Below are 57671 nucleotides of genomic sequence, written 5' to 3' on the forward strand. Positions count from 1 at the left end.
TAGGCGTAGATGGTGTTCCAGTGCGGGTAGTCGTGCGGAAGGTAGCGCCACGGGATGCCCGTCCGGTTCACGTAGAGGACTGCGTCCAGCAGGCTCCGCAGATCGTGGTCCGGAGGCCGGCCGATGTCCAGGCCTCGGCCGCGGCGCTCGGACCGCCAGGCGGTCAGGACCGGCTCGACCAGCTCCCACCGGGCATCGGACAGATCGCTTGGGTATCGGCGGCGTTCAGGCATGATTCCGGGCTACCCAGGTGGCCCAGGCGCGCGGACCGGCGCCCGAAGCACACGGCGTGAAACCCGGCGGCTTGGGATGAAACAGGAGGAGGCAGCCCAAGAAGCCCGTCTGGCAGCCACTTTCGCACCATGAACCACACCAACCCCAGCAGCCCCGACCGGCCGCAAGCCCATACCGGCTCAAAAAACCAAAATTATGAGCTAAACGCCCTCTGACTGCCTGTTTCGTATCACCTGTGCGGGCTAGGAGTTGTCGTCAAAGTGTCACGCCCACATCAGGAGCGACGCGAGGGTGACAGCTGCTTGGTAGGACTGGGCGGTCTTGTCGTACCTGGTCGCGATGCCGCGCCATTGCTTGAGGCGGTTGAAGCACCGTTCCACGACGTTGCGGTGCTTGTAGACCTGCTTGTTGAAAGCCAGCGGTCGGCCGCCCCGGCTGCCTCGCTGGGTTCGGTTGCGGACCTGGTCGGATCGTTCCGGGATCGTGTGCGTGATGCCGCGGCGTCGCAGCCAAGAACGGATGGCCTTCGAGCTGTAGCCCTTGTCGCCTATGACGTGGTCGGGCCTGATGCGCGGTCTGCCCGGCCCGATCCGGGGCACCCGTATCGCGTCCATCACGGCGGTGAACTGGGTACAGTCGTTGATGTTCCCGCTGGTCAGGACGAACGCGAGGGGTCGGCCCGTCCCGTCGCGGGCCAGGTGAATCTTGCTGGTCAGCCCGCTGCGGGACCGGCCGAGGGCCGGGCTGCGGAGCCCCGTTACCGTCTTCGTGGCCTCGTAATGAGGCTCCCGGCCTTCGGCCCCGGTATGACTTGAGCCCCCAGTCGATGATGATCGAAAAGGTGGTGTCGCCGGTGTCGGAGGCATTGGCAGACCGCTGATTAGAGGCACGAGCGCCGGACCCGTGGATGGGCGAGGCATCTCTTCGTAACGTGGATGCCGGCACGCTGATGCCGCAGGTGAGGCCGGGGAACGGGCGAGCACGGGAGCGAAGGGCATGTCGCACGAGAGTGGCATCGACGTCTATCTGGGCCTGGACGTCGGCAAGGGCGATCACCATGCCACTGCCCTGAACCGGGCGGGGAAGAGGGTGTTCGACAAGCCTCTGCCCAACAGCGAACCGAAACTGCGGGAGCTGTTCGACAAGCTCCAGGCCAAGCACGGAACGGTGCTGGTGGTCGTCGACCAGCCTGCTTCCATCGGAGCCCTGCCGCTGGCGGTCGCCCGGGACACAGGCTGCCAGGTCGCCTATCTGCCGGGACTGACGATGCGGCGGATCGCCGATCTCTATCCTGGCGAGGCGAAAACCGACGCCCGCGACGCGTTCATCATCGCGGACGCCGCCAGAGCGATGCCCCACACCCGGCGGACGATCGATCTCGCGAACGAAACGGTTGCCGAGCTCGCGATGATCGCCGGGTTTGACGACGATCTCGCGGGCGAGTCCACCCGGATCGCCAACCGGCTCCGCGGCCTGATCACCCAGATCCACCCCTCTCTGGAACGTGTCCTGGGCCCGCGGATCCAGCACCCGGCCGTGCTGAAACTGCTGGACCAGTTCGGCTCCCCGGCCCGGATCCGCAAGGCCGGACGCCGCCGCCTGGCGACCCTGATACGTCCCAAGGCACCGCGGATGGCCGAGCAGCTGGTCGAGGACATCTTCACCGCACTCGACGAACAGACCGTCGTCGTCCCGGGCACTGACGCCGCCGCGCTGATCGTCCCCAGCCTCGCCAGCTCCCTCCAATCCGTCCTTGACCAGCGAAAACTCCTCGCCACCCGGATCGAGGAACTCCTGGAGGCCCACCCTCTTTCCCAGGTCCTGATCTCGATGCCCGGCATCGGGATCAGGACCGCGGCCCGCATCCTGATCGACGTCGGTGACGGCAGCGGTTTCGCCACCGCCGGCCACCTCGCCGCCTACGCCGGCCTGGCACCCGTGACCCGCAGTTCCGGCTCCTCCATCCGCGGCGAACATCCTTCCCGGCGAGGCAACAAACAGCTCAAACGAGCCTTCTACCTCGCCGCGTTCGCCTCCTTGTCCCAACCGGAGTCACGCGCCTACTACGACCGCAAACGCCGCGAGGGAAAACACCACATCGCAGCCCTCATCGCGCTCGCCCGACGCCGCATCGACGTCCTCTTCGCCATGCTCCGAGACGGCACCTTCTACCCAGCCGCCCATACCGGCTACGGCTTGACGAAGGCCATAGAGGCACCTTTTCGGGCCCCGGACGCGTGCTGGTGGGCACGGACAACGGTGGAGTCCACCGACACCAGCCACTCGATGTCGCCTGCCGCGTCCGCTTGCGCCTGCGCGGCCTGGAGCATCCGCTCGAATGTTCCGTCCGCCGCCCACCGGCGGAAACGGGTGTGGAGGCTGGCCCACGACCCGTACCGGTCGGGCACGTCCCGCCAGGCGACCCCGGTCCGGAACTTCCACACGATCCCGTTCAGGACCGTCCGGTCGTCCAGCCGCGGCCGCCCCAGCGCAGGCTGCGGCAGCAACGGCTGCACGAGTTCCCACTCAGCGTCCGACAGTTCATGGCGACGTATCACCCGACCATGATCCACAACGCAAGATCACTTTGACGGCAGACCCTAGGCGGCCAAGAGGCCGGTAGTCGGCGACCTGCTCGGGTTCCTGCTCTTGCAAAGGTTGCACGGTGGGTAGCTCCCCCCTGGAACATCACTGCGGCGCACCAAGGTTAGTGCCGCATGACAGTACGAGAGCCGTCTATCGCCGTCGCTGTGCTTTCGCCGCCAGCCGGTGCTGCCAAGTTCTGAGCCCGGTGGCTCAAGCCGGGTGAGGGTTGTGTTCGCCAGAGGGCCGTTGCGTGAGTGGACGGTACGAGCGGCCTCATGATGTGGGCCGTGACCACGGCCGCCGCGGCTCTGACTCTGTCGCTTCCCGCCACTGCTGTCTACGCGGCCGAGCAGCCTGCGATGGTGCTGCCGGCGGGGGCCGCTGACTGTGTGCTGTCGCATGTGATGGCGGCTTCCCGATGCGAAGATGCCGAGGTTCGGCTGGGACGGCCGGAACGGCCCGTCGATGGAAACCGACGGACCGTTCAGGAATTTCCTTTGGTTACGTTCCTGGTGGAAGGAACGTGGGCCTCAGTTCGGGTGGTAGGTCAGATGTCCGCCCGAAAATTAGGACATGACTCGGATTCATATTGTCATTATTGGGGGTGGCGATGATCCCCGCCGACAGTAGAATCTTGATGAGTGGTATCTGCATATGTAGACCAACCGTGCCAGGGTAGCGGGTGGCAGGAGTGTCAGTTAGTCCCGAGGTGAGATCCTCCAAAGCGGACTGCAGTTGACCGGCGCTGCATCGCCATCCCACGGATACCGATGCTGACATTGTCTCGGCGTCTGGTTCGACATGGACCACCGCGCCAGCCTGGTCCTGGAATCCGGATTCTCCTTCACGAAAAGCAGGCAAGCCGGCGCGCTGGAGAGCCTGGATGACCTGGTCCGCTAGTTTATTTCGGATGGATAGAACCTCATCGGAAGCGCGGATGAACCCATACTCTGTCAAGAGTTTTTCCTCCTTCTTGTGGCCAGGTGTGGTGGGCGGCAGGGCGGGGAGGCCCACCGCACCTTGATCTTATTGTTCAGCGGACTGTTTGAAGGACGGCCTCTCTAGCGCCTGGATCATGGCGTAGAGCCAGTCGCTTGAACCTGCGCCGTCGGGAACGGACCACGAGATCGGGGTCCCGGGCTCTAGTACTGCCGCCAACTTGGGCTTGCACTCGGGGCAGGGGCTCCGCTCGCTGTAAAGCTCGGTGATCTGAGACGGCTTGAAGTTCTTCGCCTTCAGCTGGTCGAGGATGTGATCCTCTGAGTGATATCCATCCCCCTTACTGAAGCCGACCACGAGATCGCCAGTCTTCGGATTATTCCAGCCGGGAACCCTCGCTACCGCAACATTGCGACCAGAGGTGAATCCTGCTGCTTTTCTGGCCGTGTATGCCATTCGGCTGAGTTCCGTGCTGTAATAGGGAATCATCCCCATGCAAGGGTCGTCGCTCTGCGCGGCTGCCACACGAAGAGCCTTGGCCCTTGGTTTGGTGGCGCACATTTCGGCGAATCCGCTCAGTGCTCTGGCGCCGATACCCTCGATAGCGGTCTCGGTCAGGCCAAGCGTGCGCAGGGCCTTGTAGGCGTCCGCGACGCCGATACCGGTCCTGGCGGCGGCATCAGCCGCCCTGACGGCGTCAGCGATCGGCCTGAGGATTTTCCCTGAGAACAGGAGGGCGACGTCCACCCCGGCCCAGGCGCATCCGCCCCAGCTTCCGTTCTCGCCGCCGGGTACGATTTTCTGAACGCACTTGATCCAGCTGCCGAAGAGGATGTCGACTGGGTCTACGGTCGCCTGGTATTCGGCCATCGTGATGGTGTGCGTGAGCTCTTGGGACAGTTCCGCAGTCGGGTACTCGCCCAGATAGGTCGTCGCATCAGCGGGACACGTGGACTTCGATGGGTCCAGGACCGGCGCGTTACACAGGTACAGGTCGAGGAGTGCCTTGTACCGGATCTTCACCGTGACGGTGCAGCCGCCCCTGTAGGCGAGCTTGTCGATCCAGCTGTCGCAGGCTTCGGTCTTCTTTACCGTCTGGGGATCCCCGATTTTGTCGATGCGCTTGACGGCGTAGAACATGTTGCCGATGGAGCCACCGGTCTGGTCGACGACGGTTCCGGCGTTGATCTGTTTCGCCTTGGCGGCCTTCTCGGCGCGGTCGGCTGATTCCTGGGCTTCCTTGGCGTACTTGTCGGCGTCCTTCGCCGCTTGTTCGGCTTCGGTGGCGGCGCGGTCGGCCGCTGTGCGGGCTGCCTTGGCGTCCTGTTCGGCCTGGGCTGCCGCGTTGCGGGCGGCGGTGGCGTCGAGGGCTGCCTGGTCGGCGGAGTTGCGTGCGTCCTTGGCGTGGCCTTCGGAGCGGTCTGCGGCCTGGTCTGCTGCGACGGCGTCTTCTGCCGCCTGGCGGCCGAATTCGGTGGTGCGGGCCAGGGAGGCCGCGGCCAGGGACGCGGACGTGGCGGCCTCGGCTGAGTAGCCAAGGGCTTCCTTGGCGTAGCCGCGGGCGTCAGCGGCGTAACCGGCCGCGTTGGCGGAGTGCTGGTAGGCGGCCTTGGTGTCTTCCTGCGCCTGGTTGGCAAGGGCCTTGGCGTTGGCGGCTTCTTCTTGGGCGTTCTTGGCGTGTGCTTCGGCTATGGCCTTCTGCTGTTCGGCGATTGTCTTCGATGCCTGCCCGGTGAGCACGATCAGCGTCGCGGTCGAGTCCGTGGTGACGTACGGGGAGCCGAGCTGGATGGCGTCGTTCGCCGGATCGGATACACGAAACGCAGACCTGCCGGCATCGGCCGCGGCCTGCGCGGTGACATACTGAGGATTTTTACGTTGTGTCGGGGGCTGACGGCTGCTGATCGTCGCGGTATGCCGGTTGTATGAGGTATCCGCAGGGTGGGGGTCTGACGTCGGAGCGTCAGGCTTTCCGGGAGGCTCTTCGCCTGGAGGCGGCAGGCTGGTTCGCTGAAGGGCTGACGAATCAGGTGATCGCGAAGCGATTACGGGTCAGTGAGCGGTCGGTGCAGCGCTGGCGCCGGACCTGGCGTGAGGGCGGCCGCCGGGCACTGCGTTCGAGCGGGCCGATGTGCCGGCCGAAGATCGGCCCCGAACAGTTCGCAGTGCTGGAAGCAGAGCTCGACAAAGGCCCCATCGCTCATGGCTGGCCGGACCAGACCTGGACGCTGGCCAGGATCCAGGCGGTCATCCGCCGCCGGTTGCGTGTGAGCCTGAGCATCGCGGCGGTCTACCAGACCATGCGGCGTGGAGGCTGGAGCCGGCAGGCTCCGGCCAGGCGCGCCCTGGAACGGGACGATGCCGCGGTGGCCAGCTGGATGAAGGACACGTGGCCGCACGTGGAATGACTGCGGCGGCGCTCGGGGCCTGGATCGTCTTCGAGGACGAGGCAGGTTTCTCGATGACGCCGCCGTCCCGCGGAACATGGGCCCGTCGCGCCCTCACCCCCACGATCCGGATGCGTGGCTGGACCCGCTGCCGCGTCACCCTCGCCGGACTGTGCTGCTACAAACCCGGCGAACGCTCACGGCTGTTCTACAAACTGCATGTCCACAACCGGCGACCTGCCAAGGGCGAGCGTCGCAGCTACGACTGGAGGGACTTCCGCTGGCTGCTGGTCTACGCCCACGGCCGTCTCGGCGCCCCGATCATCCTCATCTGGGACAACCTCAACACCCACCGCACCAAGGGCATGCGCGAGTTCATCGAGGTCACCGACTGGCTGACCGTCTACCACCTGCCCGCCTACACTCCTGACCTCAACCCGGTCGAAGGCATCTGGTCGGTCCTCAGGCGCACCGCCCATGCCAACACGGTCTTCGCCACTCCCGAGGACCTTGTCCGAGCCCTCAGGACCGGCCTCAAGAAGATCCAGTACCGCAGCCACATCGTCGACGGCTGCCTCGCTGCCACCGGACTCAGACCCTGACGACACCACGCCAAAAACCTCAGTAGGCGAAGCCGGCTGCCTTGGCCGAGGCCGTCACCGCCTTGAGGGCTTCCTGGTTCGCCAGGTCAGCCTGGGTCTTGGCCGTCTTGGCCTGGCCGTCTGCCTCGTCGGCCATGGCGACGGCGCTGCGTGCTTCGGATGCGGCGTGCTGTGAAGCGGCGATGGCGTCAGCGGCGGCACTGGTCGCCGTCTTCACCGCAGCCTCCGCCTTCAGCTTCGCGGCCTGAGCGCCGTCCGCGTCGGCGCGGGAGCGCTTGGCGGCAGCTTCGGCGCGTGTGGCCGCTGCGTCCGCCTCCTCGGCCGCCGTTGTCGCGGCGTTCGCCTCACCCCGTGCCCTGCCTGCGGCCGTCTCGGCATCCTTGGCGTTCTGATCAGCCTGATCGGCTGATGTGCGTGCCGCGTCCGCTTCCGTGCCAGCGTCGAGTGAAGCCGCGTAAGCGGCTTTAGCACTGGCCTTGGCACGCTCGGCCTCGGCCTTCTGCTCAGCGTCCCAGGCGTCGTCCCGCTTGGCCTTGGCGTTGTCGCGTGCCTTGACCGCGTCGTTCTTCCGGTCGACCGCAGCGGTCTCGGCCGCTTCGGCTTTGGTCCTGGCGTCCTGCGCCTTCGTGGCTTCGGCCTGTGCGTTGTTGCGGTGCTGGGCCGCCTCGGCCTGCTTGGCGGCCGCGGTTCCCTTCTCCTTCTTCGCGTTGGCCTCTTCCGCCTCGGCGGCCAGCCGCTTCGCGTGAGCGGTGGCTGCCGCTACCTTGGCGTCGCTCTCTACCTTCACCGCGTCGCCGAGCTTGGCTTTTGCCGTTTCCGCGTCCTTCTTCGCGTTGTCCCGATGAGACTTGGCCGCGTCCGCGGAGGCCTTTGCCTGAAGCTCGGCCGTGTGGGCCGCCTCCCTGCGGAACTCGGCCTTGGCCTGGGCGGCCTGCGCCAGAGCACGCTGAGCGATGGTCTCGCTGTCCGCGCCCGAGGCACGCGTGGCTGCCTCGGCGGTCTCGCCGGCCTTCACCATCGCGTCCAGCGCGGCCACCGCACCCTTGGTGACCTGGGCCTTCTGCTGGCCGACCAGCAGGCCACGGCCCCGCGGGGCACCGTTGGCGTCCGCGATCGTGTACGCGGCCTGCGCGGCGGTGTCGGTCGTCGTCGACGCCTTCTTGGCCGCTGCGGCCTGGACCTTGAGGACGTCGAGCTGCTTCTTCGCGCCCGCCTGCGCTCCGGTGACGGCCGCCTTGGCTTTGGTGAACTCACTCTGCGCCGGAACGGCGCCGTTGCCGGACGGCTTGATGTCGAACTGCTGAGGGCCGGTGCCGTTGCAGTCCCACAGCCAGGAGTCGTACCCGGGCTCGTAGGTGTGCAGGTCCAGGCACTTGCCCGTGCCGACGTTCTTGATGGCGGTAGTGGCCCGAAGGTTGTACTCCCAGGTCTGCGCCGGGGAACTGTTGCACGTCCAGATTTGAATCCGCGTGCCGTTGGCCGGGTCGTTGTTCGACACATCCAGGCACTTTTGCGACACCACGTTCCTCAGATGCAGGCCGTGGTCATCACCGAACATCTGCCACTGCTGCGCGGAGGTGCCGTTGCACCAGTAGACCTGGACCGGCGCGCCGTCGTTGGTGCCGCTGTTCTCCACATCAAGGCACTTGCCTCCCACGGCATGAAGCTCGATCACCGCGGGCTTGTCACCGACCGCGCCGATTCCGCCAGGCGACCAGTAGTCCTGCCAGCGGGTCGCGTGGTCGGCCACCCACGAGTGCCCCAGCATCTCGCCCAAGGCCTTCGCCCCCGCCGCGAGCGCCGTGGTCGCCTCGGCATTCGCAGCGAGAATCTGGTTGCGCTGCGCCTGCTGGGAGACGATCTCCTGCTGCCACTCGCCGGCCGCGGTGGTGGTGATGCCGTCGAGCACCCTGTTCGGGTCGATCGGGTCACGCCACGCGCAGCCGGCGAACCGGGCTTTCAGGTCCTCGACCGCGATGCGGTACTCCGCCGTCCCCGGCTGCGGAGCGCTGCGGGGGAACCCTCCCGAGGCCATGAACAGACGGGCGTTGTCCGCGCCCATAGGCTCCGGGGACCAGTCCGTCAGGTGCTGGAACGCCTCGTGCTCCGCGAGGTCACGGTTCCAGTCGCCCCCGGGAGCGTGAGCGTCGGGGTCCTTGCCGTAGAGGGGAGTCCCCAGGTACTTGACCATCCCCTTGGCCTGGTCATAGGCCTTGGGGGTGGGGTCCTGATAGAAGCTTCCTTCCTCAGTCCAGAACCTTTCGGCTACCCACTTGCTCAGCCCGGTCTGCGTGTAGAAGTCCTGCTTCCCATCGCCGGGCGAACCCGGAGGCCAGTGGAAGTCGGCGGTGTTCATGCCTCCGGGGGGATTCGTCAGCCCTTCCAGAGGCTTCTTCCAGCCGTCCCTCAGAGAGTTGATGGCCTGCAGCGAGCTCCACGCCGCGTCCCGGTCCTTCTGGTACGCGGTCGCGAGCGGAGTCTGCTGCCAACGGGCACGGTCAGCCAGCGCATGGAGCTTGTCCTGAGGCTGGTTGAGCGCGTCCTGCGCCGTCTGCGCCATGGACGGACCGCCCAGACGCAGCACATCGGTCATCAGGCACTGATCCTGGCGCCACTGCTCCGCGGAGGTGTCGTAAAGCCAGTCGTACGCGTCCGCCGCCGGATCAGCACGCAACGCTGCACTACGGTCGAGCACTGCCGGCTGGATGGCCAGACCGCCCAGGACCGCGATCGCGACGACGGATGTCACGGCAGGGGTCAGGAGCCGGGATCTACGTGATCTTCTGGATAAAACGCCATGTTTTAAGTGCACGATTTCCTTCCTTCATGGACGAATGAAGGCGGAAGCGGGAAGCACGAGGCGCGAGGAGGTGCCCGAGTCAGCACGCTGGACCTGAGGCCCAGATGGCAGCAAACCGAACCGGCGCGCGCCCGATGATCGGCACAGCCGTACAACGAATCAGTCCCCCATAGCGGCACTGGCCCCCCGGCCGCCACTGACACACGCGAGGGTGCATCCCGGTTGGGGCTGCCACCCATGTGGTGATCACCCTACCCACGGTTAACGTGGCTGGGCCACGCTTATTCGGACAGATGTGCGGGATCTTGGTAGGAGGTCATGGCCTGCTTCGGCTGCTGGATTTCCTGTTGCTGAACTTCTCACCGGGCAAAGCGCGGTGGGTGCACACCCAGCCCATGCCAGTGATGGTGTGCAGTGGCGTTTCGCCAGTGAATGTCGCTTCCCGTCCGGGTGAACCTCGTGCCTGAGGCCTGTCGCTTGGTGGGTGGGGGTCGGTAAAACCGGCCTCGCGATGATCATGATGCGGGCTGTGACCTTGGCCGCCGCGGCTCTCGCCTTCTCGTTTCCCGCCTCCGCTGTGTACGCGGTCGAACAGCCGGCCGCGGTGCCGCAGTTGCTGCCGATAGGGGTCGCGGTCGGCGCGCTCCCGCTCGCTGTTGAGGACCGGACGGGCTATCAGCGTACGAGCTTCAAGCACTGGAACGTGGGCGCGAACCCCACGGACGGCTGCAACACCCGTGCCGAGGTGCTGATCGCTGAGGCGGTGGTGACGCCGGGGGTCGGTCCGGGGTGCACGCTGGCGGGCGGGGTGTGGTGGTCGTACTACGGCGAGCGGGAGATGACCCCGGCCGGGGCACTGGACATCGACCACGTGGTCCCGCTCGCGGAAGCGTGGGACAGCAAGTAGTAGTGCTTTGTTACTGACTTTGAAGTCGGGTTGTCGTGGGGGGCTGACGATCGGTGATCGTCGCGGTATGCCAGGTGTATGAGGTATCCGCAGGGTGGGGGTCTGACCGCGGAGAGGCAAGCGTTCCGCGAGCGGGTCCGGATGGAAGCGGTCGCGATGTTCGCCGCGGGGCGGGGCAGCGGCGAGGTTGCAAAGGAGTTAGGGGTCAGCGTCCGGTCGGTCCAGCGGTGGCGGCAGGCCTGGAGGGCGGCCGGCCGGGACGGGGTTCGTTCCCGAGGCCCGGCGTCCCGGCCGAAGCTGAGCGAGACCCTGTTCGCCGTGCTTGAGGAGGAGCTTGCCAAGGGCCCGGTCGCGCACGGCTGGCCGGACCAGCGGTGGACGCTGGCCAGGATCAAAACCCTGATCGGCCGCAGGTTCCACGAGTCCATGACGCTGTCGGGCATCTCCCGAGCGCCGCCGCGGTGTTTCCACAGGGGCTTTTTGGCAGCTCCGCTGTTCGGTCAGGAACAGGTGGGTGGCGGTGACGAGGGTGACGTGGCGGTGCCATCCGATGAATGAGGAGGCCGGAGGAGATACGCGAGAAACCCGCCACTTGGTAGCCGGCAGTCACAGCTTGCGGGGCAGCCTGTCGAGACGGTATGCGATGATCGTGGACTCCGAGGCGGGTGGTGCGGCCCGGCGAGGGCAGGTCTGTGCGGCCGTTTGGGCGTCTCCCGGTGGTCGGCGCGGTGCGCGCTGCCAGATCGTAGGGATGGCGCCGTGCCCGCGACGCTTTCGCAAGACGGGAGACCGAGATGCCGAAGTACCTGGTCCAGGCCAGCTACACCGCTCAGGGCGCTGGGGGATTGCTCTCCGACGGGGGCACAGGCCGGGTGGAGGCGGTCCGTAGGGTGGTCGCCTCCTGTGGTGGCACTCTGGAGTGGCTGGCTTTCGCCTTCGGTGAGACGGACCTGTACTGCGTGATCGAGCTGCCGGACGATGAGTCGATGGCGGGCGTCTCGATGACAGTCCGGGCCAGCGGCGCCCTGCAGTCCAGCGTGGTGCGGCTGCTCACCCCAGAGCAGATCGACACGGCGGCCCGGCTGACGGTCGACTTCCGGGCGCCCGGTACCTGACCCGCTTCCAGGCCGGGGCTACGCCGCCCCGGGCCGCACAACGAATCGGTATTCTCCCTGGTCTTCGGGCCACTGCGCGATCAGCCAGACCAGCGGGATCGTGCCGTCGCAGGCGGGTTGGGGACGCCGCCCCGCGAGGCGGACCCGCAGCAGCACGAAGTGCGAGCTCATCGCCGCTCTGGAGCCCTTGCGCCAGGTCACGGCCCGGCCCCGGCGTCCCGCGGCCAGCATGTGCTCGCGCAAGGAGAGCGGACGGGTGCGGGAGCCCTGTGGTCGCATGATCCAGCTGGTGATCCTGCGTGGGCTGGGGATGTCGGCTCGGACGGGTTCGGCGGTGCCGACGCGGAGGGCGGCGAGGTGTTTGCGGACGACTTGGCGGCTTCCTTGGTACCCCGTTGACGGATCTTCAGGAAGAGGCGACTGCCGCTGACCTGGCCGAGGCTCTCGGTGAATCATGTGTTCAGGTACGGCTTGAACGGCTCCAGCACTCCTGCCGGGCGGCGTTCGTGGGCGGAAGCCAGGAGCTGGTCGAGGTCGGTGTCGCGGAACCGTCGGACGGTCTTGCGGTCGAGGTTCAGCCGACGGGCGATCGCACTGATCGTCCAGCCGGCCGCGACGAGTTTGTGCACGTCGGCGTGGCGTTGGCAGGTCCGTTCGAGGATCTGTGTCCGCGGCAGCTGATGCAGCGGGAGCTGCATCAGCGTGGGCGCCTCGGATATCCCTGCGGTCTCTTCGTCAGCGCGTTCACGCAGGCAGGCGGCGAAGGTCTCCGAGGTCCGGTCGGGCAGGACGTCCACGGCCCGGTCGGCCTTGACCAGGAGAGTTCCATAGGTGCGGCCCTTGCGGAAGGCGAACTCGTCGACACCGAGGGCCCGCGGCGACCGCTCCGGCGCCGTCGCAGGACCCAGGAGTTCCAACATCCGGGTCCGGGCCGCGACGAGGTGCATCCGGCGGCACAGCCGTTCGCCAGCCCGGCCGCCGAGCTCAACCCCGACCTGCCGCAGCCAGCCCTTCAGCCCAAGGCTCGAACGGCGATACCGCTTGCTCAGCCCGCTGACCTGCTCGACGAACGTCCGCCGCCGACACGTGGGCCGGTCACACAAGAGCCGCCGGACCCGCGGCCTGACCAGCAGCTTCTTCCCCGTCAAGGGTCGCTCGGCGGCGTCGCTCTAGCAGGAGTGGACCCTCCCGGCCCAGGCACGGCACTCCGGGCATCTGGGCGGCGGACCGTACGCGGCTGCCACCACGACCAAGGCCTCCGCCGTGAACTCCACGGCCTCCGAGCGCACATCGACGTCCGGGAACAGCACATCATCCAGCGAGCGGACCCTCACCAGCCAGACATGCCCTGCCGAAACGTTCCCGCACGCGAACCCTGACCTGGGAATCACGAAACTTCGGGCAGAGCCAAAATTCGGGATCGGCATCAGGCTTAAGGGACGGAGATCCTGGCGTCGATACCGAGGCAGCGGTCCTCGCTCTGGCAGAGCGCCTCACAGGCGTAGGGGTGACCGAGAAGCTACTGGCGGAGGACGAGTACCAGGGGGAGTCCCGGAGAGGAACCCGCCAAGGAGTGAGAGAGCGTCACCACTGACGTCACGGAACGCCCACGGTGACCGGACATCCGTACAGGCGTGATGAGATCAGCCCGCCCGATGTTTCTGTCCGCAGACAGTCGGCGCCCGCGATGTCGGACGGCGTCCAGAACGCCGCGCTCATGTTCGGATGCGCGATCCGTATCGCAGCCCGGGAGGGCGCGTCTTTTGTCCGCGGACTAGGGTCCGTCTTCAAATTGATCTTGCCCAGAGCAGAAGTGATGCGAGTGTGACCGCTGCTTCGTAGGAGGTGGCGGTTTTCTCGTAGCGGGTGGCGATGCCGCGGAAGCCTTTGAGTTGGCTGAAGCAGCGTTCGACGGTGTTGCGGCGGCGGTGGATCCTGCTGTCGAATGCTGTCGGTCGGCCACCTCGGCGGCCTCGGTTGCGGCGGTGCATCTTCTGGTCGTTCTTCTCCGGGATGGTGTGTCCGATGCCGCGTCGTCGCAGTTAGGCGCGGAAGCCGCGTGAGCTGTAGGCCTTGTCGGCGATGACGTGGTCCGGTCGGCAGCGGGGCCGGCCGGGGCCGGTGCGGGGTACTCGGATGCGTCCGGGCAGAGGCCTCACGCAGACGCCGTCATGCCGTTGCCCCGGGGTCAGCAGGACGGCCAGGGGCCGACCGCGGCCGTCGCAGGCGAGAGGGATTTCGGCAGTCAGGCCTCCTCGGGATCGGCCGAGGGCGTGATCGTCCGGTTCGTCCGTCCGGTGCTTCCCCCTTTTTCGGCCGGTGGCGGCGGCGTGCTGGTGGGCGCGGACAATGGTGGAGTCGATCTGGACCAGCCAATCGATGTCACCGGCTGCGTCGGCCTGGGCCTGGATCTGCTGCAGTGCCCGGGTGAACACACCGTCGATGGCATAGCGGCGGAAGCGCGTGTAGACCGACTTCCACGGGCCGTAACGTTCCGGCAGGTCACGCCAGGAAACCCCGGTCCGGATCTTGTAGACCATCCCGTTGATCACCCGACGGTCCTCCGCCCGAGGCCGGCCCCTGCCCGCACTCGGTATCAGCGGAGCCAGCAACTCCCACTCGACATCAGTCAGTTCATGGCGACGAATCACGAAAACATGATCCACCATCGAACGATCTTTTGAAGACGGACCCTAGAGCGCGCCGAGGATTCGAACGGTGATGCTCAGCGTCGTGGCTGTGCTTCGGCCCCACAGCGAATTGAAAACACGTTGGCCGGTCTGCCACGGAGCTGCGACGATGCCCCTGTTTCCCGAGGGGAGGACGTTTGTTCGTTTTCGTGTGTGTGCGGTGTGGCTCCAAGCTGACCGCCCCGTTGTCCCAGGTCGCCCTGCCGGCCCACGCTCGCCAGAAGTACGGGAACGGGCTTCAGCTCCCGGTGCTCATGGAATCGGGGACGTTCGCCGTGGAACTGGAGCCCTGGGGGCCGCCGTGGCGAAGGTGGGAGGAGATCGATCCGGACGAGGCGGCTGCCCGCGGCATCTACGCGCCGGTCCACGCCCTGTCCGACGGCGTGTCCGGCGCGGTTGTCATCGCACCGGGAGACACCCGCGGCGCCGTGCTGATCCCGGAGAAGCGCGGCGGCGCCTGCTGCGGCTTCGACGGGGGTGACGGCCCCAACATGGCCTGCGCGGCCTGCAGTCTTCCCGTGGCGAGCAGGATCGACGACTGCTCGCTCTGGCAGGCCGTGTGGCTCGCCCCGAACGCCGTGCGCCGCCTTCCCGTCGAAGGCGCCGACCCCGGACCGCTGTCCTGGGCGGACCTGCTCGCGGAGGGGGATGGCGTGCCCCCGTCCGAGCCAATCCCCCCGTGGGGAGAGCCGTTCCGGGCGAGCGACCGATGGCACTGGAGCCCCCAGTGGGTGGCGGCGGCCGGGCAGGCGCTCGCCCACCTCCTGGTGGCCTCCGACGGCCGGGCGGTAGCCGTGCCGGACGGCCTGACCGCCAAGATGTTCCAACGCGCCCTCGACACCCTGCTGCCGGCCGGCGGGCCGAGGCGGCGCGCCGTCCTGGCCGGACCGGGACAGCCGGCCCACGACGGCGCCGACATCCTCCTCGTGCCGTCCCACCCGCAGACCGGGAAGGCATGGACCCCTGCCACTCCGGCGCGCTTGGTCCCGTTGCCGTTCGGGGTGTGGCTCCGGCTGGTCTTCCCCGAGCCGCAACTGCCCGTCCCCTCATCGGGTCCAATACCCGACGGCGTCCTTCGCGACGACCCGCCCACGCCAAACGTCCATGACATGTTCCGGATCGACTGGGGAGTCTTCCAACGAACCCTGGCCCGGCTGCCGGCCGTCCGCGCCCCGTGGCTACGCCAGATCCACGACAACCTCACGCAGCACATGCGCACCGGCCTCCTTTAGCGGAGTGACAGGTGCCAGTACCGATCGAACAGCGCCGGACAGCGGTGCCTCCCGAAGTGGCGGTTCTGGCTCAACTTTTGGGCTCTGTCGCTAATTTGGGGGTAGCGGCCTCTTGATCATGGTGAGAGCAGGATGCGGCGCCGTAGGAGATCGAAGTTGGCGCGGCCGTACATCTGTCTCTTCAGTAGCTTGATCCGGGTGACGTTGCCCTCGACTGCTCCGGACGTGTAGGTCGTGGTGAGGACGGCCTGGATGGCCGCGCGGTCGCGTCGCATGCCGTTGGCCAGAGTTCGGAGCTCTTGTTGCCCGTCGAGGCGGACATCGGCGATCCAGACATCGAGGGCGAGGTGTTCGCTGTGGCGGTCGCGGACCATGAGTGCCAGGCGGCGTGCGTACTCGACGGTCGTCGCCAGCACGTGGTTCCGCTCGCACAGCTCGTCGAGACCCTTTCGCTCAGCATCGGTGAGGTGCTCGGGGCGTCGCATGATCCAGTCGGTGACCCTGCGGACGGTCAGGTGGGGCAAGGGGGCGGTGGTCGGGATCGCGCCGTTGCGGTAGGGCTTCAGGTGCCGGCGGACGGTGTTGACGTCGCCGCGGTAGCCCAGCCGCTGGATTTCCCGGGCGAGCGCGGAAGCGCTGGTGCAGCCTTCCATCCAGCGATGGTGCAGGTAGAGGCGGTAGTCGTCGATCAGGGTGGGTCGGTGGATGGCTGCGAGGAGAAGTTCATCTACTTCTGCGGTGCGTGCGAAGCGGTTGACCGTGCCGCGGCTGAGCTGGAGGTCGCGTGCGATGGCGCGAAGGCTGTCGCCGCGTTCGATGCGTTCGTGGATCTGTTGGTGGCGTTCGCGGGTGCGGGCGACCAGAGGCCGTGGCCGTCCGTGGATGTCCAGCTCTGCGCGGTCGCGGCCTTCAGAGGCCGGGCCCTCGTCGCTCCGGTCGTCGTGGGAGGTGAGGGGTTGTCGCAGGTCGGAGCGATGCCGCCCGATGACGCGTTCGACTGCTTGTGCCAGGTTGTTCAGGAGGTGCCAGGCATCGGCTACCTGCCTGGCCTGCGGGGCGCCGGTCTGGGCCCCGTCGCGGTAGGAGCCGGCACGGTCGCGGCAGATGATCCGGACCTCAGGATGGTTGCGCAGCCAGGACGCGAAGGTGGCTGCGGCCCGGTCGGCCAGGACGTCGATCGGGCGGTGGGTTGCCATGTCGATGAGGATCGTCGCGTAGGTCCGTCCCCTTCGAACGGCGAACTCGTCGACGCCGAGATGCGGCACTGGTCCCGATGAGGGGAGCGGAAGAGCTCGGATCAGCCGGAGCACAGTGTCCTTGCAGGTGTCGATGGTCATGCGCTGGACCAGGCGAGTTCCTGGCCGGCCGCCCAGGAACAGGGCCACGTCGGTGAGCTGGGCGGTGAGAGCGTCCGTGCGGCGTGCATGGCGATGCGTCAGGGCCGGTATCTGTTCGGCAAACGTCCGACGGGGACAGTGCTCGTTCCCGCACACGAGTCGACGCACTCGTAGCTCGATCCGCACACGCCGACCAGCGACCGGACGATCTGCCAGAGTCCGCTGGTAGTAGCAGTGCACTCTCGAAGATCTTCGCCCGCATCCGGAACAGGCCGCGGCCACGGCCCCTGACCGCACGGCGACCCGGACCTCCGCATCCGTCATCACCAGCTGGTCGACCTCCACCGCGATACCCGGCAGAAGAAGATCCGAGACCTGAACCCCACCCGTCACATCGGATAGTTGCCCAACTTCCCCCAAATTAGCGACAGAGCCCAGAAGTTGAGCCAGAACCCGTTCTCATGAACAAAGCCACGGTGGACTCCGACACCCTGATTGACCGCTGGTATGTGCACCGCATCCGCTTGGACAGCGAAGGCACCGCCCGCCGGGTCCGGATCGGCACTGAGGCGTTCGCCCGGCCCACCGAGTGGTTCGCCCTGGACGAATGCGAGATCACCGACCGGGGCCTGTCCACCCCGGCGGTCGAGCGGATCGTCCAGGCCAGGAGCGCGCCCCCTTCCACCCGGTGGACTCCGGGCAAGAAGCAGGAGGAGTCGGCGCAGGACGTGCAGGCGCACGAGCCGAGGCGCCGGCTGCTGTACGCCCGCCGGACCGTGTCCACCGACCTGACGGAAGAGGTGTGCCGCGAGATCACCGAGTTGGCCGGGGTGAGCCCGCAGCTTCAGCGCCGGCTGGACGCCGCCCGGCGCAGCGCCCTGGCCTCGGTGGAGAAGGAGACGGAGGCCCGTCGGGAGCTGTTCGCCCGTCTGAATCAGGCCGTGGCCGCTCAGAAGACCGGGAGCATCAAGGCGCTCCTGGCGGAGATCAAGGCGGGCACCCGGGGCCGCCGAACCGAGGAGGAAGAACGCACGGTCCGCGAGGCCGCCGCCTACCTGGCCGCGCTCGAGGCGGCCAAGCTCGCGCGCCTGGACACGCTCCTGGAGGACATCAGCCGTCTTCCGGCGAATGAGGATCCGCGGCGTCTGCGGTCCAAGGTCGAGCAGTTACTCCAGGTAGCCGCCGAGGCCGGCAAGCTCGGGGAGCACCGGCAGACTCAGCTCATCCTGTGGAGTACGCGCCTTCGGTGTCTGCCCTTTCCGCCCCGGCTGGCCAAGCCGTTCAAGCCGCAAGAACGTGTGCCGCTGCACCAGCAGGTCGGCCGCGCGTACTGGACCACGAGGCCGTGCTCCCAGTGCGGGGCTGACCGCGGCCAGCAGTGCGTGGTCGACGGGGGACCGCATGCCGGCCGCGTACGGCAACTACCGCACGTCGACCGGCTGCGGCCCGTCATCGCCGAACTCCAGGAACAGCAGAAGAAGCACGAGGCGGTCCGGACCGTGTGGCTGGCGTACGACGTGCCCTGCCCCACTGCGGTCAGGAGGCCGGCGCCTGGTGCCTCACACCCGGCGAACCCCACTCCGCGCGCTCCAAGCAGGCCAGGAAGCTCACCGCGCAGCAAGAGCCCTACCTCTGAGCTTGACGTTTTTGGTCCGCCCCCGAACGGGGCTCGAACTTGTTCGGGGTTTGCCCTGTTCATGGCGTGTCCGCAGGGCTGGAGGCTGATCCTGCGAGGAGAGGTCGGCGCGGCATGGAGGCCGCATCGTGGAACAGGTCGAGCACGAGGTTCAACGAGACGCGTTCAGGACGGTGACAGCGTTCCGTACCGAGCTGTACACGTCTCTTCTCGCCCGGGGGGACGCCCTCTTCGAGCTGTGCGATCCCCTGTTGTGCACCGACGGCCCGGTCCGCACGCTCGTGGACCTGGCCCTCGCACCCGAGCACCGTCGGGGACACGGCGCCCTCTACGCCGGGCTGAACCAAGGCCGGATCGACGTCGCCCGACTCCGCCGTGCCTTGGTCGGGGTCCCGTTGCCCCGGGCCGCCGACGGGCGCCTGGTGCTCGCGGTGGACGTGTCGCCGTGGCTGCGGCCGGCCGCCGGGTCTGTCTTCCCACATGCCGAGATTGCCGAAGTAGGCGTGCCATTAACGAACGTGTCACCAGGCTTCAAGGATTCGGCCTGGGCAGCTGGCCCGGCAGGAGCAGTCCTGCGGGTAGGGCGGTTAGGAGGCCGTCGTCGAGGGATGGAGGCCGCGACCAGGTTGCCGCGTCTCTCAGGTCGACGACACCGCCATCGAACTGTGCCGTACGGAATGTCACCGTGGCACCGGAGAACTTGGCGCGGTCGAAGTTCACGGCGCCGCTGGAGAACTTGGCGCGGTCGAAGTTCACGGTACCGCTGGAGAACTTGGCTCCGTAGAAGCTCACCTTCCCGCTGGAGAACGTGGCGCCGTAGAAGCCCACCTCGCTGCCGGAGAACTTGGCGCGGTCGAAGTTCACCACGTCGCTGGAGAAGGTGGCTTCACGGAAGTTCACCGAGCCGCCGGAGAAGGTGGCTCCACGGAAGTTCACCGAGCCGCCGGAGAAGGTGGCTCCACGGAAGAGCACCTCGCTGCCGGAGAACGTGGAACCGTAGAAGCCCAGCGAACCGCCGGAGAAGGTGGCACCGTAGAAGCTCACCAGGCCGCTGGAGAAAGTGGCTCCGGTGAAGCGCACCTTGTCACCGGAGAACGTGGCGTTGGAGAAGTCGCCGCCATCGAACACGGCGCCGGTGAAGTCGAGGTCGTATCCGCTCCAGGACGTCTCTTGTGGGGTGGCGGTTAGGAGGTGGTCACGGATTGTCCGGATGACAGTGAGGCGGACTTCGCGGTTGGCTTGGCCGTTGGAATCTCCGTCGGCTGGTGTGCCCTCTGCGAGGATTCCTGGGTAGGGCATGCGCAGGTAGGCGCAGAGAACGTCGATACAGGTTTGTCGGCGTTCGGTCCAATCGTCGGCGAGCCCGGCCATGGCGTGGACCCCGGCTAGGCAGTGTCTGATGGCTCTTGCCTGGGATGGTGGATCTATCCCTGTTCTGGGCAGGGGTCTGGCATGGTGCGTCGGCATGAACTGACGAATGCTCAGTGGGAGCGCATAGCTCCGCTGCTGCCGGAGACCGGGAACCCGGGTGGGCGGTGGGCTGATCACCGTACCGTGGTCAACGGTGTGTTCTACCGGACGCGGACAGGGATTCCGTGGCGTGACCTGCCTGAACGCTACGGAACCTGGCAGACGGTCTACGAACGCCACCGCCGGTGGTCGGCCGACGGCACCTGGTCGAAGATCCTGCGCGCTCTGCAGGCCAGCGCCGACTCCACCGCCCAGGACGCGGACGGCTCGTGGGCAGTCAACGCCGACTCCACCACCTGCCGGGCCCACCAGCACGCAGCCGGAGCCCGGCACGCTCCTCCGGCCGACCATCCTGAAAAGGGGGTGGCGCGCGTGTGGACGGAGATGGCCGTGAGGCCCTGGGACGCTCCCGGGGCGGGCTGACCAGCAAGGTCCACCTGCTGACGGATGACCGCTGCCGGCCCCTGGCCTGGCTGACCTCGCCCGGTCAGCGTGGGGACAGCCCGATGTTCATCCCGCTCATGCAGGCCCTGAACGTGGCCCGCACCGGGCCAGGACGTCCGCGGACCCGGCCGGACCGGGCCCGCGGCGACAAGGCCTACTCAAGCCGCGCCAACCGCGTCTACCTGCGCAAACGCGGGATCAAAGCAACCATCGCCCAGCCGGACGACCAGCGTGCGAACCGCCGCCGCCTTGGTCGGGCCGGCGGCCGCCCACCGGCCTTCGACCGTGAGCAGTACCGCCGGCGCAACACCGTCGAACGCTGCATCAGCAAGCTGAAACAGCACCGGGACGTCGCGACTCGGTACGACAAACGCGACTACATCTTCCACGGCACCCTGGCCACCGCAGCCATCGTGATCTGGCTCCGCGACCTCACCAAAGAGCCATCAGACACTGCCTAGTGCTGGAAGAGTACTTCCGGATTGTTCGGCGAGGGGCCGTCCAGCAGCGGACTGTGGATCCCCTTCAGCGTCTGGTCGAAGAACGCTGTCACGTACTCGCGGGTGATCACCAGCCCGCGTTCCGGGGAGAGGCCCTGCGTCGGGAACCCGGCCTGCTTCTTAAGCAGGTCCAGGTCGCTGAAGTTGAAGTGGTCGGCGTCGGTGACCGTCAGCCACTCCTTGTAGCCGCCGAGGGCGGCCCATGCCTGCTCCCACGTGGTGTTGTGGCCGCCGGCCGAGTGGTTTTCGGCCGTGCCCAGCATGAGGAACGGCCGGTTGATCTGGCCTGGCATCGGGGTCGGGTGGAAGGTGCCGTCCATGTTCACTCCGGCCCGTACTCGCGGGTCGGCGATCATCGTGGCGGCGGCCGACGCTCCGCCGAGGGAGTGTCCGGCCATGCCGATCTGGTGCTTGTCGATGAGGTGTGCCAGGCGCCACGCGGTATTGCCGTGCGTCAACTGGTCGATCACGAAGGACACGTCCGTCGCGCGGCTGGCGACGACGGAGTCGAGGTTGAGCGCCGGGTTGTCGCAGATCGCGCACGGCGGCGTCTGGCCGTTCGCCAGCGTCTCGCCGCTGTCCTCGTTGGTGTGGCCGACGAGCGCGACGACGTAGCCGTGGCTGGCCAGGTCGGTCGCGAGCGCGGTGAGCGTCATGCGCGGGTTCTCGTGCGCGGCTGAGAGGACCACCAGCGGATACTTGCCCCTCTGCGGCCGCGCGCCGTCGAAGGCGTGGGTGGTGACGCTGGAAAGGGTCTGCGGGGTGACGCCGGAGCTCGCCGGCGTCTTCTGGCGCTGGAGGATTCCGGCTGCCTCGCCGAGGGTCATGTAAGGGGCCGGAGTCCCGGTCCCGGGGACGGCCGGGTAGATCATCGTGACGGTCAGTTGGCGGGGGCCGGATGATGGCACCCACGGGTCGGGACGGTTCGCGTCGGTGAGGTGGATGACCTCCTTGCCGGCGGCGTAGGGGCCGGTCGGCGCGGGGAGGGTGCCTTGGAAGGACCGTGTGGGCGCGGTGGCCGTGGCCGGTGCGGTGTCGAACGCGTGCGTGGCCACCGGTGTGGCCGACGGTGTGGTCGTGGCGGCGAACCCGGTGCCGGTTCCGGTGACGAGGGCGGCGAGCGCCAGCGCCGCGACAGCGCTGATACGGCGATTGCGTTTCATGGGATCGACGCTAGGTTCCGCAGCTCCTCCGTCGCGTCGGCCGGTGGATGTCACCGTTCCCCAGGCCGTCGGCCCGGGGGTGTACCCCGCGTACATCCCCGGGGCGACGCGCGGAGCCGACGCCGCTGAATACGATCTCCGTATGGAAGAGCTTCTCCAGCGTCTCTCGACATCGAAGCGCGTGACCTGGCTGACGGACCGGGCCGTGGTACTGGCCACCGCCTGCTTCTACGCGCTGATGCTCTGCTGGTCGATCCGTCGTGGTCCCGGCCTGTTCCGGTTTCCCGGCCTCGGGCCCTTCCAGATGATGGGTCTGTGCGTCGTGCTCGCCCTTCCGGTTCTGCTGATGCGCCGTCTGCCGGCGGCGGTCTTCGCGGCGATCCTGGGCGAATCGGTCCTCGGCGACCTCTTCGGCGTGCGGCCCTTGATCGTGTTCGTCCTGCTCGTCTTCTTGGGCGGGCACCTCGCCGTCCGGCGGCCGAAGGCTGCCGCCGTCGGCTCCGTCGCGGCCGTCGCGGCCGCGTTCGTCGAGAACATCCACGTCTACCCCGGGGAGACCGTCAGCGACGCGGCCCAGTGGGCCGGGCAGTTCGCGTTGTGGTTCGCGGTCGCGTGGGTCTTCGGGGGGGTGTATCGCAAACGCCGTGAGTACCTCGGAGCCTTGCATGAGCAGAGGGCGGCCCGCGCCGTCATGGCCGAGCGGCTGCGGATCGCCCGCGAACTGCACGACAGCGTCGCGCACAGCATCGGGATCATCACGGTGCTGTCGGGAGCGGCGGCTCGGGTCGTGGAGACCAAGCCCGAGCAGACGCGGCAGGCTCTGACCGGCATCGAGTCCACCAGCCGCCAGACGCTGCTCGAGCTGCAGCGCATGCTCGGAGCGCTACGCCGCGCCGAGCCGGACGACGCCATGCCGGGGGCCGCTCCGCTGGCGCCGGCCGGCAGCCTGGCGGATATCCCGCGGCTCGCCGAACGCACGGCCGACGCCGGGGTGCGGGTCCACGTGGCCTGGCGGGGCGAGCGGCGTCCGCTGCCGCCGGAGATCGAGCTGTCGGCGTTTCGGATCGTCCAGGAGTCGGTGACGAACGTGGTGCGGCATTCCGGTGCGCGGACGTGCCGGGTCGCGGTGGGATACGAGCCGACAGGATTGAGGATCGAGGTGGTGGACGACGGGGACGACAGTCCCGGGCCCGGCCGTCCGAGGCCCTCGGCAACGGCCGGCGGGAGCGGCTTCGGCCTGCTCGGCATGCGCGAGCGGGTGACGTTGCTGTCCGGCCAGTTCAGCGCGGGCCGACGTCCGGAGGGCGGATTCCGGGTGGCTGCGAGGCTCCCGGCATGAGCGTGCGAGTACTGCTGGTCGATGACCAGCCGCTGATGCTGGTCGGGCTCGGGATCCTGATCGGCGACACCGCCGACCTGGAGGTGGTCGGGGAGGCCGGCGACGGCGTCGAGGCTGTGCGCCTGGTGCGCGAGCTGCGGCCGGACGTCGTGGTGATGGACATCCGGATGCCGGGCATGGACGGGATCGAGGCGACCCGGCAGGCGACCGCCGAGCCGGACCCGCCCAAGGTGCTGGTGCTGACGACCTTCGACGACGACGAGTACGTCTACGGCGCACTGCGCGCCGGCGCCAGCGGATTCCTGCTCAAGAGCATGGCCCTGGACGCGATCCTGGACGCGATCCGCGTGGTGGCGGCCGGTGACGCGTTGCTCGCGCCGAGCGTCACCCGACGGCTGATCGCCGACTTCGCCGGAACCTCCGCCACCCCCGCACCGGCCACCGAGCCCGCCGCGGACTCAAGTCTCGTCGCTGGGATCACCGACCGGGAGCGCGAGGTGCTGGCACTGGTCGGACAGGGACTGTCGAACGGTGAGATAGCCGAGCGGTTGGTGATCAGCGCGGCGACGGCGAAGACCCATGTCGCGCGTCTGTTCGCCAAGCTCGAGGCCCGGGACCGCGTCCACCTGGCGATCATCGCCTACGAGAACGGACTCACGCCGGGCAGACGGTAGGGCAGGGTGGAGAAAGAGCAATAGTCAAGACCTGTGAACGAGATGACGTGCGAGCAGGCTGCGGCACCCACCGAGTTCGATCCTATGCTGACGGTCGTGCAGGTACTGGGTGTGAGCAATGAGGACGAGATGGTCGCCTGCTTCTTGAGCGGCGAGCTGTCTAGCCAGAGGTTCGGCCAGAACCTCCGGTCCCATCTGGCGGTAGCCGGGCAGGCAGAGCAGTTGCTGACGCATCCGGACCTCTCCGACGCTGGAGCGAACTTCGCACGTCGCGCTCTGCTGGCCGCGACGCGCGGATACGGCGAGAACCGTGACCTGTTCGAGAACTTCCCCGCTCACGTCACGTGGACCAGGGCACTCCTGTCCACCGACGAGGCGGCCGACGTGCGGTACCTCGACAATCCCTACTGGGTCGAACTGTCGGGTGGCAGCCGCCGGCCGGCCGACGCGGCCGCACGCATCAAGGCAGGGCTACGGGCGTTCGACGTGCCCAACGAACCGTTCGTCGACGCGGCCCACGCGTTCATCAGAGGTGAACGATTTCCTCCGCTCATCCTCGTCGGAGAGAGGCAGGACAACCTGGTCTGCCTTGAGGGCCACCTGCGCCTGACCGCCTACGCCCTCGCCGGCTTCCCGGCCGACATCGAGTGCCTGATCGGCACCGCGCCGGCCATGGGACGCTGGGCGCGGTAGTCCAGTCGCGCCAAGCTCTCGCCGCCCCAAATCAGCCTGACTGAGGATAGGCCAGCTCAGCCATGGGTCGGCTGGTGGCTCCTTCAGCCAATCAGGCTGCCTGCTCCTCGCGTTCGACGAGGACGCCGTTCTCGAACCGTGCCCCGGCGCGGACCAGGGGCACCAGATGGGCACCGGTGATCGCACGCCATCGAGCCTGAGCTGACTCGACCAGCTTGAACACCATCGCGAGCGCGGCCGCCGGGCTGCCCGCACCTCGCGTGACCTTGGTCCGGAGCTTGACCGTCGAGAACGTCGACTCGATCGGGTTCGTAGTCCGCAGGTGGATCCAATGCTCGGCCGGGAAGTCGTAGAACACCAGGAGTTCCTCCCGGTCGCCGGTATTTTCGCGACGGCCTTGGGGAACTTGGCGCCGTAGGTCTTCGCGAACGCCTCGATCGCCTTCTCCGCGTGGCCGCGGTCCTCCGCGTTGTAGATCTCCTGCATCGCCTTCGTCGCCCCGGGCTGCGCGGACTTGGGCAGGCAGTTCGTGACGTTGCGGGATTTGTGGACCCAGCACCTCTGCGGCCGTGCGGCCGGGAACACTTCGGCGAGCGCCCGCCACAGGCCCATCGCGCCGTCGCCGACCACCAGCTCGGGGTCACGCATGCCGCGTCGGCGGCAGTCTCGCAGCAGGTCGGCCCACGACTCGGTGGACTCCCGCAGGCCCTCGGCCAGGGCGATGAGTTCCTTGGTGCCGTCCAAACGGACCCCGAGCAGGACCAGGACGCACGAGTGCGCCTGGCCGAGGCGGACCTTGGGGTGCACGCCGTCGGCCCACACGTAGACGAAGTCGCGGTCGGACAGGTCCCGGGCCTGGAAGGCGGCGTGATCGTCGCTCCACTGCCTGGTCAGCCGTGTCACGGTGGCGGGCGACAGGCCGGCGGTGCCGCCGAGAAACTGCTCCAGAGCGGGCACGAAGTCCCCGGACGACAATCCGTGCAGGTAGAGCAGCGGCAGGACCTCGGAGATCTTCGGCGACTTGCGGCACCACGGAGCCAGGATCTTCGAGGAGAACCGCTTGCGCTCGCCCGTCACTTCATCGACGCGGCGGTCGTTCACCCGCGGTGCCCTGACCGCGACCGGGCCGGCCGCGGTGACCACGGTCCGGATCTGATGGTGGCCGTTGCGGACCACGAGACGTCGGCCGGCAGAATCGGTCTCGGCAGCCAACTCGGCTATGTACTGGTTGACTTCCTCCTCCAGCGCGGCGGCGAGCATCCGGCGGGCGCCCTCACGGACGATTTCGTCGATCAGGGAGCCGGACTGGGTCGAGCCGTCGTCGGTGACTACGCTGAGCACGCGCGTGCCTTCCCAACCCGCGCTGCAACGCGGGCCTATTCGGAGACCATCAAAGGATCATTCGGGAAGGTACGCCCTTCGCGTTCCCTCGCCGATCCACAGGTTCCGAGCATTGCTCTCCTGGGGTTCATCGCAGTCGATCGGTATCAGGATTGGCAGAACGCTCGGGGCCCGGCGGTGCGCTTGGACGATGCATACGTCCAACCAGGGGATGAGTCGAAGAGCGTCGCTTTCAGAGGCGCGATGACGCCGTCTGCCGAAACCATCAGCCAGCTGTCGGAGCGACAGAACTTCAAGTCGTGGGTACAGGAGACCGGTGCGGTCGGCTTGGCAGACATCCAGTCGCTCGTGATCACGTTGGGCGGCTACGACGAGAAGAACGAGGCGAGCGTGACCGGCGCGGAGCTAGTCGACAAGCACTGCGAGCCGGCGCTACGGGGCACTCTCTTCGAGAGCCCCGGGGGAGGAGGGGGAAGCCCCATTCCCAATGTCCGTTTCGACCTCGACAAACCCGTCGTCTCCCCGAAGGCCTTCGCAAAAAAGGAGTACAAACTGAAGAAGGGCGAACAGCAAACCTTCGTGATCGAGACCACCACGAAGAACCAGGCTTGCGAGTTCAGAGTCCTCTTCCACGTCCGCGTAGGCACGAAGACGACCACCGTTACTGCGGACGACGCTGGCCGACCGTTCAAGGTGACATCCCGGCTTCCGTACGAGCAGTACCAGGTGCTCTACGTGGGAGGTATCTATTGCAGCGGCCCCCTTCCCTACTACCGTCAGGACCCGAAGCTGTTCGCGGTCGGCCGCCAGTGCAGCAAGGCCGGCGTGACGGAGGGGCAGACGACTCCTTGATGCGATCAGGCTCGTCTCTCCCCCCTACGGGGAAGATCAGAACGACCAGTAGCGGGAGCGGTCAGCCGGTGGTGGGCTGACTCGGGATGCGGCCGGAGGCGCGGATCTCCTGTAGGTCAGGGATGCTCCCCTGGGCACCTGGCCCCACTTCTGGCGGCCCCCAGTTTGCCTCCATCTCAGCGCTGGCGTCGGGCGTGCCCTCGCCTGAGGGTGCTGCGAGACTGCGCCGATGAGCATCATGCGCCGCCCTCTCGGGCACGGGCCGGTCCCTCGCAACGACGTCCAGGAGGAGCGTGCGGTCCGCGGGCGCACCGCCGCTGAGCGGGCCGCTGAGGAGACTCTCCAGCAGCGGTCCGCTCCGCCTGCGGATCCCGGGGCCGTGTCTGCCCGATGCATCCTCGGAGTCGGTCCCGGGTCCTGATCACAGGCCCGGAGAACGCCGCTCAGCAGCGGTTGACCCTGTTGGGGCTAACAGGTCTACCCCTTCCCGGACACGCGGTTCAGCAGCCGCGGGAGGTCCCACCGGCGGCCGGACAGCCGTCTCCCGGGGAGAACGATCATCACATCGGGTACCCGGGGTACCCGCTTCGCCCGCTGCCCTCCGCCCGCCCGTCATCCGTCCCGCACACCGCTGTTCGGCTTCTGCGAGCGCCGATCCTGCGGGTGGATATGCGTATCCACTGCCGTATCCACCCTGGCAACGCCCGATATCCAGCGGCCGCCGCCGGAGTTGTCAGCGGCGCTTCGCGTATCGCGCGGCCTGGCGGTCGACGGCGGGGTCGCCGGCGGTGAACGGCTGGACGCGCAGGAGTCCGCCGGTGCCCGGGTCGGGTCCTCCAGGCGGGAGCAGTCCGACGTCCTGGGCGACGCCGTCGGCCCATCGCCCGTCCGGGCCGGGGCGGCCCTGCAGCTGGCGGACGACCGGCTCGGTGCCCAGGTACAGCACACGGCGCCGCGCCTGTCCGTACGCCCGCAGGATCCGCCGGATCGCGCTCGGGGTCTTCGCGGTGAGCTCCACCTCGACGGCGCCCAGGGTGCCGCCGGGCAGTACCAGGACCAGGTCCGGCCAGTGCAGCGCCCGGGGGCCGACCGGCACCGCGAACGTCTCCCCGCGCCGGGTCCAGGGGCCACGGGCAGGCCCAGGTCCTCCAGGAGCTCCTGGGCGCCGCCGTCAACGGCCTCCGCGCTGCGGATCTCCCGCTCGGTGAGCACGGTGTGCCCCTTCGCCTCCAGGGCGAGCCCGACGTCCGCGACGGCCAGGCGGTGCAGCAGCCGCTCCCCGGGCCAGCGCGGCGCCCTCAGCGTGGTGGCGGCATGCCGGACTCCGTGCTCGCTGGTCCACACGGTGGTGCCCGCCCACGGGGCCTCCGCGGAGCGGTGCAGCAGTCCGGCCTCGGTCATCAGCCGGGCCCGGGTCCGGGTGGTCTCCACCTGGCCGCGCCAGCATGCCGTGGCCGCCTGCCGAAGGTCAGCGTGCTGTACCGCGTGGCCGGGGTGAGCAGCTGCTCGTCTTCCTCGGTGCGCACCCAGCCGTCCCCGCGCAGCTCCCCAGTGCCCCGGTTCCGCCGTCGGTGCTCGGCTCGCCTCCGGTAGGGGCATGACCCAGATACGCCAGAAACCCGCCACGGGATGATCTTGCAGACCGGAGGTGCCTGGCCTCGGTGATACGGAACCGCAACGGCCCGCCGGATGCCGACGGGCCCGTCACGAAAGATCGAGATTAGTACCCGACGTACAGGTCCCAGTCCCAGAGCGACGGCTGGCAGCTGTATATCTTCCACATCCTGGCCGACTGCCCCTGCTTCCCCACCGCCACGCACTCGGACTGCGTCCAGAAGTCGTCATAGAACACCATCTCGCCCATGACGCTGGCGGATGCCGCCTTGGGCGTACTTGTCGTGACCGCCTGGGCGGGTGCCACGGTCCCAACCGCAAGCATCGCCCCAAGGACAGTGCCAGCCAGGATACGTCCGATACGCATAGCTGCTCCTTTCATGTGCCCTCGGCGAGGGCGGCGTGTGTCCAGATTGCTCTGGAGCTCGGGCGGTGGCCTTGTACAAAGGCGCACTCCTTCAAGAGAGTCGACTGACGCGCGCACCGGCACTGGTCGCAGACGGAGGTTGAAACGTCCATGGAGTCGACGAACAGGGGCGAGTATGTGGAGCGTCGCGCCTCGGAGCGATTACGGGCTCAGGTCGTGATGTACAGAGGTCATCGCACTGCAGGGCGGGGACCGGTCAGGCTCACTCTTCCCTCGGCCACCGTGACGTTGATCCTGGGCTGGGGAGATCCCCTGCAGTTGTTCCACGAGGCCCGGAGCGCTCCGGAGTCGCGTGCGACGTGGCATGCGATGCTCGCCGGTCTGCGGACCTCGTCCGTGAAGGGTGGCTACCCGGGGGTAGCGGAGGCGGTTGAGGTGGAATTCACTCCGCTCGGCGCGTACATGTGCCTGGGGTTGCCGCTGCACCACCTGGCCAACGACCACGTACACCCGGATGAAGTGTTGGGTACCGGCTGGTCAGCCAGGCTCACTGAGCAGCTCATTGCGACGCCGGACTGGGAAGGGCGCTGGGCTGTCATCGAGAACGCCCTTGCGCGGCGGATGGTGGACGCTCCGCCGCCCTCGCCAGTCGTTGCCGAGGCATGGAGCCAGCTGCGCGCCTGTCACGGGCAGCTCTCGGCCAAAGATCTGGCTGCCACCACGGGCCGCGGCAGCCGGCGGCTGCAGGTGCTCTTCCGCGAGCAGATCGGACTGCCACCGCAATCCGTCAGCCGGATCCTGCGATTTCAACGGGCGCTCACCTTGCCGCCCGAAGCCTGCCGATCACTGGCTGACCGGGCGACTCTGTGTGGCTACTACGACCAGGCGCACATGAACCGTGACTTCCGCGACCTGGTGGGACTCACCCCCGCACAGCTTTGCGTTCTCGCAGAGAGTGCCGTTTCCCGAGGCAATGCTCCTATCGACGGACGGCTGGCCAATGTCTTCTGTCACTGAAGCTGCCACCCAGCGGCCCAGGAGGTCGGCCCGTGCGGAGTTCAAGGTGCACAGCCGAACAGCGATCGACCGCGCGTGAGCGTATGACGCGTCCAGGGCTACATGCTGCGCGGTAGCGCCGTGCCCGCGGTCTACCGTGCACGCTGCCAGCCCTTCGACGGCACCCCCAACTCGCAATGCTCCGCCGGGTCCTCAATGACGACTCCTTGCCCCTGCGGGCCAGGGTCGCCGCCGCCCTCGTTCGGTGACGCGGTTCTCGTACTCGCGGCGCGCCTTGCGCTAAGAGGTCGTTTTCACCCGATATTTCATCCCGGAATCGGGTGTTCTGTGGTCTTCTTCGGGTCGCGCCAGGAGATGGTGTTCTCGCCGGTGAGCCGGCGGGCCATGAGGTCGGTCATGGCAATGTGGATGACGGCTTCGGAGCGGGTGGGCAGGGTTTCGTAGTCGCGGGCCAGGCGGCGGTGGAGCATGAGCCAGCCGTAGGTCCGCTCGACCGCCCACCGTTTGGGTATGGGGCTGAATCCCCTGGTCCCGGGCTTGCGGGCGGTGATCTCCATGTCGATGCCGAGTCTGGCGGCATGCTCAACGAGGTGCTGGCGGTAACCGCCGTCGACCCACACCTTGCGGATCCGGGGGTGTTCGGCGGCGACCTGGTCGAGCAGTGAGGTGCCGGCAACGGAGTCCTGCACACTCGCCGCGGTGACCAACACTGCGAGGAGAAGGCCGAGTGTGTCGGTGACGATGCCAGAGGCCCAAACCCGCGATGTCAACGCCTACCGTTCCGGAATCTCATCCTCAGCCTCCTCTTCCGCCACAGGCATGCACGGCGCACACTTCGAAACAGAGGTCGATTTCCGGGTATCCCGCAATAGATACCGCAAGCGACCTTAAGCCATTCGAAAGGACCCGTACATGACTAAAACGACCAGCCAGAAGCAGCGTCACCGCACGGCCCCCGCGGTCGGTGTCGCATCCGTGGCGCCTAAGGGTGAAAGCAGCCGCTTTGTGATCACGAGCCAGGCATGCTCCATCCTCGACGCCTTCCTCCAAGACCCCGAGCGGCCGCGGTACGGCCTGGAACTGATGAAGATCACGGGCCTGAGCTCCGGGACTACGTACCCGGTGATCTACAGGTTCGAGCGTGCGGGGTGGTTGACCGCGGCGCCGGAACCGATCGACCCGCAGAAGGCAGGAAGGAGCCGCCGCCGCAGCTTCAAGATCACCCCGGAGGGGATCCGGGGAGCCCAGATCGCGATGACGGAGCTGCGCCATGAGGCAGCTCTCCGCGGTGCCGACCAGCGGCGCAAGGCGTCGGCGATCCCGCCGATCCCCGGATACACAGCCGGCGCAACCGGCTGATCATCTAAGGAGACACACATGGTGCCGTTCCATGCCGAGGTGGCCCCCACCTCCGCCTCCATGGCCCACACGCAGATGACCATGGTCGAGAAGATGAGTGACACGCTCCTCGGCGTGGACCGGCCCGCCTGGGTTGCCGCCGTCGTGGTCGGCGTCGCCCTCCTCGTGGCCGGGATTGTCTTTAAGTGGATCAGGGCGAAAACCTATCGGAAGGCCGGCCGCCTTCCGGTGCTCATCCTCTACGGAGCCCGACTCTTCATGCAGCGCGAGGATTGGGAACGGTCCTACACCGAGGACTGGTGTCCGGACGTGGAGAAGATCATGGAGGGGCCTACGCCGACCTGGGCGTCGCGTTTCCGTAGGTATGCGGAGGCCGTCACCTTCGCACTGTCCCTGGCCGTGAAAGGCTCCCGCCTTGCCGACCAGATCTTCACTGAGCGCCCTCCCGTGACGGTCCGAGCGATGAAGGCCATCGCCGCACTGATCCGCTTTGACGGGTTCAAGGTGGCGGTCATCCTGCTCTTGACGGCGGGTGTCGGAGCGGGCGTCACCGCGATGATCGACATGCCCATGTCCGTTCTCACGCGCATCGCGATGGGTGCGGGGATCAGCCTGAGCCTCGGGTGCATCTGCCTGCTGTCCCTCCGACTCCGGTGGCGCCAGCGCAGGTGACGGTCGATCGCGGTTCTTTCCGATATTGCGAGGTGCTGGGACATGACTCCCGGCACCTCTTCTTTGTCTTCCCGGCCTCCATCCGTGGCGATGACTGTTCGGAGCCCGAAACGGCTGCCGCGTCCCTGGTCGGGTGTCGGCGGGTGGTAGGCACGGTTCGTGTCCTCGTACCGCTGGGCCTGGCGGGCGGCCTCGGCGGCCTGGGCCTGGGTGGCGCGGGCTTGTCGGGCAGCGTCGGTGCGCTGCTTGATCTCGGTGGCCTTCTGCGCGTCGGTGAGGCCGGACCGCGTGACGGCTTCCTCGCGCAGTCCGCTGGCCTTCTGCATGGCCTTGGCCTGCTTGCCGCGCTGGGCTTCGGCCTGCTGGGTCAGGTACGCGCACCGCTCGGTGTCGGCCTTCTCCAGGCGCTCCCGGAACGCGGGCAGGGCGGCACGGTAGTCGGCGAGGGTCTTGACGACGGTGGCCGGGTAGACGGGTCGTCGACCATTGCGGCCTCGTCGATGACCAGGACGCCGACTCCGGCCAGGCCGCGGCCGCCAGCTGCCGATCCAACGCAGGTCGTTCGCGGCGGCGAGTCGGTACTCGACCTGGGAATCGACGCTCTGGTCGCAGCCGCAGTTCTCGGCGAGCCGGTACTCGACCTGCTCAGGCGCGCGGATCGGCGTCGCGTACCCCACCCCGGCCCGCCCCCTTTTGCTGTAGTTCGTCCGCCGAGCGAACCATGATCACGTATCGGAGATACCGGGAGTACTTCTATTTGTGATCTTGTGGTCCATGAGGGTACCTCCAGATTGGCGGGTGTCGGGTGTGTCGGACGACGTCAGAACGTCAGCGAGAGACGACACGAGATGTCAGTGGTCGGCGACATGAGGTGCGTCAGTAGTCGGTGACGGCTCGGAGAGCATCCGGAGGCTGTACGCGACGTGATCGGGCAGGACGTCGATGATGTCGCCGCGCGTGACCATATCGGCGGTGGCGAGGTCTTCGAGGGCCTGCCGCTGGGCGGCGTCGCCGGGGGCGATTCCGCCGCCGATCCAGACCCGCAGGAGAACCTCTGCTTCGAGGGGCTGGATCGGGCCGCGGACGGATGCGTGCGGCTTCGTCCGGCCGGTGACGGCGCCGGCCTGGTCGGGCCGGAGGATGTCGAGCCGCGGGGCGGCGGTGTACCCGTCGGGCGCTCCCGGGCCAGGCCGACGTCGACCACGAGCCTGACCGTCGCGAACATGGCGTCCTAAAGGACGTACCCGCCGATCTCTTCCCGGATCCCCACCGGCAACTGCTCCCACCACTCGGTCCGCGCCTGTTTCCTCATCACGCAGAGCCTGCCTTCCCTATGGCCGGGGTGTTCACGAAGCCTCTGGCCAACCTTGTATGCACCTGCCAGAAATCATGTCCCGCGTCGCGGTGTAGTTTGACGATGGTCACCAGAATCGTTCGCCTGCGCGGTTTGCGTTGAGGTGGTACGAGTGATCCGCGGCGGGGCCACACTGACCGGGGACGGAATGGGCAGCAGACGGCACAGGGCATCGAGTTCGGGGGACCGGGGAGTCCGCATGGAGACGGTTGCCTGGAAGCACGAGGAGACGCGGACGAGCTTTAAGCGGTACTGGTGCTTTGCGTGGCTTTGGCTGGGCGGTGGTGCGGTCGGGACCGTCGTTAGCCCGTGGATCGGGATCACCGCTGACGAAGCGGGCGCGAAATGGGTTGGCTCCGTCATTGCCGGTCTCTGGGTCGTGAGCCTCAGCGCGCTGCTGTTCGGGGCGTGCTGGGTGTTCAACGCAGTACGCATGCGCTACAGGCTGCGCCGTTGGCCGTGGCAGTCGTACCCGGTCACCGTCCTGGCGCCAGGTATGGGAGGCCCAGTGGTGCAGCTCCGACCATCTGACTCCGGGTTGGTCTTCGTGCAGTCCGTAGTGGCTCTCAACCTCCGCTGGCACCTCGTAGGGAACAGCGCCACGTTGTGGTTTTGCGGAACTCCAGGACGCGGTGGCGTTCTCGCTCGGCCGGGTGGAGAGCCACTGCTGTGGGGCCGACGCATTCGGATTCCGTGGCTACGGCGTAGGCATGAGCGGGCTCCTGGCTCGTAATCGCGTAACTACCAGCGTGGTTGTCAGCCGTGGGCGCGGATACGGCCCCGCCCTCACCGCAGGGGCCATGCGGGGACGGTCGGCACCACATTCGCGACAGCACGAAGATCCAGAAGCGGCACAGCACTGACACACGCCATGTCGCCGACCACTGACCTTCTCGTGTCGCCCGACAGTGGGGCGGGAAACAGGTCCCCATCTGCACTGATGGCGTCGCAACATGTGGCTCTGCTGGTAGGCGCAGCGTGGGTGTCAGTGGAAGCGCGGAGGTGCCGTCTGCGGTGCGCAGAGTAGATGTCAACGACTGCGTGCGGGTTATCTGGCTAGGTAGACCGGCAAGAGCGGGCCCTCCATCAGATTCACCTGATGGAAGTACGAGTTCAGATCCGTGTCGTAGACGAAACACGGCGACAACAGGTACGGCGTGCCGTCAGGAATGCCCAGGTCATCGAGCCGCAACTCCCAGTCATCCGGGGAAAGCTGCAGGTGCCAGGGCTGCGGCTCAGGCTGCGGCAGATCCCGCGAGCTGTAGTGGACTGACCAGGCCCCTTGTCTCAACATCCGCGGACCGTACAGCTACCCGGTCAATGACCGAGCGTGCACAAGCCGACACCCTCTACACCCTGTACTTCATGGAGGAGGTGTCCGCCCGGCTCGGGTGGGCGTGGGAGCCGCGCGAGGTGACGCCCGACCGCCGCCCGGTCATGGAGATCGTCGGGATCGACCAGCGGCTCATCGGCTGGCAGTCGACCCGCCGCCAGCAGATCGAGGACGCGCTGCCATTCCTCACGGCCGAGTACGAGGAGCAGCAGGGGCATGCGCCGGGGGAGCAGCCGCCTACGCGCTGGCCTGCCAGGCCGCCGACCAGACCCGCTCACCCAAGCGCAAGGAACTGCGCTCGCTCTCTCAGCTGCGCGCCGCCTGGCGGGAGTCGGCGAGCCGGGCGTACGGAGCCGACGTCGTCGCCGGGCTGGCGGAGCGCGCCCGAGCAGCGGCCGCGGCGATATGGGCGCGGGTGCGCCCGGTCGTCGACGTCGCGCTGGCGGCGGTCAACGTCGCCGCCGTGGTGTACGTGATGCGCGGCGCCTTCAAGCACCACCACCTCCTCGCCGAAGCCCGCCGTCACCTGGCCTACGTCTTGCGAGGCCGACCTCACCGGTCCGGCCTGGACGAGGAGATAGTCCAGGCGGCCATCGACGGCTACACCCGCCCGGCCAGCCGGCGGATGCTGACCGCTGACCTGCGCGCCCTGTACCCGCACGACACCGAGGACCAGGCCGTGCTCCGCGCGCTGACCCGCAAGCGGTCCGCCGCCCCGTACGAGCGGGCCCGTCTCGCCGCCGGGGCGCTGACCGCCCGCGTCCACGCGCTACGCCGCGCGGACCGCCTGAATTCCCGGCCCCGGCCGCGCACCGTCACCGTGCCGACCACTCCGAGCCCTCGCCCGAGCTTGCGCCCGGGGCGAAGGGATAGCCGGGACCTGGAGCCGATGACGGACCTCGTCGCGGTGGAGCAGACCAGCCGGACGCTGGAGGCCGCCGCCGAGATGACCGCCCGGCTCCAGGCCGGGATCCGGGAGCGAGCCGCCGCCCGCCGCCCTGCACCACAGCCCGCCCCGGCGACGGCCCCGCCGCCGCGCCCCCAGCAGCCTGTCCAGCCCGCGCCGGGCCGGACACCACCCACCGGAGGAGTCGCATGACCACCACGCCGCCTGCGGACCCGAGGATCGAAGCCGTCGCTGCCCGGCTGAAGGAGGCCGCCCAGAAGCGCGCCGAGGCGTACGCGCCGCCGCCAGCCTGGCAGCCGATCTGGAAGCGGCCCCGGAAACCGAAGTCCATCAAGGCGAAGAAGGAGGAGCTGGCCAAGCAGCGCAAGCGGCTCAAGGCGGCCGGTGTCCGACGGTTCTACGGTGCCCAGGCGCGCCGGCCCCGGCCCCGACAGAACCGCATCGGCAGCGCCGCCGGCCGCCGCGACGCCCGCGCCCTGTCCCGGATGCGGCACTCGAACGCCTGGCTGTGGTGACGATGCCGGGGGCATCGTCCATCGACTGGACCGCACGATGTTCGACCTGGTGCACAAGCTGTGCCGGGTGGGGCCGGGCGCTGCCCTCGGACGCGGACAAGCGCACCGTGGACCTGATCCGTTCCCGGCCGGACGTATCGCGACCGTCGACCACGAGAGGCGACTGCGGCGCAGGGTCTGCCGGTTCCGCAGTTTCAGCGGCGCAGGGCGTACAGGTGTCCCTCGGTTTTGTTCTCATTCCGTGTGGCGATGATGATGGTGCCCTCGCCGATCGCGGGGTCCTGCGGCAACTCGCCCTCGGTTGTGTGGGACCAGACTTCCTTGCCGGTGACCGCGTCGAAGGCGTACAGCTTGCCGAACCACATGCCGAAGTAGACGATGCCGTCAGCGAGGACGGGTGACCGGGCAAGGGATCCGCCGGTCGTCACCGACCAGCGTTTGGTCCCGGTGTCCGCGGCGAGGGCATAGAACACTTTGTTGTCGCCACCGAAGTAGACCGTGTTGCCGAAGATCAAGGGATACCTTGAGAGACCTTCTGCGTCGCCCTCAGCGTGGAACGTCCAGACCTTCGTGCCACGTGTCTTGTCCACCGCGAACATGGTCCCCTTGTCCCCAGCGATGTAGACCGTGTCCTCGGCTACGACGGGAGCGCCGTGAAAGAAGCCTTCGCCTCCTGGGAACGTCCACAGAGGCTTTCCGGTCACGGCGTCCAGCGCGTAGAGGTCACCGTCGTCGGTTCCGGCATAGACCACTCCGCCGCTGACGGCCGGCGCCGTGGAGATGCGTGACTTCGCGGTGAACGTCCAGCGTTCCGTTCCGGCGGTGGCGTCCACTGCGTGCAGTTCGTGGCTCACTCCACTTCCACCGAAGTAGACCGTGCCGTCGGCGACCGTCGGCTTCGGGGGGCTCAGGATCTTGGCGCCTGTGGAGTATCTCCACAGAATCCGCTTGTCGTCGCCGGCGTACAGAACGCCGTTGTCGTCGACGAGGTAGAAGCGCCCGTCGGCGACCGTCAGGGGCCCGGGTAGGGAGTTGGGGTCGAGTCTCGCGGTGAACTCGGGCACCACCGCGCCTGTTGAGGCGTCGACGACCATGAGTTCGATGCCAGCAGGTTCGTTGGAGACGAGGTAGTAGACCCTGCCGCCACTGACCACGGGCGGGGAGAAGGGCCACGGCCTCTTGGGGACCGTCCACAGCACGGTGTTCTTCGGAGCCGATGGCGATGTGCCGGTCCCGCCCTGCCGGTCGGTCGCACCCCTGGGAGACGCACCGATTCCGGGTTGTCCGCTCGCCCCACCGGAATTCAGGCCTCCGACGGCCTGGACGCCGCCGTACACGGCGAAGGCGAGAACGATGGCGACCACGGCCAGGACCACGAGGGTCCTGGCGTCGCCGTGGCGGATGTTGTGGATGATCTGGTCCCGGCCGGCGAAGTCGCCCCGAAGCCTGTTGCCCGTCCCCTGCACGGTGACTCCTCCACCGGAGGCGACGTACACCGGTGGCGGGGGAACCGTGTCGGTTGCCTCGGCCGCTGCCGAAAGGGCATCGGTGAGCTGCACGATCAAGGCCTGATCAGCCGTGAGGATAGCCATGAGAGCGCAGCGGAGGGCGGTCTGGGACCCGGGCTCCTGAGGAGCCGCGTCGAACTGCGCCACAGTCGCGTCATGCCCGGCTCCTCTGAGCCGGCTTCGGACGATGTCCGCGACCGCAGTCGCAGCCGTGCTGCCCATGCCCGTCGCAGCAGCCGTGGAAGCAGCGGCCATCAGATCAACCGCCCCGGACGCGAGGTCCTCTAAACCGCTCATTGCACGTGCCCCCCGGAGAATGATTAGTCATGTCCATGATTCCAGCAGGAGTGGGTGACAACCCAGCAGACGCCCAATCGCAACCAAAGTGGACCCCGGAGGAGGTTCGGGAGCCCGGCAGGCCCGACCGCGGCTTCTTCCGCCGTCGCAGCTGACCACAACGCACGCTGGGCAAGCCCAAGGGGAGTCTGGGCAACCGCCCCCGACCACCGGCTTGCCCACCTCGGTCGGCCGGCGGAGTCGGTCACGGCCCACTCCTGGCTTCCCGGTGAGGTCGCGGCTGACCTATGACGGGGTTGTCCCGTGCCATCGAAGCTGGCTCGTTTGCCACTGAAGTCGGACGACCGGTGGTTCTGTGACAGCGAAGTTGGGCCGGGTTGGTGCCCCCTGGGCGATCGCTACGCCAGATTCCCGGCGCCCGTCCCGGGCTCCTGGTCCGTGCCCGGCACGACATCTACAGCAAGGAGGGCGACGGCGATGCGTTCGGTCTTCCGCCGACACTCCGGATGACGTACGAGATACTCACGCGCGGCGGCCAGGGTCGCGGCCGAGGGGATGGCACTGCGGCCGAGCAGGCGGTGCACCATCTCTTCCTGCCCGAACCCGACCGCCCAGTCCAGGGCGGTCTTGTGCTTCATCACCGCGTTGATGTCCACCCCACGGTCCAGCAACAGGTCTACTGTTTGCGGGTGCCCCTCGTCGCCGGTCGACCGTTCTGGCAGCGCCACCGCTACACCCGCTCCACCACCTTCCCCCGGCTGCACGTCGTCCTGGCAGGCAAGGCCGAACACCTCCTCGACAACTGCCTCCAAGCGCTCACCGCCGCCGTGCAGGGCATCACCATCGCGGTGTGGGCCAACACCCTGCCCCGGCTCCAGCGCGGCGAGCTCTGGTACGAGATCGGCGTCGACGACCCGCACGAGCGCCGCGCCCGCTACCCCGAAGCCGTCGGCCGCTGACCGGCGCCGGGCAAGCCCAAGGGGAGCCTGGGCAATCCACCCCCGAGCACCGGCTTGCCCACCTCGGCCCGCTAGCCGGATTCGGTCACGGGCATCCCAGGGCTTCCGGTGAGGCCCCGGCTGATGACGGTGACCGATGAGCGGTCACCGCCTCGGGTTGGAGTTGCGGTCACGCCCGGGCCGCCGATCGGTCACGGCTTCCGCTGGGCAAGCCCTCGCCACGGAGGGCTTGCCCAGCGTCCGGACCACGTGACGGGACGGCTCCCGAGGTCGTGGCGCCACCGCCCGGGACGCGGCGGCTAGAAGCCGGCTGACGTCCCTCGCTGGCCGTAGACCGGAGCCATGACACGAAACACGCTGCAAGAGGACATGGACGGACTCCAGCGCCACGATCCGGACGACATGTGGCACGCCCTCACCCGCCTTCACGCATCCCACCCCGAACCGCCCGACCGCATCCTTCCCCATCTGACGCCGGACGTGCTGCTGTCTCTCACACGGTCGGACCTCCTCTGGAGGGTTCGGGTGGAGCTGGCCGGCGGAGAGACCATGGCCGACCTGTACAACCTGGTAGCGAATCTGATCCCTGCCGCCCTGGAAACGGACGAGCGCCGTGCGCTTCCCGGGGAGACGCTGGAGATCGTGGTGGGCACCCGTGACGAACTCACGCTGCACCCAGCCCACGTCCACGGCCTCACCCAGCTCCTGCGCGACGCCGTCACCACCATCGACGCGCACAGCACGCCCGGCCGCGGACTGTGCTCCCACTGCCACGGCACCGGCCGCGGACACCCCCTGTGGGCTCCGGCGGCCGGGCAAGCCTGAGTACCTGGGCAAGCCCCAGGCGACCCTGGGCAAGCCCCCGCGAGGAGGCTTGCCCAGGGGCTGTGGCTATGGGGCTTCCCGTCCCGGGCGCAGGACGTCGGCGTAGATCCGGGCCCGGACGCCGGGCTCGCCGGGATCCCGGCGCACCGGGCCGACGCCTGATGTGGCCCAGCGCTCTTCCAGCGCGGCCATGACGGCCCGGACGGTGTCCTCGTCCCCGCCGGTGATGTTCAGGACCACCAGGCCGGGCTCCGCGATGTGCTGCTCGTTCGGTTTCATGAGCCCTGCGACGGCGGTGGGACCGGACCGGTTCGCCGGCGGCCCCGGGTCCACCCGCACGGGGGAACCGGCTCAGGTCGCGGCCCCGGCGGCCAGGGCCGCACCCCGTACATCCGAACGTACTCCGGGGCCGAGGACACCGGTGCGGGCTGTCCGCAGGGGGCCAGGCTCTGCTACCTCACCCGTTCGCGCGCGGCCGGGTGCCGGTGGGGTGCGACGGGAACAGGCTGGGCGCATGTCCGCGAAGCTGATCGTCTACCCGCCCGACGAGCAGGGCTGGCGCCGGGTGCGCTACGACGGCGTCGCCATCGGGGTCGCGCACCGACCGGCCGACATCCGGGTCTTCTTCGCGGCCGCCGGGCTGGAGAACGCCGACGACGTGGACCTCACCGACCCCGACTTCGTGGAGTGGCGAGGCGTCGGCCGGAGGGTGTGCCTGAGCACGGAACTTGTCACCCGACAACTGCCCCGCCCTCCAAGGCGGCGTGAGCAGGATTGCTGTCACCGAAGGTGCGTCGTTCTTGTCACCTTGAGATCGTTTGTGGTCTTGACCGTTGGACCGGGCAGAACTCGCCGGGATGTTGGGAGGCCAGAGCAGGGCCTGCGAACCCGCCAGAGCGGCGCCTCTCGACGGAGGCGCGTTCGTCGTATGGAACGGCAGCGTTTCCAGCCAGCAGCTTGCCGACATCTACACGGCTCGCCTCCGACGGGCGAGGAGGCGAGCTACTCAGCCGAACCACCGCCCATGGCAGCCGCTGCCGCATGGCGATCACGTCCTCGTGAGGGCCTATGGGTCTCCGAGGCTAGTCCCGTCCCTTCAGCCTGTACCGGTCAACCCTGACGATCGTCGGGGTACCGGGCTGCCATTCGGCCAGGGCGCCCCGCCTGCAGTGTTCCTACCGTCGGCAGCATGGATTCGATCAAGCGATATGGATGGGGCCGACGGCTATTGATGGCGGTCGCGTCGGCCGGGGTAGGGGCAGCGGCCGTGGTCAGGCTGGCGCCCGGCGGTGTGCTGGGGACGAACGAGCCGGCGCACGGCACTGCGGGTTTCTCGGTGCGGGCCTACCGGGCGCTGACTGGGAGCGTGGCGGACGGGCCGTCGTGGGCTGAGACCGTCCTGGAAGGGGCGAGTGAGGGCACTTTGCTGTTCCTGGGCCTGCTGTTGGCCTGGGTCGGCTGGCGCGCCCTGCGCCGCAGGGATGCGGCGGTGCTGGCCGGGGTGGCCGTGGCCGCCGCCGGGACCGTCGTCGCCTATGCCGTCAGTGAGGCGCTCAAACTCCTCGTCGACGAGGAACGTCCGTGCCGGGCCCTGCCAGGGGTCGCGGCCCTTGCGCAGTGTCCCGCGCCAGGCGACTGGTCGTTCCCCAGCAACCACGCCACCCTCGCCGTCGCGCTGGCCGTCGGTGTGGTCCTGATACGGCCACGGCTGGCGGCTCTGGCCTTGCCGGTGGCCGGGGCGGCCGCTCTGTTGCGGGTGCTGGTCGGGGTGCACTATCCGCACGACGTCCTGGCGGGCGCGGCGCTCGGCGCGACGGCCGTGATGACGGTGTGGCTCCTCGTACGGCCGATTGCCCTGCGGGCGGTGTCAGCCGTCCACCTACGGCAGCCGGTCGGACGGCACCGGGACCACGCCGGCCTCGTGCGCGACCACCGCCGCCGCGGCCCGGTTGTCGACGCCGAGGCGGGCGAGGATCGAGCTGACGTGGGCCTTCACCGTCCCCTCCGCCAGGCGCAGGCGGCGCGCGATCTGCCCGTTGGAGAACCCGCTGCCGAGGAAGCCGAGCACCTCCCGCTCCCGCCCGGTCAGGGCCTCGACGCGGGCGCGGGCCGCGGAACGGCGGTTGGCTTGGGCTCCCACACCGCCAGAGGCGAGATGCGCGACGACGCGGGCCGTGACCTTCGGTGACAGATAGGCGGCACCGTCGGCAACTGCCCGGACACCGGCGATCAGTTCCTCCGGCTCACCGGACTTGATCAGGAAGCCGGTGGCGCCTTCACTCAGGGCGCGCAGGATGTACTCGTCCTCGCCAAAGGTCGTCAGCATCACAACCCCCGTTTCGGGGACGGTCCTTCGTATCTCGGCGGCGGCCTCGATGCCGCCGGTTCCGGGCATCCGGATGTCGAGAACGGCCACCTGCGGGCGGTGGCGCTGCACGAGTTCCACCGCCTGGTGGCCATCGGCCGCCTCGGCGACGACGGTGACGCCGGGATCGGTGCCAAGGACTGCGCGGACACCCGCGCGGATCATGGGCTCGTCGTCGGCGATCAGGATCCGGATCATCGGACGTCCTTCCCGGTGTAGTTGTCGGTGGAGACCAGGCGTCCGGCCCGGAAGCAGAGACGGTAGATGTCCCCCGAGCGGTCGTCGAACGGGTCGGCGGTCTGTACGTAGAACTCGCAGGCCGCATCCTGCGGTGCGGGCGTGGGCGCGGCCGGGCGGCGCGTGGTCTGGCGCTCGGGCAGATACCGCGCCATGTCCGCGCGTGGCTGACCGACGTGCAGCCGGGCGTAGTCCTGCGGGGCGAGTACCGCCTGCCGTGCCGTCATGGTGTCCCACACCCGCACCCCGCCGATGAGCAACGCGGAGGTGCACAGCGGCACCAGGACGGCCGCAGCGGCGGTACGGCCCAGCCGGCGACGGGCACTGCGGTGCTCAGGAGGTAGTACGGCACCTGGATCGCCGGGCTCGGCGCCACGTGGCGGGGGCACGGACCCGGGACGGTGCGGGAGCGTGGCCCGGACGGCGAACCCGTCGCCCTCGGGACCCGATGTGAAGGTGCCACCGGCCAGTCGTACGCGTTCGTCCAGGCCGATGAGCCCGAAGTGGTGGCCGTCGCCAGGTGCCGAGGCGCGGGGCTCTGGTGCGGTACGGGCGGCACGGCCATGGTGGGCCGCAGACGCGCTGGGCACCGGCTCGTTCGTCACACTGACCTCGGTCCGTCCTTCCGCGTGCCGGACGACGACGGTCGCCTGGTGCCCGGGCGCGTGCTTGGCAACGTTCGTCAGCGCCTCCTGGACGACGCGCTGCACGGCCCGCTCGATGACCGGCAGCGCGTCGCCGGCCGCCGCTTCGCCCTCCACACGCAACCGGACGTCGAGCCCCGCCGCGGCCGCCCGGTCCACCAGGCCTTTGAGTTCGGTGATTCCGGCGCCGGGCTCGGACCCCGGAGCCGGATCCGACGGCTCGCGCAGGACACCGATCACCTGGCCGAGCCGGTCGACGGCGGCTCCTGCCCTGGCGCGGATGTCCCGGGCGGTGGCCCGGTGGTCCTCGGACAGACCAGGGGCCAGCTTCAGTGCCCCCGCGGACAGGGCGATGAGGCTGAGGTCGTGGCCGAGGAGGTCATGCATGTCCTGCGCGATCCGGGTCCGCTCGCGCAACCGGGCCTGTTCGGCGACCAGATGCTGTTCCCGCTCCAGCCGCGCGGCCCGCTCCCATCCGGCCCGGACCAGTTCGCGGTACTGGCGCAGGAACCGGCCCGCGAACCACGGCAGCATCGCAGCCACGAGCAGCAACCCCACGAACTGGCTCGCCCACCCCAGCCACGCCGGCACCAGGAGCACAGCCACCACGGCGGCCGCGAGCACTCCGACCAAGGCAGCCCCCGTGCTCCGGTTCCGCCCCGGCTGCCAGCCCGCGAGGAAGGCGCAGACCGCCGCAGGTATGCCCCACCACAGGGTGGCGACACCGGTGCCAACGGCCGCCATCGCGCCGATGAAGAGGCCTGCGGACAGTACCGGTGCCGGCACCCGGGAGATGATCATCGTTCTCACGGACACGACCCTACGGAACTCCGCCGCCCCGCGGCACCGCCGAAAGTCCACTACCGCGAGCCCGGGATCTCATGCCCTTGCCGAGCAGGCCGGATCAGAACCCGTTGTTCTATCGATCGTGGGAGCGTTTGGGTTCGAACGGGGTTCTGGGTCGGGTGATGTTTCGGTGGTCCGGGCATGAAGACAGGGCCTCTTGGTCAGCTCGGGGGTGCGACCCTATTCGGGCAGTTCCAGGAGACCCTGTTGTCACAGCTTTGCGTGTCCGAGCTCGCTGCGTCCAACCCCGCTGCCCCATCGTGTGACTGCATCGCGCACACGTACGGCAATGCCGCCGATCACGGCGAGCGAGCACGCAGGTATCCGTCGGACATGACCGATGCGGAATGGGCGGCCGTCCGTCCGCTGCTGCCGGTGCCGGCCTGGCTGGAGGGCCGGGGCGGGGCAGCCGGAAGGCTACTGCCACCGCGTCATGCTCGACGCAGTCCGCTACCTCCTCGACAACGGCGTCAAGTGGCGGGCGGTCCCGGCCGACTTCCCCGCCTGGGACCGTGTCTATGCGTTCTTCCGCCGCTGGCGCCTCCAGGGCCTGATCGCCGAGTTCCACCACCGGCTCCGAGCCCGGGTGCGGGAAACGGAGGGACGAAGAGCGGAGCCGACGGCCGCGATCGTGGACTCGCAGTCCCTGCGGGCGGCCGACACCGGCGCCGCCGGATCACGCGGCTGGGACAAAGGCAAGAAAGCCGGCGGCCGCAAGCGCCACCTGGCGGTGGACACTGCAGGCCTTCTCCTGGTCGTCCACGTCACCCCGGCGTCCGTCCAGGACCGTGATGCGGCCGTGCCGGTCTTGAACCGGCTCCGCGAACTCCGCCGCAAGATCACACTCGCGTGGGCCGACGGAGGCTATGCAGGCTGGCTCGTCGACTGGGCCAGGGACGTTCTCGGCCTGGCGCTCACGATCGTCAAACGAAGCGATGACCAGAAGGGATTCGTGGTCCTGCCCCGCCGTTGGGTCGTCGAGCGGACACTGGCCTGGCTGATGCACCGCCGCCGCTTGGTCCGGGACTACGAACGCCTGCCCGCCACCCACGAGGCGATGGTGATGTGGTCCATGACCATGGTCATGGGACGCCGCCTCGCACGGCGACCGGGTCACCCGGCAGCGGCAGGCCCACGTGACCCGGCTGCGGGGGTGAACACGCCGGGTGTCTCCTCCACCGCCCACCCACGCGCGACCAGCCGCTTGGCCATCGACCGCACACACTCGATCTTCGCGGGCACCGCCTCCCGCCCCAGGGCGACGGTCAGGTCCCTGGCCCGCACTCCGTCCCTGGCCCCCACCACGGCCATGACCCGCTGATACTCCTCCGGCAGCACACGAACCGAGAGGCCCTCACGACGACGCGGCACCACCATCACCCCAGCCGGGGCCTCATCCACGTCCTTCACCGCAGCCTCCTTGGCCGCAACGGCCGGGCCGTTGAGAACCTCTGCCACCGTCTCCCGCGCGATGACCAGCCGCTCCAGACTGCCTTCCGCCTCCACGAGCTCAGCCAGGATCCGATCGGCCTCATCACGCAGCCGCTCGATGACCTCCCGCGCAGCCGACTCCTTCGCCTCCAGAAGACCCAGCACCGACACCATCAGCCACCCCGCACGCTCAACGAGAAACAGGACGCCTCATCCCTGCCTCGGCTGAACAGCACCCACTCCCACCAGCGAAAACGCAGCCATCAAGTTCGGAACAACAACGGGTTCTAAGTTGATCTGGTCCGTCGCTGGCAGGCCTGGGCCCCCCGCGATTGGAGAGCTCTCCCGGCTTCTTCGCGCTGACCGTCGGGCTGCTGACCTGATGGTTTGGATACGGGAGAGAGCACCCGGGCGCGGGGGTCAGTTCTCGCGCGGTGGGGCGGCTGCGAGGAGTTCGCTCTTCACGTGGTCGTAGTCGGCCCGGGCCTGCGGGTCGCCGCGGTAGTAGTCGGTCCAGAAGCCGGGACGCTGCCAGCGGGCATCCGCGAGGCGGGTGCGGCCGCCGGCGATGGCGAGGGTCCAGCCGGGCGGTATCCGGGTGTCCACTGTCTCGAAGGAGACGGGGTCCCATTCCAGTCCGGGGTCGGGTGAGTCGGGGCCGAGCACACGGATGTAGCAGTGGTCGTCGTCTGTGACCATCTCCAGAACCGGGTAGACACCGCCCACCCGGATCCCATCAAACTCTGCGACGGGGTAATCGCCGTCGGGATGGATGATCTCCAAGCATCTGACAATCATGGGTGAAAGTATCGCCTGGGCCGATCCCCAGTAGCTGTCCTGGTCAGCCCTGGCGAAGTGGCGGAACAACCGGGCCAGAAGCCCACCGTTGCAGAGCTTGATGCCAGTCCGCAGCGTCGCTGAGGACCAGGCTCTGCCTCGGGGGCAGACAGGCGCCGCTGGCCCAGACCAGATCATCTGAGACGCCAAGCGAATCGGACCAGATCGCTTGAGACGGGGACCAAACTGCCCGGGTCGGGACAACTGACGCGGGCCTCTCCTGAACAACCAGCCGCGGCTGTGCCCGACCGTGTCACGCTGACGGACCGTGAGTGTGACACCTGCTGTCACGCTCCCTCAGGAAAGTGTCACGCTGCCTGGAATCCGTCCCCGTATGTCCGTTTCTCGGAGCCTGGAGGGGCCCTCAGCCCGGTTTCGCGGGCGGAGCGTGACACATTAAAAGTCGATCTCCCGCGCGCCTACGAGCACCACGGAACGTAGTCGAGAAGGCGGTTTCGGTCGGAGTGGTCCTGAGCCCGATGGCCCGGTGGTTCTGTTCACGAGAACCGGGTTCTGACACCGATCTTGGGGAACCATCGCGGAGCGTGACCTCGGTGTTCGATTGCGAGTGACTGACTCGTGCGAGACGGCGCACGCCTTGGCGTCTGAAGGCCGGAAGTGACGCTCCCTCAGGTGCATTCCGCTGGCTGCTCTGGCTGGCTGTGAACAGTGATGGTGCTGGTCATGCAGACCGATGCACCGTTCTGGGATTCGCTGGTGTTCGACGGGATCGACGATGTGGGGGTCGAGGCGGTTACGGTCGCGTTCGGCACGGTCGAGGTGGTAGCAAGAGGCCGCATGGCGGGGGCGGCGTGTCCGGACTGCGGCCGCTTCGCGGACCGGGTCCACGACCGTTACCAGCGCAGGCTGAAGGACCTTCCGCTCGCTGAGCAGGGCTTTGTGATCCGGCTGATGGTCCGGCGATTCATCTGCGGGTCGGCGGACTGTCCGCGCCGAACGTTCGCCGAGCCGTTCTCCCGGCTGGCCGCGCCGTACCCGCGGTTCACCACGCGGCTGAACCGCGCCCTGGAGCGGGTGGGGCTCGCCTTGGCGGGACGAGCCGGCGCTCGACTGGCGGCCCAGCTCGGCTTCGGTGCGGGACGGATGACCTTGTTACGCAGGGTCATGGCGTTGCCCGATCCGCGATTCAGTACTCCACGCGTGCTGGGCGTGGACGACTTTGCGATCCGTCGCGGCCAGACCTACTCCACCGTCTTGACCAGCGTCGAAGACCATCGCGTGGTCGACGTGCTCCCGACCCGTGAAGCCGGGCCGCTGGCAGCTTGGCTGGACTGCCATCCCGGCGTGGAGATCATCTGCCGGGACCGGGCGGGTGCCTACGCCGAGGGCGCGCGGCGCGGTGCACCCGACGCTTTGCAGGTCGCCGACCGGTTCCATCTGTGGCAGGGCCTCGGCCGCGCCGTGGAGACCTGCGTCGCTGCCCACCGCGACTGTCTGCGCACGCCGGCGCCCAGCGGCACGCTGACGGAGGCCACCCGACCGACTTCAGGGGGATCGCAAGACGACGCGGAGCCCGTCGGCCGGCGGGCCGCGCGAAAGAAGGCCGCACACGCCCTGGTCGACGAGATGCTCGCCCAGGGGCACTCGCGCCGGGCGATCGCCCGGCATCTGGGCTGGGGCCTCAACACCGTCCTCCGGTACGCGAACGCCTCACGCTGGCAGGACACCATCCGCGAGAACCGACCCCGGCCCAGCAGACTCGATCCCTACAAGCCCTACCTCGAACGACGATTCACCGAGGGATGCACCAGCGTCACCCAACTCCACGGCGAACTGGTCGCCGAGCAGGCTCCCGTCACCTACGGCATGGTCCGAGCCCACATCGCCACCTTGCGCAGGGACCCGTCCGCCGCACCGCCACGGCCAGCGACCGTACGGCAGGTGACCGGCTGGCTCACCCGCCACCCCGCCACGCTGAGTGAGGAGGACCGCATCGGCCTCAAGGACCTTTTGACCCGTTGTCCGGAACTGGACACGGCTGCCGGACATGTCCGCGACTTCGGCGAGATGCTCACCGACCGCCTCGGCGCCACGCTCCCTGCCTGGATCGACGCAGTCGAAGCCAGCCGGCTGCCCGGGCTCACTGGCTTCGCGCTCCACCTGCGGCGAGACCTCGACGCCGTGATCGCCGGCCTCACCCTGGACTGGAGCTCGGGCAGCGTCGAGGGAGCCGTGAACCGCATCAAGAAGATCAAGAGACAGCTCTACGGCCGAGCTGGCTTCCACCTGCTCCGGAAGATGATCCTGCTGCGGTAGCGCCTCGCAGTGGCTATTCGAGGTGCGACTCCCGATACCTTTCCTCAGGCTATTCCTCCCAGTGAAAGCGGGCAGCCACGTCCGGCTGCGCGACTTGCAGGACAGGGAGAGGCGGCAGCGATGTCATGCTTTGGCATCGGGCATGCCGCTGGTGACGACGATCGCCGCCACGTCGCCGGTCTTCGTGCGGCCCAACCAGACGACGCCGCCCGACTCGGCCCCGAACGTGACCAGATCGGCTTGCTGCGACTCATCGCGTACCCGTTCGTACCCGTCGGCCAGCTGCTCAGAATCGCGCGGGGCAGGGACCCCGTCTATGAACGTGCGAAACGGTGCGGACAAGGTCGTCCACGCGCCTGCATCGGCGAAGCAGCCGACATTAGCATCGGAGAAGAAGCGGGGCTCCTCGCCCGGCTTCAGCCGGGCGATGTCGTCCTCGACACTCAGGCCCATCTCCCATCCGACGACAGGGTCGTCGCTGATGCACAGGCGCGTCGCGGCACACTCAACACCGTCGACGTGCTCGCCCATGAACTCGTACGGGCCTGCCGTCCACGCGATCTCTACCCGGTAGACGCCCGGGGGAATGCGCACCGCCAGCTCCCGCGGGGGCCTGGTCGGCAGCCCCCTCTGGTACTCCCAGACCTGGTCGTCGTGCCATGGCGCATCGACGACAAGCCGGCCGCTCGGTACGCGGATCGTCGTCAGCTCCTCGATGCCCGTCACGACTACCGGCGTCATCGGATCGTCGTACACCGTCCCAAGGTGAGCACCGGGCGTGAAAGCCGCCTCCAAGTACCAGGTGGCCTCAGGCCCGGCTGCCAACCGCGCGTCCCTGACCCACTCCATGTCTCACTCCCTCCTCGCCACCCGGCCGGGCAGTCAACCGAAAGCTACGTGGGCCCGCTGACATCGGCACTTCTTGCATCGTCGCGATCCGTGATCGCTCCCCAAGATCTGTGCCAGAACCCTGGTCTCACCTACGCAGCCACCGGTGGCGTGTTCGGTGATGTCAGCGAGCCACAACCGGTTCGGGCCGGCCGCGGTGAAGTCACGACGCACGAGATCGTCATGCACCGGCGGGCCGGCCTTCTTGGTCCGGCCGCGCTTCTTCCCGAACACGCTCCACCAGTGGTTGTCCCGGCAGATCCGCCACGCGGTCCGGTCCGCCATGGCGGCCCCGGTGCTGCGGGCCTCATCGGCCAGGAAGCGGTAGCCGAACTCCGGGTCCTCACGGTGGGCGTCGAACAGCGCGTTCGCGCGATACGCCTCGTGCCCTGACCGCGGGGACGGCCCCCGGCCCGGGCACGAACCGACAGGGCCGGGCCGCCTGCTACCGCTGCGGCGGGGCGTAGACCCCACCGCCCAGGACGGCGTGGTGCGGCCACTGGCTCTCGTACCAGCGGCGGTGTTCGCGGAACGTCATTCTGGGCGTGGCCACCACCAGTCGTTCGTCCACGTATCGGCGCAACTCCTCAATTCGGTCCGCGAGTTCCATGTCGTCGTTCCCGCTCACCAGCATCAGGCCGAGGCTCTGCCCATGGAACTGGAACGATTCCGGCAGCGAGCTGCCGATCGGGTGCTCGTACCGGGCGTACTCGACACCCGGCAGCTCCTCGAGCTCTTCGACCGACGGATAGCCGAGGATGGTGCCGGGGCGGCCAACCACGTGGGTGTGGCCGATGGCCCCCGGCCGTACCTTGACGTCGAGTTCCGGCCGCTTGCCGAGGGCGCACAACACGCCGCATTCGGCCAGGTCGACGTTGAACTTGTACAGCACCTGCTCCTCGGTGAGGCCACCGCCGCGTCGGGCCGCGCACTCACCGAAGCTCAACGTCCCCTTGGCCGCGTCGTGGAACAGCTCCATGTGGAACACGCCCGAGGTCATGCCGAGTGCCTCCACAGCGCCCCGCACCATCGGACCCGCCAGGTCGTACGCCCAGCTCTCGGCCTGCGGGTCCATGGCGCGCACCCACAGCGGCCGCTGTCCGCGCATCGCGTCGAGGCAGGGTTCGCCGTACTTGCCCAAAGCGAAGAAGAGCACTTCGCCGTCGAACACCACGCCGTCGGCGATCCATTCCTCTCCCTCCATGTACTCCTCCAGGAGGAAGGTACGCCGGTCCAGCTGCCCGGACCGGAACTCGCGGCTGAGCTCCTCCAGGCCCGCATGGTCGGAGACGGTGGCCGTGTAGCCGGTGCCGCCGTAGGAAAGGGGCTTGAGCACGGAACGCGCGAACGGCGTGTCGGCGAGGTGGCCGACGTCGTGGATGTCGTCGATGACGATGGTGGCCGCAGTGGACAGACCGGCCTCCCGGACCCGGGACTTCTGCAGGGCCTTGTCCCGGAAGTGGAGGGCGACCACCGGATCGATGCCGGAGCAACCGAGCTGCCGCGCGATCAGGCCGGCGGTGACGAGGCCGAATTCCTCGCCGGAGTGCACGGCGCTGAAGCGGTGCTCGCCGAGTCCTGCCCGGTAGAGGGTACCGAGGACGGATTCGGCGTTGCCCGTGTCGTCCGCCCTCAGGATCCGGACCCCTTCCTCCGGGACCGTCGGGCCGAAGTCCCAGGGCTCGGGGGCGCACAGGGCGACGGTCTCCGCGGCGTGCCGCTGACAGGCACGCAGCACGTACCGGTCGACGCCGAGGTTGAGTATCGAGGTGTCCTGCCGTTCGGGCATGGCGGTGCTTCTCCAGACTGCGCGGTGTGCGGGAGGCGTGAGGATGTGGTGCTCTGGGTCGTGGTGGTCCTCACAGGCCTTGAGGGACCTGGAGGGCCTTGATCGGCCGCCGGATCATGCGGGGACTGTGGCACGGGTGACCTGGGTGCGGTAGCTGCCGTGGCGGTACCGGAACTCGGCATGCCGGACTCCGTCACGGAAGGCGAACGCCACGGTCCGCTCCTCGCTCCAGCACTGGTAGCGAAACTCGTCTCCCCCGATGTGTTCCAGGACGGCGTCCGGCTCGCCCTCGGCGACCAGGACCAGCTTTCCTTCCCGGATGACGAGTTCGCCGACCGCGTCGGGTCGGCTCGGGTCGGCCCATTCGGCGCTGCTCGGCGGGTCGGCGTACGGAAGGAGGAAGGCGGCCGGAACGGACAGCGGACCGGTGAGGCGCGCCAGGTCCTCAGGGGCGGCCGGTACGGCCGCTGCCCGGTGCATCACTTCCGAGATGTCCAGGAGCGCATGCTGCTCGGCGGGGAAGAGTTCCAGGAGCGCGGGGTCGCAGAAGCAGTCGATGACGAGGTGGACCCGCGGCCGGTCGCCGTTGTTGTAGAGGTGGTGGGGTCGTCCGAAGTTCGCGTACCACAGCTCACCGGGCTGCCAGCGCTGCTCGGCTCCGTTGACGACGAGCACGGCTTCGTCGTTGGTCGTGATGGGCATGTGCAGCCGGGCCCAGCCAACGGGCAGGCCGTAGGGATAGTCGGTGTGCTCCCCGACCGAGGCCCCCGGTTCGAGGGACATGTACCGAACAGCGCGCAGTGTCAGGCCGAGACCGGACAGCACGGACGCCGTGTAGGGGACCCTCGCCATGAACGGGGTGTCGGCATAGTCGGCGAGGCCGGGGCCACCTGCGTCGGTCCGGGCGGGGTCGCCGTCGGGGCCGCGCAGCGAGAGCACCCGCCATCCCTTGTACTCGTCCTCGATGATCGTGCCGGCGTCGAAGGTGGCTTGCGGGCTGAACCGGGCGCCGAGGGAGAACAGCTCCTGCTGGAGCCGTTCGGGGTCTGCGCCGGGGAGCAGCCTGACGACATCGGGGAGGGTGGCGTGGGCGGTGCTGTTGGTCATGGAGAGGGTTCGTCCTTCACTGTTCGGTGGCGGGACCGGGGGCGAGTACGGCGGCCAGGGCTTTCGCGGTCGGTGTGCGGTACAGCTCTCGCATCGGTACGGGGGGCAGTCCCTGTTCCCGGACCACCGCAGCTGCGCGTACCGCCTGCAGTGAGTTGCCACCCAGCTCGAAGAAGTTGTCGTCCGGACCGACGGGCACGCCGAGTACCTGCTCCCACACCTGAGCGAGCGCGGTCGCGAGATCTGCGGCGGGGTGTTCCCGAGTCGACGGTCCGGGCGGGCAGGCGGCGGAAGGCGACGACGGAACCGGGGCTGTCTCGGGCGCAGGCAGCGCACGCATGTCGACCTTGCCGTTGACCGTGAGGGGCAGGGTCGACAACACGGTGACCCCTGTCGGCAGCATGAACTCCGGCAGGGACCGGGTCGCCCGTCGGCGGACGGCGGACGGGTCCAGGGAGGCGCCCTCCGCAGCCACCACGTAGGCGTCGATGCGCACGTCGGCGGCGGCGCCGCCTGGCCGGTCGCCGTTCAGGACCACGACGGCAGCGCCCACGTCAGGGTCGTTGAGCAGGACTGAGCGGATCTCGTCCAGTTCGATCCGGAAGCCGCGCAGTTTCACCTGGCTGTCCAGCCGGCCCAGGTGTTCGAGGGTTCCGTCCGGGCGGAGTCGGCCGAGGTCCCCACTGCGGTACATGAGCCCCCCATGGTAGGGGTCGGGCACGAAACGCTCACTGGTCAGTTCGGGCCGGTTCCAGTAGCCGAGTGCCACCCCGGCCCCGGCCACGTGGATCTCACCGGGTGCCCCGTACGGCAGCGGTCGTCCGCTCGGGTCGAGCACGTACACCCGCCAGCCGGGCAGGGGCCGCCCGACCGAACGGGATCCGGTGAGGGCGTCCCTGCGGTGCACCTCGTGGGCGGTGACGTGGACCGTGGTCTCAGTGATCCCGAACATGTTGACCAGGCGACAGCGGGTCTCAGGGTACCGGTCGAACCAGCGGGGGAGCGGGGCGGTGTCGAGGGGCTCACCACCGAAGACGACGAGACGCAGCGGCAGTTCCGCCCGATGCCGGAGGTCCGCCTCGGCCAGCTGGCCGAATGCGGAGGGGGTCTGGCTGAGCACCGTCACGCCTTCTCGCACCAGGAGCGCGCGGAAGTCGTCCGGAGTACGGCTCACCCAGTACGGAACGACGACCAGCCGGGCACCAGTGAGCAGTGCGCCCCACATCTCCCAGACCGAGAAGTCGAAGGCACTGGAATGGAAGAGGGTCCAGACGTCATCGGGGCCGAGCCGGAACCCGTCGCGGGTGGCGTCGAGCAGGGCGGTCACGTTGTGGTGCGGGATGACGACGCCTTTGGGGCGGCCGGTGGACCCGGAGGTGTAGATGATGTACGCGGCGGTGTCCGGTCCCCGGACGGGGTCCGGCGGGGCGGGCGCGTCGGCTCCGGCAGCCGCGAGCGCTGCGGGTGCCAGCAGGCGGCGGTCTTCAGCGCCCGGTATGGCCGGTAGCTCGGTGATGATCAAGTCCAGGCCGGCGTCATGCGCGGTGGCGGCGAGCCGGGCGGCCGGATAGGCCGGATCCATGGGTACGTACACGGCGTCGGCGAGCAGCACTGCGAGCAGGGTCACGACGAGTTCGGCGGACCGTTCCAGGCAGACGCCGACGTGGTCGCCGGGTCGGACGCCCCGGGAGACCAGGCCGGCCGCGAGCCGCCGGGCACGGGCGAGCAGTTCGCCGTAAGTGAGCCGTTCCTCCTCGTAGGTCACGGCGACGGCGTCGGGGGCGGCCGTGGCCCGCTCCGTGAAGAGGGTGTCGATCCGCACCTCGCGGTGTGGTGACCGCGGAGCGCCGTCCGCCGTTCCACCCGGTGCGGTGAGCGAGCGCCGCTCATCAGGACCCACGGGGTCGATGTGCTGGGGGAGCGTGCCGGGCGCGGCAGTGGCGACGGCCTCGTACGTGCGGGCGACGTGCTCGGAGAAGCGCCGTGCGGAGTCCGCGTCGATCTCGGTGCGGTGGTAGTGGGTTTCCAGCCACAAGCCGGCGTCGGCACCGCGGCGGGGTACCAGGGTGAGGGGGAAGGGTGCGCTGTGGCAGGGAACCTGCCCCTCGTCCGTCTCGGGCAGGAGACCGACCAGGACCCGGCCGCCTGCCTCGCGGGTCAGGGCGGTGTAGACGGCGGCGTCGCAGCGCAGGGACGGGTCGCGCAACTGCTGCCGGACGGAACCGACCAGGCCGGGCACGTCCTCGGCCCCCGAGAGGGCGGGTGCGACCAGTGTGGTGAAGTCGTGGGCACCGAGGGCCCGCGGCAGGCGGCCGGGATCGGGTGCGACCGCTGCCAGCAGGGGCCGCTCCTGGCCCTCGTAGCGGCCGAGCACAAGGGCGGCAGCTACGGCCAGGATCGCCGAGACGGTGGAGGACCCTGCCGTCCTCGGCCCGGGCGGAGTCGTCTGGAGGGGGACGCTCAGCACTGCGGTACGGGCCACGGCGTCGGTCGCGTCGGCCGGGAGGGGGATACCGGGTGAGGCCCAGCCGGGGCGCTGGGAGAGCTCCGCGGAGCTCCAGACGTCCCAGATGGCGGAGCCGGGGCCGGCCGGCGGCGGCAGGAGGGCGTCCTGATGCCGCAGCTGCCGCCGTACCGCGCTTCGCGCGGCGGTCGATCCGCCTTCTGGTCCGTCCTCCCGGGCCGTCGCCCCGACCACCTCGTCGGCGATGAGGCGCAGTGCGCGGGCATCCAGCCTCGACCGGTGTGCGGACAGGACGAGTTCGGTCGGCCCGTCGGTGTGGCACAGCAGCACGGCGCGCGGCTGTGCGGCGGTCGGGTCAACCGGGCGGGCCAGTTCGGCCTGGAGACGGCGGCGGGCAGGGGGCGCGCCCCACGGGTGTGGCACGTCCTCTCTCCAGAGTCCCGCTGGGAGCAGTGGGGTCAGGTCGTTCGCACCAGCGTCGTGGGGAAGCGTCACGTGCAACGAGTGGCTGTGGACTGAGAAGTGCTCCCCGGCCGGTGGCAGCTGGGAGCTTCGATGAGCAGGCACGACCGAACTCCAGAAGTGATCAAGGTCGGGGCCGGTTGATTATCAAGAGGATTTCCGGCTGACGTCAAGGGCTCGGATCGGCTGGTTTCGATGTGGCTGAAATTCTCTCCACGGGGAACCCGGCCATCCGGATGGCGCTTTCTTTATCTCGGATTCAAGCCCGACATACCGGGCGGTACGTCGAGTGTGACCTAGGCTACATTGATCTTCGAGCGAGGCTCTGGGCAGGATGAAGCTGCACTTCAGCGGCGCTTTGCCGAAGATCTGCAGTCCTGGCGTCGTCGCGGCGAACTGCCGTGGACCACAAAGAGATGGGAAAATGATGCCCCTTAATCCCTTTGAGGCCGAAGCTTCAGGGACATTCCACGTACTGGTAAATTCCGAGGATCAGTATTCTCTGTGGCCGTCGTGGGTTGAAATTCCGTCTGGCTGGAAGTCTGTCGCAGAAGGGTCGAGGGGAGACTGCCTCGCCCATATCGAGAGCCGGTGGACCGATATGAGGCCGGCAGCGCTAGCCAACGCCCAGAACGGCTGACTTCGGTCGCGTCTGACGGCCCGGCCGTATTCCAGTTCTTCAGTGCAAACCACCGGCAGGGGGTCGGTTCACCGTGTCCGAAGGCGCATATCTGCCTTCCGTCCCGTTCGACGAATACATCCGCACCGTAGCGGCGGAGCATCCGCGGCTCCACACTCTGCTCGACCTCGATCGCGCCCGATCGACTGACATCCTGTCGGCTCTGGAGCTCCTCACCAACGAGTTCGACTCCGACGAGACCGGACGCGGAGACTCCTACCGGCGCGCGCAGCAGGACGTGTACGTCCGCTGGACGGGTGCCGCCCAGCTGCTCGCCCTGGCAACCCCGGGGGACGCGGACGGAGACGTGACCGTCCTCGACGTACTCGGCGGAGACGGCACCATCGCCCGGGCCGTCGCCGGGCGCGCCCACAGCGACGTCGCCAAGCTGAACATCGTCACCGGTGACATCTCGGGCCGGATGGTCGCCCAGGCGCTGGAGCACGGTCTGCCCGCAGTGCGTCAGGCAGCCGAGGCGCTGCTCCTGCGTGACGGATCCGTCGACGCGGCCCTTCTCGCGTACGGCACCCACCACATCGCCCCCGCGGACCGGGGCAGGGCCGCCGCCGAGGCCGTCCGGGTCGTGAGGCCCGGAGGCCGGGTCGTCCTGCACGACTTCGATGAGACCAGCCCCATGGCACGGTTCTTCACCGAGGCCGTCCACACCCATTCGCCTACCGGCCACGACTACCGGCACTTCAGCCGGGAGGAGCTGACGGACATCTTCGCAGGTCTTCCGGTATCGGTCCGCGTCGTGGACGTCTACGACCCGCTGATTGTCCGCGGCGCCACCGCCGAGGACGCGCGCGACCGGATGTGCGATTACGTCGCCGACATGTACGGTATTCGGACCTACTTCTCCGGTCAGCGAACTCCCGCCCAGGCCTGGGACCTTCTCTCCGATTTCTTCGACCACTCGGCCTATCTTGAACGGCTTTCCTCACCTCCCGAGTGCCCGGTGCGCCCGGTAGTCCGTGAAGTCGACGGTGGATTCGCGGCCGAGGTGCCGCGGGTCGCGATCGTGGCCCTGGCCCGGAAGGCGGTCTGAGATGGCGTCGACCCTTGTACCCGACCTGCTGCAGACGGCCACCGGCCCGTACGCCGACAGCCCGGCCGTGCTCGGCCCCGACGGCGAACTGTCCTACCGCGAACTGTGGGAGCGCGTCGCCGCGGTGGCGGCCCAACTGCACACGGCCGGGATCCGCCCCGGCGATCACGTGGCACTGCACCTTCCCCGGTCGGCGGCCTACGTCAGCGCGCTCATCGCGACGATGGCGATCGGCGCCGTCGCGATCCCCCTCGACCCCGAGTTCCCCGCGGAGCGGCGCCTCCAGGTCGTCTCGGCAGCCCGCCCCCGGGTGATCCTGCACGAGGGTGCAGGCGCCCCTGAACTGCGCGGTACCGACGGCTCCGACACGGCCCTGTGGCTGGTTCCCGACACTCGGCCGGTCCCGGCGGCCGAGCTTGAGACGCTGCGCATCAGTACCGCCGACTCCGCCGAGCTGACCGCGATGATGCTGTTCACCTCAGGCTCGACCGGTCGGCCCAAGGGCGTCCGCCTGCACCACGCGGGCCTGGTCAACCGGCTTGAGTGGGGACACCGCCGCTACGGCTTCGACGCGACCGACCGGGTTCTGCACAAGGCTTCCTCAGCCTTCGACGCCGCCATCCACGAGATCTTCTCCCCGCTCATCTCCGGGGGCACCCTCGTCATCGCCCCGCCCGGGCTGCAGTTCGACAGTCTGGGCCTGGTGCGGCTCATCCAGGAGACGGAAGTCACCACCGCGCACTTCGTCCCCTCGGTTCTGCGCTATGTCATCGACGAGGAAGAGCTCGCCTGGTGTACCTCGCTGCGGCGGGTGTTCTGCGGCGGCGAAGCCCTGGACATGACCCTGGTGCGACGGTTCCGCGCCCTGCTGCCCGCCTCCCTCTACAACCAGTACGGACCCACCGAGACCTCGGTGAACGCCACCTACT

The 57671-nt window shown here is 68.5% G+C and carries 45 protein-coding genes and 9 pseudogenes (2 of these 54 cut by a window edge); 29 read left to right on the forward strand and 25 right to left on the reverse strand.

Translation table 11 applies throughout. The features are described from left to right. On the reverse strand, window positions 1–233 hold the 5' portion of the coding sequence (locus SLAV_RS38550) for an IS5 family transposase (protein ID WP_100660736.1). Its footprint begins 607 nt before the window's first position; the window shows 233 of its 840 coding nt (coding positions 1–233); its start codon is at window positions 231–233; its stop codon lies beyond the left edge, outside the window. A gap of 264 nt (window positions 234–497) precedes the next feature. Next, the gene (locus SLAV_RS38555; RefSeq protein ID WP_100660735.1) at window positions 498–1250 is read right to left on the reverse strand and encodes an IS5 family transposase; all 753 of its coding nucleotides are present in this window, start codon (window positions 1248–1250) and stop codon (window positions 498–500) included. Between SLAV_RS38555 and SLAV_RS38560 the strand changes: the two are divergent. Further along, window positions 1231–2434: pseudogene (locus tag SLAV_RS38560) on the forward strand (IS110 family RNA-guided transposase). The gene SLAV_RS38555 and the pseudogene SLAV_RS38560 sit on opposite strands and share 20 nt — an antisense overlap. A gap of 19 nt (window positions 2435–2453) precedes the next feature. Here the strand turns inward: SLAV_RS38560 and SLAV_RS43785 are convergent. Continuing rightward, window positions 2454–2789 (reverse strand): annotated as a pseudogene (locus SLAV_RS43785) (IS5 family transposase); the annotation flags it as partial. Between the two features lie 1057 nt (window positions 2790–3846). After that, window positions 3847–5499, reverse strand: a complete 1653-nt coding sequence (locus SLAV_RS38570) for a nucleic acid/nucleotide deaminase domain-containing protein (protein WP_167456779.1) — start codon at window positions 5497–5499, stop codon at window positions 3847–3849. Between the two features lie 185 nt (window positions 5500–5684). On the opposite strand from SLAV_RS38570, the gene SLAV_RS43790 reads away from it, so the two are divergent. Beyond that, a protein-coding gene (locus tag SLAV_RS43790) for an IS630 family transposase (RefSeq protein WP_425276217.1) occupies window positions 5685–6748 on the forward strand; the annotation gives its coding sequence in 2 pieces (ribosomal slippage) (window positions 5685–6128 and window positions 6131–6748; 1062 coding nt in all). 19 nt (window positions 6749–6767) lie between these two features. On the opposite strand, the gene SLAV_RS38585 is transcribed toward SLAV_RS43790, so the two are convergent. Beyond that, complete coding sequence (locus SLAV_RS38585; protein WP_051841591.1) at window positions 6768–9341, reverse strand: ricin-type beta-trefoil lectin domain protein; 2574 nt, start codon at window positions 9339–9341, stop codon at window positions 6768–6770. A 736-nt stretch (window positions 9342–10077) separates the two neighbouring features. On the opposite strand from SLAV_RS38585, the gene SLAV_RS38590 reads away from it, so the two are divergent. The 3 genes and pseudogenes from SLAV_RS38590 (at window position 10078) to SLAV_RS38600 (ending at window position 11570) form a co-directional block, all read left to right on the forward strand. Beyond that, entirely contained in the window at window positions 10078–10455 is a 378-nt protein-coding gene (locus tag SLAV_RS38590) for a hypothetical protein (protein ID WP_158741081.1), read from the forward strand. Window positions 10456–10533: 78 nt separating this feature from the next. Next, a pseudogene (locus SLAV_RS38595) lies at window positions 10534–10905 on the forward strand (helix-turn-helix domain-containing protein); the annotation flags it as partial. A gap of 344 nt (window positions 10906–11249) precedes the next feature. Further along, a complete protein-coding gene (locus SLAV_RS38600) occupies window positions 11250–11570 on the forward strand; it encodes a GYD domain-containing protein (RefSeq protein WP_030242206.1) in 321 nt (106 codons plus the stop codon). Between the two features lie 18 nt (window positions 11571–11588). Here SLAV_RS38600 and SLAV_RS43795 read toward each other — a convergent pair whose 3' ends face one another. Continuing rightward, window positions 11589–11849 (reverse strand): hypothetical protein, encoded by a 261-nt coding sequence (locus SLAV_RS43795; protein WP_030242204.1) that lies wholly within the window; start codon window positions 11847–11849, stop codon window positions 11589–11591. 173 nt (window positions 11850–12022) lie between these two features. After that, window positions 12023–12718 carry a helix-turn-helix domain-containing protein gene (locus tag SLAV_RS38610; protein WP_158741079.1) on the reverse strand — a complete coding sequence of 232 codons (696 nt, stop codon included), beginning with the start codon at window positions 12716–12718 and terminating at the stop codon, window positions 12023–12025. Between the two features lie 227 nt (window positions 12719–12945). Here SLAV_RS38610 and SLAV_RS43800 point away from each other — a divergent pair, with 227 nt between their 5' ends. After that, window positions 12946–13164 carry a DUF6461 domain-containing protein gene (locus tag SLAV_RS43800; RefSeq protein ID WP_425276241.1) on the forward strand — a complete coding sequence of 73 codons (219 nt, stop codon included), beginning with the start codon at window positions 12946–12948 and terminating at the stop codon, window positions 13162–13164. Between the two features lie 193 nt (window positions 13165–13357). Here SLAV_RS43800 and SLAV_RS38615 read toward each other — a convergent pair. Continuing rightward, window positions 13358–14239: pseudogene (locus SLAV_RS38615) on the reverse strand (IS5 family transposase). 158 nt (window positions 14240–14397) lie between these two features. On the opposite strand from SLAV_RS38615, the gene SLAV_RS38620 reads away from it, so the two are divergent. Further along, window positions 14398–15492: a hypothetical protein gene (locus tag SLAV_RS38620; RefSeq protein ID WP_030242091.1), complete on the forward strand. Its 1095-nt coding sequence runs from the start codon at window positions 14398–14400 to the stop codon at window positions 15490–15492. Between the two features lie 116 nt (window positions 15493–15608). On the opposite strand, the gene SLAV_RS38625 is transcribed toward SLAV_RS38620, so the two are convergent. Then, entirely contained in the window at window positions 15609–17153 is a 1545-nt protein-coding gene (locus SLAV_RS38625) for an ISL3 family transposase (RefSeq protein WP_063760394.1), read from the reverse strand. Between the two features lie 1440 nt (window positions 17154–18593). Here SLAV_RS38625 and SLAV_RS38630 point away from each other — a divergent pair. Beyond that, window positions 18594–18929 (forward strand): annotated as a pseudogene (locus tag SLAV_RS38630) (transposase); the annotation flags it as partial. A 67-nt stretch (window positions 18930–18996) separates the two neighbouring features. Here the strand turns inward: SLAV_RS38630 and SLAV_RS38635 are convergent. Further along, the gene (locus tag SLAV_RS38635) at window positions 18997–19836 is read right to left on the reverse strand and encodes a pentapeptide repeat-containing protein (protein ID WP_234333991.1); all 840 of its coding nucleotides are present in this window, start codon (window positions 19834–19836) and stop codon (window positions 18997–18999) included. Window positions 19837–19917: 81 nt separating this feature from the next. On the opposite strand from SLAV_RS38635, the gene SLAV_RS38640 reads away from it, so the two are divergent. Then, a protein-coding gene (locus SLAV_RS38640) for an IS5 family transposase (protein WP_425276216.1) occupies window positions 19918–20840 on the forward strand; the annotation gives its coding sequence in 2 pieces (ribosomal slippage) (window positions 19918–20293 and window positions 20293–20840; 924 coding nt in all). Here the strand turns inward: SLAV_RS38640 and SLAV_RS38645 are convergent. Next, on the reverse strand, window positions 20837–22042 hold the full coding sequence (locus tag SLAV_RS38645) for an alpha/beta hydrolase family protein (protein ID WP_030240065.1): 1206 nt from the start codon (window positions 22040–22042) through the stop codon (window positions 20837–20839). The two genes, SLAV_RS38640 and SLAV_RS38645, sit on opposite strands and share 4 nt — an antisense overlap. Before the next feature lie 142 nt (window positions 22043–22184). Between SLAV_RS38645 and SLAV_RS38650 the strand changes: the two genes are divergently transcribed. Genes SLAV_RS38650 through SLAV_RS38660 form a run of 3 tightly spaced genes read left to right on the forward strand, consistent with a single transcriptional unit; the run spans window position 22185 to window position 24748 of the window. After that, a complete protein-coding gene (locus SLAV_RS38650; protein WP_199922235.1) occupies window positions 22185–23381 on the forward strand; it encodes a sensor histidine kinase in 1197 nt (398 codons plus the stop codon). Continuing rightward, entirely contained in the window at window positions 23378–24055 is a 678-nt protein-coding gene (locus SLAV_RS38655) for a response regulator (RefSeq protein ID WP_030240062.1), read from the forward strand. Before SLAV_RS38650 ends, SLAV_RS38655 begins: the two co-directional genes overlap by 4 nt. A gap of 42 nt (window positions 24056–24097) precedes the next feature. After that, window positions 24098–24748, forward strand: coding sequence for a hypothetical protein (locus tag SLAV_RS38660; protein ID WP_234333906.1), 651 nt, complete (start codon window positions 24098–24100; stop codon window positions 24746–24748). A 91-nt stretch (window positions 24749–24839) separates the two neighbouring features. Here the strand turns inward: SLAV_RS38660 and SLAV_RS38665 are convergent. Continuing rightward, window positions 24840–26089: pseudogene (locus SLAV_RS38665) on the reverse strand (IS256 family transposase). Window positions 26090–26272: 183 nt separating this feature from the next. Between SLAV_RS38665 and SLAV_RS38670 the strand changes: the two are divergent. Next, window positions 26273–26941 (forward strand): hypothetical protein, encoded by a 669-nt coding sequence (locus SLAV_RS38670; RefSeq protein WP_158740956.1) that lies wholly within the window; start codon window positions 26273–26275, stop codon window positions 26939–26941. 733 nt (window positions 26942–27674) lie between these two features. On the opposite strand, the gene SLAV_RS38675 is transcribed toward SLAV_RS38670, so the two are convergent. Continuing rightward, window positions 27675–28037 carry a hypothetical protein gene (locus SLAV_RS38675; protein WP_030240054.1) on the reverse strand — a complete coding sequence of 121 codons (363 nt, stop codon included), beginning with the start codon at window positions 28035–28037 and terminating at the stop codon, window positions 27675–27677. A gap of 624 nt (window positions 28038–28661) precedes the next feature. Continuing rightward, window positions 28662–28862 (reverse strand): hypothetical protein, encoded by a 201-nt coding sequence (locus tag SLAV_RS38680; protein ID WP_159038048.1) that lies wholly within the window; start codon window positions 28860–28862, stop codon window positions 28662–28664. A gap of 342 nt (window positions 28863–29204) precedes the next feature. Between SLAV_RS38680 and SLAV_RS38685 the strand changes: the two genes are divergently transcribed. Next, a complete protein-coding gene (locus SLAV_RS38685; protein WP_158740952.1) occupies window positions 29205–29939 on the forward strand; it encodes a helix-turn-helix domain-containing protein in 735 nt (244 codons plus the stop codon). A gap of 305 nt (window positions 29940–30244) precedes the next feature. On the opposite strand, the pseudogene SLAV_RS38690 reads toward SLAV_RS38685, so the two are convergent. Then, a pseudogene (locus SLAV_RS38690) lies at window positions 30245–30682 on the reverse strand (IS5/IS1182 family transposase); the annotation flags it as partial. 169 nt (window positions 30683–30851) lie between these two features. Here SLAV_RS38690 and SLAV_RS40685 point away from each other — a divergent pair. From SLAV_RS40685 to SLAV_RS38720, 6 genes and pseudogenes are all read left to right on the forward strand, one after another. Then, window positions 30852–31298, forward strand: coding sequence for a PadR family transcriptional regulator (locus SLAV_RS40685; RefSeq protein WP_106979792.1), 447 nt, complete (start codon window positions 30852–30854; stop codon window positions 31296–31298). Window positions 31299–31316: 18 nt separating this feature from the next. Then, entirely contained in the window at window positions 31317–31970 is a 654-nt protein-coding gene (locus SLAV_RS38700; RefSeq protein WP_030240041.1) for a hypothetical protein, read from the forward strand. Next, on the forward strand, window positions 31967–32695 hold the full coding sequence (locus SLAV_RS41380; protein ID WP_158740950.1) for a hypothetical protein: 729 nt from the start codon (window positions 31967–31969) through the stop codon (window positions 32693–32695). Before SLAV_RS38700 ends, SLAV_RS41380 begins: the two co-directional genes overlap by 4 nt. 198 nt (window positions 32696–32893) lie before the next feature. Beyond that, on the forward strand, window positions 32894–33205 hold the full coding sequence (locus tag SLAV_RS38705) for a hypothetical protein (RefSeq protein ID WP_030240039.1): 312 nt from the start codon (window positions 32894–32896) through the stop codon (window positions 33203–33205). Between the two features lie 1439 nt (window positions 33206–34644). Continuing rightward, window positions 34645–35756 (forward strand): annotated as a pseudogene (locus tag SLAV_RS38715) (relaxase domain-containing protein); the annotation flags it as partial. Next, window positions 35753–36079 carry a hypothetical protein gene (locus SLAV_RS38720; protein ID WP_030240035.1) on the forward strand — a complete coding sequence of 109 codons (327 nt, stop codon included), beginning with the start codon at window positions 35753–35755 and terminating at the stop codon, window positions 36077–36079. The pseudogene SLAV_RS38715 and the gene SLAV_RS38720, both read left to right, overlap by 4 nt. A 194-nt stretch (window positions 36080–36273) precedes the next feature. Here SLAV_RS38720 and SLAV_RS38725 read toward each other — a convergent pair whose 3' ends face one another. Further along, entirely contained in the window at window positions 36274–37671 is a 1398-nt protein-coding gene (locus SLAV_RS38725; protein ID WP_158740948.1) for an outer membrane protein assembly factor BamB family protein, read from the reverse strand. A gap of 611 nt (window positions 37672–38282) precedes the next feature. Beyond that, window positions 38283–38540, reverse strand: a complete 258-nt coding sequence (locus SLAV_RS42930) for a hypothetical protein (RefSeq protein ID WP_234333900.1) — start codon at window positions 38538–38540, stop codon at window positions 38283–38285. A 33-nt stretch (window positions 38541–38573) separates the two neighbouring features. Between SLAV_RS42930 and SLAV_RS38735 the strand changes: the two genes are divergently transcribed. Then, window positions 38574–38843, forward strand: coding sequence for a hypothetical protein (locus SLAV_RS38735; RefSeq protein WP_234333899.1), 270 nt, complete (start codon window positions 38574–38576; stop codon window positions 38841–38843). A gap of 342 nt (window positions 38844–39185) precedes the next feature. Further along, a complete protein-coding gene (locus SLAV_RS38740; RefSeq protein WP_037688841.1) occupies window positions 39186–39668 on the forward strand; it encodes a hypothetical protein in 483 nt (160 codons plus the stop codon). Window positions 39669–39734: 66 nt separating this feature from the next. On the opposite strand, the gene SLAV_RS38745 is transcribed toward SLAV_RS38740, so the two are convergent. Further along, the gene (locus SLAV_RS38745) at window positions 39735–39947 is read right to left on the reverse strand and encodes a DUF6207 family protein (protein ID WP_030240024.1); all 213 of its coding nucleotides are present in this window, start codon (window positions 39945–39947) and stop codon (window positions 39735–39737) included. A 952-nt stretch (window positions 39948–40899) separates the two neighbouring features. On the opposite strand from SLAV_RS38745, the pseudogene SLAV_RS42935 reads away from it, so the two are divergent. Next, window positions 40900–41451, forward strand: a pseudogene (locus tag SLAV_RS42935) (phosphatase PAP2 family protein); the annotation flags it as partial. Between the two features lie 96 nt (window positions 41452–41547). On the opposite strand, the gene SLAV_RS42940 reads toward SLAV_RS42935, so the two are convergent. Both SLAV_RS42940 and SLAV_RS38765 read right to left on the reverse strand, forming a co-directional pair. Next, a complete protein-coding gene (locus tag SLAV_RS42940) occupies window positions 41548–42231 on the reverse strand; it encodes a response regulator transcription factor (protein WP_030240022.1) in 684 nt (227 codons plus the stop codon). Beyond that, window positions 42228–43715: an ATP-binding protein gene (locus SLAV_RS38765; RefSeq protein WP_051841446.1), complete on the reverse strand. Its 1488-nt coding sequence runs from the start codon at window positions 43713–43715 to the stop codon at window positions 42228–42230. Before SLAV_RS38765 ends, SLAV_RS42940 begins: the two co-directional genes overlap by 4 nt. 478 nt (window positions 43716–44193) lie before the next feature. On the opposite strand from SLAV_RS38765, the gene SLAV_RS38770 reads away from it, so the two are divergent. After that, the gene (locus SLAV_RS38770) at window positions 44194–45081 is read left to right on the forward strand and encodes an IS5 family transposase (protein WP_234333898.1); all 888 of its coding nucleotides are present in this window, start codon (window positions 44194–44196) and stop codon (window positions 45079–45081) included. 530 nt (window positions 45082–45611) lie between these two features. Here SLAV_RS38770 and SLAV_RS38780 read toward each other — a convergent pair. After that, window positions 45612–45890 carry a hypothetical protein gene (locus tag SLAV_RS38780; protein WP_158740946.1) on the reverse strand — a complete coding sequence of 93 codons (279 nt, stop codon included), beginning with the start codon at window positions 45888–45890 and terminating at the stop codon, window positions 45612–45614. Between the two features lie 822 nt (window positions 45891–46712). Here SLAV_RS38780 and SLAV_RS38785 point away from each other — a divergent pair. Further along, window positions 46713–48305, forward strand: coding sequence for an ISL3 family transposase (locus SLAV_RS38785; RefSeq protein WP_234333896.1), 1593 nt, complete (start codon window positions 46713–46715; stop codon window positions 48303–48305). A 123-nt stretch (window positions 48306–48428) separates the two neighbouring features. On the opposite strand, the gene SLAV_RS38790 is transcribed toward SLAV_RS38785, so the two are convergent. Further along, window positions 48429–49061 (reverse strand): DUF4241 domain-containing protein, encoded by a 633-nt coding sequence (locus SLAV_RS38790; protein ID WP_158740944.1) that lies wholly within the window; start codon window positions 49059–49061, stop codon window positions 48429–48431. A 183-nt stretch (window positions 49062–49244) separates the two neighbouring features. On the opposite strand from SLAV_RS38790, the gene SLAV_RS41385 reads away from it, so the two are divergent. Continuing rightward, window positions 49245–49586: a hypothetical protein gene (locus tag SLAV_RS41385; RefSeq protein WP_159038047.1), complete on the forward strand. Its 342-nt coding sequence runs from the start codon at window positions 49245–49247 to the stop codon at window positions 49584–49586. 52 nt (window positions 49587–49638) lie between these two features. Here the strand turns inward: SLAV_RS41385 and SLAV_RS38800 are convergent, their stop codons facing one another. The 3 genes from SLAV_RS38800 to SLAV_RS38810 form a co-directional block, all read right to left on the reverse strand. Beyond that, on the reverse strand, window positions 49639–50982 hold the full coding sequence (locus tag SLAV_RS38800) for an ATP-grasp domain-containing protein (protein WP_030240010.1): 1344 nt from the start codon (window positions 50980–50982) through the stop codon (window positions 49639–49641). 114 nt (window positions 50983–51096) lie between these two features. Beyond that, window positions 51097–52089 carry an aspartyl/asparaginyl beta-hydroxylase domain-containing protein gene (locus SLAV_RS38805; RefSeq protein WP_051841444.1) on the reverse strand — a complete coding sequence of 331 codons (993 nt, stop codon included), beginning with the start codon at window positions 52087–52089 and terminating at the stop codon, window positions 51097–51099. A gap of 16 nt (window positions 52090–52105) precedes the next feature. Further along, window positions 52106–54976 (reverse strand): non-ribosomal peptide synthetase, encoded by a 2871-nt coding sequence (locus SLAV_RS38810; protein WP_051841443.1) that lies wholly within the window; start codon window positions 54974–54976, stop codon window positions 52106–52108. 466 nt (window positions 54977–55442) lie between these two features. Between SLAV_RS38810 and SLAV_RS38815 the strand changes: the two genes are divergently transcribed. The 3 genes from SLAV_RS38815 to SLAV_RS38825 form a co-directional block, all read left to right on the forward strand. Then, window positions 55443–55655: an MbtH family protein gene (locus SLAV_RS38815; RefSeq protein ID WP_078950676.1), complete on the forward strand. Its 213-nt coding sequence runs from the start codon at window positions 55443–55445 to the stop codon at window positions 55653–55655. A 73-nt stretch (window positions 55656–55728) separates the two neighbouring features. Continuing rightward, a complete protein-coding gene (locus SLAV_RS38820) occupies window positions 55729–56742 on the forward strand; it encodes a class I SAM-dependent methyltransferase (RefSeq protein WP_030240002.1) in 1014 nt (337 codons plus the stop codon). A gap of 1 nt (window position 56743) precedes the next feature. Continuing rightward, a protein-coding gene (locus SLAV_RS38825; RefSeq protein ID WP_051841442.1) for an amino acid adenylation domain-containing protein crosses the window boundary here: on the forward strand, window positions 56744–57671 show its 5' portion. The gene runs 1724 nt beyond the window's last position; 928 of the gene's 2652 nt are visible here — the first part of the coding sequence; the start codon lies at window positions 56744–56746; the stop codon falls past the right edge of the window.

It is taken from the genome of Streptomyces lavendulae subsp. lavendulae, from assembly GCF_002803845.1.
Lineage (GTDB): Bacteria > Actinomycetota > Actinomycetes > Streptomycetales > Streptomycetaceae > Streptomyces > Streptomyces lavendulae.

What these genes read in the sequence shown, in the direction of transcription:
- SLAV_RS38625 (WP_063760394.1), bottom strand. Translation starts at nt 17,153, where the DNA reads ATGACGGATGCGGAGGTCCGGGTCGCCGTGCGGTCAGGGGCCGTGGCC.
- SLAV_RS38645 (WP_030240065.1), bottom strand. Translation starts at nt 22,042, where the DNA reads ATGAAACGCAATCGCCGTATCAGCGCTGTCGCGGCGCTGGCGCTCGCC.
- SLAV_RS38585 (WP_051841591.1), bottom strand. Translation starts at nt 9,341, where the DNA reads ATGACCGATGTGCTGCGTCTGGGCGGTCCGTCCATGGCGCAGACGGCG.
- SLAV_RS38740 (WP_037688841.1), top strand. Translation starts at nt 39,186, where the DNA reads ATGACACGAAACACGCTGCAAGAGGACATGGACGGACTCCAGCGCCAC.
- SLAV_RS38805 (WP_051841444.1), bottom strand. Translation starts at nt 52,089, where the DNA reads ATGACCAACAGCACCGCCCACGCCACCCTCCCCGATGTCGTCAGGCTG.
- SLAV_RS38650 (WP_199922235.1), top strand. Translation starts at nt 22,185, where the DNA reads ATGGAAGAGCTTCTCCAGCGTCTCTCGACATCGAAGCGCGTGACCTGG.
- SLAV_RS38660 (WP_234333906.1), top strand. Translation starts at nt 24,098, where the DNA reads ATGACGTGCGAGCAGGCTGCGGCACCCACCGAGTTCGATCCTATGCTG.
- SLAV_RS38725 (WP_158740948.1), bottom strand. Translation starts at nt 37,671, where the DNA reads ATGGCTATCCTCACGGCTGATCAGGCCTTGATCGTGCAGCTCACCGAT.
- SLAV_RS38785 (WP_234333896.1), top strand. Translation starts at nt 46,713, where the DNA reads ATGCAGACCGATGCACCGTTCTGGGATTCGCTGGTGTTCGACGGGATC.
- SLAV_RS40685 (WP_106979792.1), top strand. Translation starts at nt 30,852, where the DNA reads ATGACTAAAACGACCAGCCAGAAGCAGCGTCACCGCACGGCCCCCGCG.
- SLAV_RS38655 (WP_030240062.1), top strand. Translation starts at nt 23,378, where the DNA reads ATGAGCGTGCGAGTACTGCTGGTCGATGACCAGCCGCTGATGCTGGTC.
- SLAV_RS38815 (WP_078950676.1), top strand. Translation starts at nt 55,443, where the DNA reads ATGCCCCTTAATCCCTTTGAGGCCGAAGCTTCAGGGACATTCCACGTA.
- SLAV_RS38600 (WP_030242206.1), top strand. Translation starts at nt 11,250, where the DNA reads ATGCCGAAGTACCTGGTCCAGGCCAGCTACACCGCTCAGGGCGCTGGG.
- SLAV_RS38720 (WP_030240035.1), top strand. Translation starts at nt 35,753, where the DNA reads ATGACCACCACGCCGCCTGCGGACCCGAGGATCGAAGCCGTCGCTGCC.
- SLAV_RS38770 (WP_234333898.1), top strand. Translation starts at nt 44,194, where the DNA reads ATGCTCGACGCAGTCCGCTACCTCCTCGACAACGGCGTCAAGTGGCGG.
- SLAV_RS38745 (WP_030240024.1), bottom strand. Translation starts at nt 39,947, where the DNA reads ATGAAACCGAACGAGCAGCACATCGCGGAGCCCGGCCTGGTGGTCCTG.
- SLAV_RS38700 (WP_030240041.1), top strand. Translation starts at nt 31,317, where the DNA reads ATGGTGCCGTTCCATGCCGAGGTGGCCCCCACCTCCGCCTCCATGGCC.
- SLAV_RS38635 (WP_234333991.1), bottom strand. Translation starts at nt 19,836, where the DNA reads ATGGCCGGGCTCGCCGACGATTGGACCGAACGCCGACAAACCTGTATC.
- SLAV_RS42940 (WP_030240022.1), bottom strand. Translation starts at nt 42,231, where the DNA reads ATGATCCGGATCCTGATCGCCGACGACGAGCCCATGATCCGCGCGGGT.
- SLAV_RS38780 (WP_158740946.1), bottom strand. Translation starts at nt 45,890, where the DNA reads ATGGTCACAGACGACGACCACTGCTACATCCGTGTGCTCGGCCCCGAC.
- SLAV_RS43795 (WP_030242204.1), bottom strand. Translation starts at nt 11,849, where the DNA reads ATGCGACCACAGGGCTCCCGCACCCGTCCGCTCTCCTTGCGCGAGCAC.
- SLAV_RS38555 (WP_100660735.1), bottom strand. Translation starts at nt 1,250, where the DNA reads ATGCCACTCTCGTGCGACATGCCCTTCGCTCCCGTGCTCGCCCGTTCC.
- SLAV_RS38765 (WP_051841446.1), bottom strand. Translation starts at nt 43,715, where the DNA reads ATGATCATCTCCCGGGTGCCGGCACCGGTACTGTCCGCAGGCCTCTTC.
- SLAV_RS38800 (WP_030240010.1), bottom strand. Translation starts at nt 50,982, where the DNA reads ATGCCCGAACGGCAGGACACCTCGATACTCAACCTCGGCGTCGACCGG.